The sequence below is a fragment of the Pseudomonas shirazensis genome, assembly GCF_050496565.1.
In the GTDB taxonomy this organism is placed as follows: Bacteria; Pseudomonadota; Gammaproteobacteria; order Pseudomonadales; family Pseudomonadaceae; genus Aquipseudomonas; species Aquipseudomonas shirazensis_A.
The window spans coordinates 56,638-113,609 of the sequence record NZ_JBNWAE010000007.1 but is presented as its reverse complement, the minus strand read 5'-3'; the positions used below and the strand labels follow the sequence as shown (position 1 = coordinate 113,609).

General features: G+C 60.6%; 49 protein-coding genes. 24 read left to right on the top strand and 25 right to left on the bottom strand.

All coding sequences use genetic code 11. The annotated features are described in order from the left end of the window. Positions 1-365 precede the first annotated feature (365 nt). The 5 genes from ACQZ2L_RS12275 (at position 366) to ACQZ2L_RS12255 (ending at position 5,133) form a co-directional block, all read left to right on the top strand. Complete coding sequence (locus ACQZ2L_RS12275; protein WP_430326253.1) at positions 366-1,640, top strand: hypothetical protein; 1,275 nt, start codon at positions 366-368, stop codon at positions 1,638-1,640. Between the two features lie 96 nt (positions 1,641-1,736). After that, on the top strand, positions 1,737-2,345 hold the full coding sequence (locus tag ACQZ2L_RS12270; protein ID WP_430326252.1) for a hypothetical protein: 609 nt from the start codon (positions 1,737-1,739) through the stop codon (positions 2,343-2,345). A gap of 150 nt (positions 2,346-2,495) precedes the next feature. Next, positions 2,496-2,828: a hypothetical protein gene (locus tag ACQZ2L_RS12265; RefSeq protein WP_430326251.1), complete on the top strand. Its 333-nt coding sequence runs from the start codon at positions 2,496-2,498 to the stop codon at positions 2,826-2,828. Positions 2,829-3,563: 735 nt separating this feature from the next. Beyond that, complete coding sequence (gene abiEi, locus ACQZ2L_RS12260; RefSeq protein WP_430326250.1) at positions 3,564-4,094, top strand: type IV toxin-antitoxin system AbiEi family antitoxin; 531 nt, start codon at positions 3,564-3,566, stop codon at positions 4,092-4,094. A gap of 55 nt (positions 4,095-4,149) precedes the next feature. Beyond that, the gene (locus ACQZ2L_RS12255; protein WP_430326249.1) at positions 4,150-5,133 is read left to right on the top strand and encodes a hypothetical protein; all 984 of its coding nucleotides are present in this window, start codon (positions 4,150-4,152) and stop codon (positions 5,131-5,133) included. 14 nt (positions 5,134-5,147) lie between these two features. Here the strand turns inward: ACQZ2L_RS12255 and ACQZ2L_RS12250 are convergent, their stop codons facing one another. Further along, positions 5,148-5,735 (bottom strand): HNH endonuclease signature motif containing protein, encoded by a 588-nt coding sequence (locus ACQZ2L_RS12250; RefSeq protein WP_430326248.1) that lies wholly within the window; start codon positions 5,733-5,735, stop codon positions 5,148-5,150. Between the two features lie 732 nt (positions 5,736-6,467). After that, positions 6,468-7,559, bottom strand: a complete 1,092-nt coding sequence (locus ACQZ2L_RS12245) for a tyrosine-type recombinase/integrase (RefSeq protein WP_430326247.1) — start codon at positions 7,557-7,559, stop codon at positions 6,468-6,470. Positions 7,560-7,701: 142 nt separating this feature from the next. On the opposite strand from ACQZ2L_RS12245, the gene dusA reads away from it, so the two are divergent. The 3 genes from dusA to ACQZ2L_RS12230 all read left to right on the top strand — a co-directional run bounded on the left by dusA (position 7,702) and on the right by ACQZ2L_RS12230 (position 11,833). Next, the gene (gene dusA / locus ACQZ2L_RS12240; protein WP_430326246.1) at positions 7,702-8,682 is read left to right on the top strand and encodes a tRNA dihydrouridine(20/20a) synthase DusA; all 981 of its coding nucleotides are present in this window, start codon (positions 7,702-7,704) and stop codon (positions 8,680-8,682) included. 244 nt (positions 8,683-8,926) lie between these two features. Further along, a complete protein-coding gene (gene tal, locus ACQZ2L_RS12235) occupies positions 8,927-9,853 on the top strand; it encodes a transaldolase (protein ID WP_430326245.1) in 927 nt (308 codons plus the stop codon). A gap of 102 nt (positions 9,854-9,955) precedes the next feature. Continuing rightward, positions 9,956-11,833, top strand: a complete 1,878-nt coding sequence (locus ACQZ2L_RS12230) for an alkaline phosphatase D family protein (protein WP_430326244.1) — start codon at positions 9,956-9,958, stop codon at positions 11,831-11,833. A gap of 29 nt (positions 11,834-11,862) precedes the next feature. Here the strand turns inward: ACQZ2L_RS12230 and rssC are convergent, their stop codons facing one another. The 3 genes from rssC to ACQZ2L_RS12215 all read right to left on the bottom strand — a co-directional run bounded on the left by rssC (position 11,863) and on the right by ACQZ2L_RS12215 (position 14,553). After that, a complete protein-coding gene (gene rssC / locus ACQZ2L_RS12225) occupies positions 11,863-12,345 on the bottom strand; it encodes an anti-sigma factor antagonist RssC (RefSeq protein WP_101321154.1) in 483 nt (160 codons plus the stop codon). Continuing rightward, positions 12,342-13,526: a two-component system response regulator RssB gene (rssB, locus tag ACQZ2L_RS12220; RefSeq protein ID WP_430326243.1), complete on the bottom strand. Its 1,185-nt coding sequence runs from the start codon at positions 13,524-13,526 to the stop codon at positions 12,342-12,344. Before rssB ends, rssC begins: the two co-directional genes overlap by 4 nt. A gap of 319 nt (positions 13,527-13,845) precedes the next feature. Then, a complete protein-coding gene (locus ACQZ2L_RS12215; protein ID WP_430326242.1) occupies positions 13,846-14,553 on the bottom strand; it encodes an MlaA family lipoprotein in 708 nt (235 codons plus the stop codon). A 190-nt stretch (positions 14,554-14,743) separates the two neighbouring features. Between ACQZ2L_RS12215 and ACQZ2L_RS12210 the strand changes: the two genes are divergently transcribed. Both ACQZ2L_RS12210 and ACQZ2L_RS12205 read left to right on the top strand, forming a co-directional pair. Continuing rightward, the gene (locus ACQZ2L_RS12210) at positions 14,744-15,301 is read left to right on the top strand and encodes a phosphonoacetaldehyde phosphonohydrolase-related protein (protein ID WP_430326241.1); all 558 of its coding nucleotides are present in this window, start codon (positions 14,744-14,746) and stop codon (positions 15,299-15,301) included. Between the two features lie 122 nt (positions 15,302-15,423). Beyond that, a complete protein-coding gene (locus ACQZ2L_RS12205) occupies positions 15,424-15,687 on the top strand; it encodes a DUF4404 family protein (protein WP_101321164.1) in 264 nt (87 codons plus the stop codon). A 306-nt stretch (positions 15,688-15,993) separates the two neighbouring features. Here the strand turns inward: ACQZ2L_RS12205 and queF are convergent, their stop codons facing one another. Together queF and ACQZ2L_RS12195 are read right to left on the bottom strand one after the other, a co-directional pair. Continuing rightward, positions 15,994-16,824: an NADPH-dependent 7-cyano-7-deazaguanine reductase QueF gene (queF, locus tag ACQZ2L_RS12200; RefSeq protein ID WP_430326240.1), complete on the bottom strand. Its 831-nt coding sequence runs from the start codon at positions 16,822-16,824 to the stop codon at positions 15,994-15,996. 65 nt (positions 16,825-16,889) lie between these two features. Then, positions 16,890-17,381: a cupredoxin domain-containing protein gene (locus ACQZ2L_RS12195; RefSeq protein WP_430326239.1), complete on the bottom strand. Its 492-nt coding sequence runs from the start codon at positions 17,379-17,381 to the stop codon at positions 16,890-16,892. Between the two features lie 151 nt (positions 17,382-17,532). On the opposite strand from ACQZ2L_RS12195, the gene ACQZ2L_RS12190 reads away from it, so the two are divergent. Together ACQZ2L_RS12190 and ACQZ2L_RS12185 are read left to right on the top strand one after the other, a co-directional pair. Continuing rightward, the gene (locus ACQZ2L_RS12190; RefSeq protein ID WP_103438017.1) at positions 17,533-18,213 is read left to right on the top strand and encodes a heavy metal response regulator transcription factor; all 681 of its coding nucleotides are present in this window, start codon (positions 17,533-17,535) and stop codon (positions 18,211-18,213) included. Then, positions 18,210-19,613, top strand: a complete 1,404-nt coding sequence (locus ACQZ2L_RS12185; protein WP_430326457.1) for a heavy metal sensor histidine kinase — start codon at positions 18,210-18,212, stop codon at positions 19,611-19,613. The genes ACQZ2L_RS12190 and ACQZ2L_RS12185 overlap by 4 nt, the downstream gene beginning before the upstream one ends. Here the strand turns inward: ACQZ2L_RS12185 and ACQZ2L_RS12180 are convergent. From ACQZ2L_RS12180 to ACQZ2L_RS12170, 3 genes are all read right to left on the bottom strand, one after another. Further along, the gene (locus ACQZ2L_RS12180; protein ID WP_430326238.1) at positions 19,591-20,835 is read right to left on the bottom strand and encodes a lipoprotein-releasing ABC transporter permease subunit; all 1,245 of its coding nucleotides are present in this window, start codon (positions 20,833-20,835) and stop codon (positions 19,591-19,593) included. The genes ACQZ2L_RS12185 and ACQZ2L_RS12180 overlap by 23 nt on opposite strands. A 61-nt stretch (positions 20,836-20,896) precedes the next feature. Next, complete coding sequence (gene lolD / locus ACQZ2L_RS12175) at positions 20,897-21,580, bottom strand: lipoprotein-releasing ABC transporter ATP-binding protein LolD (RefSeq protein WP_430326237.1); 684 nt, start codon at positions 21,578-21,580, stop codon at positions 20,897-20,899. 7 nt (positions 21,581-21,587) lie between these two features. Beyond that, positions 21,588-22,838, bottom strand: coding sequence for a lipoprotein-releasing ABC transporter permease subunit (locus tag ACQZ2L_RS12170; protein WP_430326236.1), 1,251 nt, complete (start codon positions 22,836-22,838; stop codon positions 21,588-21,590). 93 nt (positions 22,839-22,931) lie between these two features. Between ACQZ2L_RS12170 and ACQZ2L_RS12165 the strand changes: the two genes are divergently transcribed. Next, positions 22,932-23,516 carry a PilZ domain-containing protein gene (locus ACQZ2L_RS12165; RefSeq protein WP_430326235.1) on the top strand — a complete coding sequence of 195 codons (585 nt, stop codon included), beginning with the start codon at positions 22,932-22,934 and terminating at the stop codon, positions 23,514-23,516. Between the two features lie 31 nt (positions 23,517-23,547). Beyond that, the gene (locus tag ACQZ2L_RS12160; protein ID WP_430326234.1) at positions 23,548-24,264 is read left to right on the top strand and encodes a glycerophosphodiester phosphodiesterase; all 717 of its coding nucleotides are present in this window, start codon (positions 23,548-23,550) and stop codon (positions 24,262-24,264) included. Positions 24,265-24,312: 48 nt separating this feature from the next. Here the strand turns inward: ACQZ2L_RS12160 and sthA are convergent, their stop codons facing one another. Both sthA and ACQZ2L_RS12150 read right to left on the bottom strand, forming a co-directional pair. Beyond that, positions 24,313-25,707: a Si-specific NAD(P)(+) transhydrogenase gene (gene sthA, locus ACQZ2L_RS12155; protein ID WP_101321180.1), complete on the bottom strand. Its 1,395-nt coding sequence runs from the start codon at positions 25,705-25,707 to the stop codon at positions 24,313-24,315. 340 nt (positions 25,708-26,047) lie between these two features. After that, complete coding sequence (locus ACQZ2L_RS12150) at positions 26,048-27,511, bottom strand: glyceraldehyde-3-phosphate dehydrogenase (RefSeq protein WP_430326233.1); 1,464 nt, start codon at positions 27,509-27,511, stop codon at positions 26,048-26,050. A 168-nt stretch (positions 27,512-27,679) separates the two neighbouring features. On the opposite strand from ACQZ2L_RS12150, the gene mfd reads away from it, so the two are divergent. The 3 genes from mfd to ACQZ2L_RS12135 are packed head-to-tail and all read left to right on the top strand — an operon-like array spanning position 27,680 to position 35,016. Beyond that, positions 27,680-31,129, top strand: coding sequence for a transcription-repair coupling factor (mfd, locus tag ACQZ2L_RS12145; RefSeq protein ID WP_430326232.1), 3,450 nt, complete (start codon positions 27,680-27,682; stop codon positions 31,127-31,129). A gap of 10 nt (positions 31,130-31,139) precedes the next feature. Beyond that, positions 31,140-31,712 (top strand): CsiV family protein, encoded by a 573-nt coding sequence (locus ACQZ2L_RS12140; protein WP_103438022.1) that lies wholly within the window; start codon positions 31,140-31,142, stop codon positions 31,710-31,712. 4 nt (positions 31,713-31,716) lie between these two features. Further along, positions 31,717-35,016 (top strand): SNF2-related protein, encoded by a 3,300-nt coding sequence (locus ACQZ2L_RS12135; protein ID WP_430326231.1) that lies wholly within the window; start codon positions 31,717-31,719, stop codon positions 35,014-35,016. A gap of 43 nt (positions 35,017-35,059) precedes the next feature. Here ACQZ2L_RS12135 and nagZ read toward each other — a convergent pair whose 3' ends face one another. Further along, positions 35,060-36,058 carry a beta-N-acetylhexosaminidase gene (gene nagZ / locus ACQZ2L_RS12130; RefSeq protein WP_430326455.1) on the bottom strand — a complete coding sequence of 333 codons (999 nt, stop codon included), beginning with the start codon at positions 36,056-36,058 and terminating at the stop codon, positions 35,060-35,062. 81 nt (positions 36,059-36,139) lie between these two features. Beyond that, positions 36,140-36,853 (bottom strand): TetR/AcrR family transcriptional regulator, encoded by a 714-nt coding sequence (locus ACQZ2L_RS12125; protein ID WP_430326230.1) that lies wholly within the window; start codon positions 36,851-36,853, stop codon positions 36,140-36,142. A gap of 235 nt (positions 36,854-37,088) precedes the next feature. On the opposite strand from ACQZ2L_RS12125, the gene lexA reads away from it, so the two are divergent. Beyond that, entirely contained in the window at positions 37,089-37,697 is a 609-nt protein-coding gene (lexA, locus tag ACQZ2L_RS12120; RefSeq protein ID WP_430326229.1) for a transcriptional repressor LexA, read from the top strand. A 13-nt stretch (positions 37,698-37,710) separates the two neighbouring features. Further along, positions 37,711-38,190, top strand: a complete 480-nt coding sequence (gene sulA, locus ACQZ2L_RS12115; RefSeq protein ID WP_430326228.1) for an SOS-induced cell division inhibitor SulA — start codon at positions 37,711-37,713, stop codon at positions 38,188-38,190. Positions 38,191-38,241: 51 nt separating this feature from the next. Here the strand turns inward: sulA and ACQZ2L_RS12110 are convergent, their stop codons facing one another. The 7 genes from ACQZ2L_RS12110 to ACQZ2L_RS12080 form a co-directional block, all read right to left on the bottom strand. Beyond that, positions 38,242-38,475, bottom strand: coding sequence for a hypothetical protein (locus tag ACQZ2L_RS12110; RefSeq protein WP_101321200.1), 234 nt, complete (start codon positions 38,473-38,475; stop codon positions 38,242-38,244). A gap of 50 nt (positions 38,476-38,525) precedes the next feature. Next, positions 38,526-39,047 (bottom strand): DUF6586 family protein, encoded by a 522-nt coding sequence (locus tag ACQZ2L_RS12105; RefSeq protein WP_430326227.1) that lies wholly within the window; start codon positions 39,045-39,047, stop codon positions 38,526-38,528. A 174-nt stretch (positions 39,048-39,221) separates the two neighbouring features. Further along, positions 39,222-41,834: a type I DNA topoisomerase gene (gene topA, locus ACQZ2L_RS12100; protein ID WP_430326226.1), complete on the bottom strand. Its 2,613-nt coding sequence runs from the start codon at positions 41,832-41,834 to the stop codon at positions 39,222-39,224. A gap of 101 nt (positions 41,835-41,935) precedes the next feature. After that, positions 41,936-42,187 carry a DUF1653 domain-containing protein gene (locus ACQZ2L_RS12095; RefSeq protein ID WP_430326225.1) on the bottom strand — a complete coding sequence of 84 codons (252 nt, stop codon included), beginning with the start codon at positions 42,185-42,187 and terminating at the stop codon, positions 41,936-41,938. 76 nt (positions 42,188-42,263) lie between these two features. Next, the gene (fadA, locus tag ACQZ2L_RS12090) at positions 42,264-43,439 is read right to left on the bottom strand and encodes an acetyl-CoA C-acyltransferase FadA (RefSeq protein WP_430326224.1); all 1,176 of its coding nucleotides are present in this window, start codon (positions 43,437-43,439) and stop codon (positions 42,264-42,266) included. A gap of 31 nt (positions 43,440-43,470) precedes the next feature. Further along, a complete protein-coding gene (gene fadB, locus ACQZ2L_RS12085) occupies positions 43,471-45,618 on the bottom strand; it encodes a fatty acid oxidation complex subunit alpha FadB (protein ID WP_430326223.1) in 2,148 nt (715 codons plus the stop codon). Positions 45,619-46,305: 687 nt separating this feature from the next. Further along, positions 46,306-46,743 carry a hypothetical protein gene (locus ACQZ2L_RS12080; RefSeq protein WP_430326222.1) on the bottom strand — a complete coding sequence of 146 codons (438 nt, stop codon included), beginning with the start codon at positions 46,741-46,743 and terminating at the stop codon, positions 46,306-46,308. Positions 46,744-46,850: 107 nt separating this feature from the next. Here ACQZ2L_RS12080 and ACQZ2L_RS12075 point away from each other — a divergent pair, with 107 nt between their 5' ends. Then, positions 46,851-47,291, top strand: a complete 441-nt coding sequence (locus ACQZ2L_RS12075) for a universal stress protein (RefSeq protein WP_430326221.1) — start codon at positions 46,851-46,853, stop codon at positions 47,289-47,291. A gap of 48 nt (positions 47,292-47,339) precedes the next feature. On the opposite strand, the gene ACQZ2L_RS12070 is transcribed toward ACQZ2L_RS12075, so the two are convergent. Continuing rightward, positions 47,340-49,265 carry an ATP-binding cassette domain-containing protein gene (locus ACQZ2L_RS12070; protein ID WP_430326220.1) on the bottom strand — a complete coding sequence of 642 codons (1,926 nt, stop codon included), beginning with the start codon at positions 49,263-49,265 and terminating at the stop codon, positions 47,340-47,342. 216 nt (positions 49,266-49,481) lie between these two features. Between ACQZ2L_RS12070 and ACQZ2L_RS12065 the strand changes: the two genes are divergently transcribed. After that, a complete protein-coding gene (locus tag ACQZ2L_RS12065) occupies positions 49,482-51,410 on the top strand; it encodes a transglycosylase SLT domain-containing protein (RefSeq protein ID WP_430326219.1) in 1,929 nt (642 codons plus the stop codon). Positions 51,411-51,469: 59 nt separating this feature from the next. Here ACQZ2L_RS12065 and ACQZ2L_RS12060 read toward each other — a convergent pair whose 3' ends face one another. After that, the gene (locus tag ACQZ2L_RS12060; RefSeq protein WP_430326218.1) at positions 51,470-52,273 is read right to left on the bottom strand and encodes an MOSC domain-containing protein; all 804 of its coding nucleotides are present in this window, start codon (positions 52,271-52,273) and stop codon (positions 51,470-51,472) included. Positions 52,274-52,336: 63 nt separating this feature from the next. Then, a complete protein-coding gene (locus ACQZ2L_RS12055) occupies positions 52,337-53,272 on the bottom strand; it encodes a chemotaxis protein CheV (protein ID WP_101321223.1) in 936 nt (311 codons plus the stop codon). 344 nt (positions 53,273-53,616) lie between these two features. Here ACQZ2L_RS12055 and ACQZ2L_RS12050 point away from each other — a divergent pair, with 344 nt between their 5' ends. From ACQZ2L_RS12050 to ACQZ2L_RS12040, 3 genes are all read left to right on the top strand, one after another. Continuing rightward, entirely contained in the window at positions 53,617-54,057 is a 441-nt protein-coding gene (locus tag ACQZ2L_RS12050) for a histidine kinase (protein WP_430326217.1), read from the top strand. A gap of 364 nt (positions 54,058-54,421) precedes the next feature. Next, positions 54,422-55,318 carry a sensor histidine kinase gene (locus ACQZ2L_RS12045; RefSeq protein WP_430326216.1) on the top strand — a complete coding sequence of 299 codons (897 nt, stop codon included), beginning with the start codon at positions 54,422-54,424 and terminating at the stop codon, positions 55,316-55,318. Beyond that, positions 55,308-55,967: a response regulator gene (locus ACQZ2L_RS12040; protein ID WP_430326215.1), complete on the top strand. Its 660-nt coding sequence runs from the start codon at positions 55,308-55,310 to the stop codon at positions 55,965-55,967. The genes ACQZ2L_RS12045 and ACQZ2L_RS12040 overlap by 11 nt, the downstream gene beginning before the upstream one ends. Here the strand turns inward: ACQZ2L_RS12040 and yegS are convergent. Next, on the bottom strand, positions 55,951-56,838 hold the full coding sequence (yegS, locus tag ACQZ2L_RS12035) for a lipid kinase YegS (RefSeq protein ID WP_430326214.1): 888 nt from the start codon (positions 56,836-56,838) through the stop codon (positions 55,951-55,953). The two genes, ACQZ2L_RS12040 and yegS, sit on opposite strands and share 17 nt — an antisense overlap. Positions 56,839-56,972: the final 134 nt, after the last annotated feature.

The window sequence follows — 56,972 nt, the reverse complement described above, 5'->3', positions numbered from 1 at the left end:
GACGAGCGATGATTTCAGGTGATTGAGGGTGACCAAGATTGATCTTCAGGGGCCTGCCTTGAGGGAAGTTGAGATTTCAGTTTTTCTTAACCAAGACACTTGCACTCCTTGCCCTACCGGGGTTGTATATCTCTATGCCGGGTGTTCGTCCACCCTCAACGGTACCTCTTCTATTATAAAAAGGTATAGGGGGTTGAGGGTGGTGGGTAAGGCAGTTTCTTTTTGGTTAAGAGAAACGAAAGACCGTTACCTTTGTATACCCGAACATTCAAAAATGCCAAGCGAAAAAGGTGTTGCTTCGGCTTTTGCTCATATTCAACACTATAAATGTGCACAGAGCACAACAACAAAAAGAGAGCATCATCATGAAATTCGGCATTCAATACTCTGCAGCCACTCGCCATATTAAAAATTGCCAGACCGCGAGCTTCAGAGAGTTCTACGATAACGTCCTGCAAGCCGAGAGCGTTGTCGAAGAGAAAAACGGTCGTACATTCACCCCGGCGATCTTCAGAGCCCCTGAGCGAACCATTGAAAACGCAATGGAGCTATCGATGATCGTGCTCGATATCGATCAGAAGCCAGGCGACGACACTATCACCCTCGAAGAGATGGAAGATGCGCTTATTGATATGAACTTCGAGCACTGCATTTATACATCACACAGCAACACTGCCGAGTGCCCGCGTTTTAGGGTCGTAATGCCATTAGACACTCCGATTCAACCAGAGGCTTTGCCCGCAGTAGCAGCTGCTGTTATCGAATGCCTAGACGGATTCTTCGATGGCCGCCTGATCAGGGTTCTCGATCGCTGCTGGCAGGAAGTCTCTCGCTGCTACTTCACATTCATGTCACACCCAGACCGGAAAAGCGCGGCCATGAGCTTTTATAATCCCGGCAGGCCCCTGTGCGCCCTCGACCTCAAGCTAGCCCAGTCCAGCTATGGCCTCGACGTCGAATCCTCTACCCCTGGCAAGCCCCGCACCCCCGGCACAGCTGTAGGCGCAGCAGGCCGCAGTTTCGAGCTCAACCGCATCCTCGGTGGCATGTTCGGGTCGGCAAACGAAGAGCAAATCGTCCAAAAAATCTTAGAGGTCGACCAGGAGCAGAACCCAGGCAGCGAATACTTCCGAGACCAGTCTTACGCTCGCCACAAGCCCCGCGCAGGAGAGAGCCAAAACGCCGCAGCTCTCCGCGCCTGCCGCAGCTGGGTCAAATCCCACCTGAACTGGCTACGCCGCAAAGCCCGTGGCATCGACACAACGATCGTCAACCGCAAAGCCCAAAGCAAAGATCCGATGCCGAACCATGAAGCCATGATCCGCTTGAAAGACTTTAAGCCCGGCAAAACAAAGGCAGGCGGCGAAACAGCCTTGGCCGAATTCGAAATCGTGTCTGGCGAGCACGCAGGCCGTCACGTCTGGCACCGCTTTTACGGCACCGGCAACCACCCTACTGCTATCAAAATCAGCACTGAGATGCTCGAAAAACTCGAGACCGCCGCCAGCCTCCCAAGCGCCCAATTCAGCGACGTTTTGAAAGCAAAGGACGTGATCGTCCACGCCCGGATCAAGCTCAAGCCAGGGACTGGTGGCTTCCCTGATCAAAACGAGATCGGCACCTTTTTCACCCAGCAATGACCGTCTACTCCCAGGGCCCCGCGAGGGGCTTTTCTCATTTTGATGATGTATCTTGGCCATCACACATTTCATAACAGTGATCAGGATACAAGCGTCATGCGATCAAAATGGACTTACGCTGCCCTCGCTATCGCTCTACTCACAGGCTGCGCCACCAAGCCGGCATACGTACCCAAGACTGATGAGCAGATAGCCCAGGAGGCGGTAGACAAAACCGTCAGCGACATGAGGGCCAGTGGAGCCTCGCAAGAGGAAATCGACCGAACTATCGCATACTCAAAGCTATCGTATGAAGACCAGCTAAAGGACAGCATCAAGCCCAGTACTGTCTCAAATCCTGCGGAAAACCTGGTTGAGATGATCAACCAAAGCCTTTTCCATTGCGACCTGCAGCGCAGCAGCCTTAAAATCAGGATCACGGAAGATTACACAAGAAAGACCGAAAGAAAGCTCTCGCAATGTGCCGCATCTACGAACCGTATTGTAAGCAGCTACTACTACAAAGAATATGTTTCCTACGAGTCATCCGAGGCAGTGAAATCAGCATCTGATGAGGCATACCTCAAGTGGGGCAGCTATGTGAACAGCGTGCTGCAGGGTTCCCCCCCCTATCTTCAGGAGCAGGCTTCACTATCCCTCAAAGACCAGGTCAGCAAATTTCGGCAGGTCTATCTTCGAGAGATAATCAGCAAGCGAAAAAAATAACCATCGAAGCCCCTAACGCCAGGGGCTTTTTTACGCCCGCACGATTTGACACCGAACTACTTTAAGTTATACAGCAGATCACACTATTGCTTTCAAAAAAGCGCATTGAGATAATGATAGGACAAAACAATAAGAAAGCGGAGCAACATCATGTTTGATACAGTCGAAGTCACAAGCAAGGAAATTGAACAACTGCGTATCGGCAAGCTGCCAGTGACCACTGCCAACCTCATTTATAAAGCCGCAATTCAGCTACCTGACGAGCTGGGGGAATATTTCCTCAACGACTCATTCAATATCCTTTTCAAAAAAGATGCGAAAGGGAACCCCTGCCCCAGCGCAGTATATAGGTATGAGCTCATATCCAGGAAGATGGGATGCCCCAGGTACTTCGAGATTTCGATTTACAACCAGGCAGGGAACGTCGGCCTACACCACGTACTAATCAATAAATCTGGCCTGGACATATTAGCCGGAGCTTAATAGCATTTCCTTTGCGCGCAAACTCACCAATCTTTGCACTCAAAACAAAAGCCACCCCAACAGCTTTTGGTTATTTATATTACCGCTCCACATTTAGCATTTCGGCAGTGGTAATATAAAGGTGTAGGCAGTTCCTCTCTCTTACTGCCTGCATTCATCGTTGTTGTGTGCTGCACCCAAGCCCTGGCCGGGCCTCTCTCTCTCGGCTAGGGTTTTTTCATGTTGCCAATTTGTCAATTTCGTTACCGTTCGTCGGGTGGATTCTGCGAGAAAGTTAGGGCAGTGTCAGACAACTTCCGGAATTGCTGGGCTTGCGGGGATTTGGTTGTACGAGATTAGGTGCATTTAACCGAGCTGGTTAATTTCAGGAGGAGATATTGAATGGCCATAGCCTTGTACTTGTCGGTTGACGACACAACAGCATGAGAACAATGTAATGAGCGTATATCAAGACCTGCCCAGCGACCTGATCGACCAATATGAGGCTGCTGAGATTATTGGAGTTACAGTCAACACTCTTAAGACATGGCGTTCCAGGAATCCAGAGCTGGGTTACTTCCAGGGGTTCGGGCGGGAGATCAGGTACTCGCGGGAGGAGTGCAGGATGTATCGGCACAATCGCTACAAGCGCGTCGTTCCAAATCCTGAAGCCGGCTGAGCCCACCGCTGCTTCTTGGCTCGACATTTGATTATCAAAAATGATAATTTTATGTTGAGTCGTGGGGAGAGTCATAGATGAATCGAAAGCTGCTGATGGAATCATGCAAAACGTTGGCAGCTGCCGGAGTGTGGTGCATCCCGGAATCGACTCTAAGCGCATGCGCTGGTTACCCCGACAAGTCCTACTTGCGGGTTGCTCTCGCCAGGCATGTAAAAGCAGGGATTATCGAGCGCCTGGGGCCGAAGCTTTACTCCAACCCATTTCTCAGGGCGCCATCTTCGGCACTGTTTCGCTTAACCAATTTTCTTAGGCCAGCTGACAGCTTTTATCTGAGCTGTGAATCCATCCTCAGCGAGCACGGATGGATTAGCCAGTTACCGTTCTGCCTGACCTTCGTAACATCAGGTCGCTCGTATCGCTACAGCACACCACTGGGCGACATCGACTTCGTTCACACCAATGAGGATTCAGAGTCGTGGCACGGCCATATCACTCGGAATCACGACAGACAGATTTGGGAGGCCACGCCCGAAAAGGCATTAGCCGACCTGCATCGCTACAAGCGCAACCTTGATCTCGTCTTGCCCGAATCCGAGCGCCCTTGATGGTCATCGGCACGCGCATGCAATATTATCCCCGATATTTGCGCGGGGCTCGATCATGCCGAAACCTTCCAACCTGGAGCTGAAGAGAAATCAGCTTGCACGACTCAAAGCCAATCTCGACGAGCACGGCTTTCGCTTGGCCGAGCCGTTGGCAGTAGAAGACCCGCACACAGCCATTTTGCGCGCAAACGCGCTGTCTCAGCGCCTGAGCTTGGGCATGCTGATTTCAAAGGGCGGTGAGACGAAAGCAACTCTCTCAAAGCAGCTTGCGCAGCTTCCCGCAGTGCACGACGTGTTCGCGTTTCAGAAAGCCCCGGAAGTCCATCTGCGCGTTGGAAAGATTGCGAAGTCGGACGAACAAGCCTACGTCGAAATGGTTGCTGAATTCACTCGCGAGCTTGAGGAGCTGAATGCCCTTGAGGCCGAGCAGGGAGATGAGATTTCAACACCTGAGTCGATATCCCAGAGGATCGAGTCAGCGCCAAAGATTGGCAGGCCATCAAAAACCCCTCTCGAAAATCTAGATCGGGGCTTGGCAGAAAACTACGGCATCGCCCGCCTAGCTTTAGCGAAAGCCATGATCAATGAAGAATCGCCGAAAACCATGGGGCGCCCAGCCCGCACAGTAGTCCAGGTAGAGGCCGACTACGACCAGCGCAAGCAAGATCTAGACACCTCGATCACTGACCTAGAGTCCAAGCTCAAGGGTGCGGAAATCCATGACCGGGCCAGCAAGATATACAGAGACGCTCTGGCTCAATTCAAACGGCTTGTGAAGGAGCTGGGAGGCGTAGACCAGATCGAAGCCAGGTCAGAAGTCACGCGCCTGGAAGACCACCTGAAATTCCTAAAGGCTGATCGGAAGCGCTACGTCGAACTCGGCGAGCCAGATCTCCCGCTTGAGCACCACAACTCCCCGCGCCACCACTTGCTGGAAGCAAAATCTGAGTTAGCAGCTGTCCGCGACATATACGACCAACTCACGCTCCCTCGCGAGATAAAGCGCTTGAAAGACGTTGAAGCCAAGAAAGCCAAGTAGCCCCGAGTGCTTTCTCAGGCGCTCGGACTAGAGTCAGGCTTATTGGCCCGTGAGATCGCGACATGCGGGAAGGGCTCCCCTTCAATCAGTTGAGGGCCAGGGTCAATCACAAACTCCCCGTGAACATAAGCAACACTCAACGTTTCACGAAGCCCCTGGTCGATCAACAGCACCCATTCACGCTTGCCAAATCTGATGGCGCGCTTGAGCTTATTGATGCCGTAGACGATTTCGTATCCGAGCTCAGTGAGAAAGCCCACAACGTCCTCATCGCCGAACTTGGCATGCTTCCTGGCGTTAGCCGCTTTTGTGATCACTCGCAGATTCCATGGCACATGCAGTCCGCAGACCCGCTTTCCCCGGATCGGAATGATGTGATCAACCTCATGCTTCACGCCCGTTTCGGCTGTGAGTCGTCTGGACTCTGCGTACACCGCCTTTACAGCCTTCAGATCAACCCAGGAGGGCGTGGCGCACTGTAGGGCCGACTTGCGCTGCTCAGCATTCCATTTCAAAACGTCCTGGCGCCGCTCCACCCTCATTTGAGCGTTGGCATCACCAGCCGCTGCCAGAAGCACATCATCTAGCTCGAACTGCCTCATACCATCGCCTCCATGCAGAACCAGGCGATATGCAACCACCCGCCCAGCACGAATGCAATCACGGCTTTGTTCCCAAAAACCCCGCCGAGCAGCTCCTGGCGGGGTTGAGGGCGTTCAGGGGCTGCTAGAACCAGATTGAGCAGATGTACAAGATGACAACGAAGATAAAGAAGCGACGAGCCCATTTTTGCAGCGTTTCCATACCCGACACCCCACATTAGATATTATGGCATTTATTGAATCATGGATCGCAGCTGCACGCAAGCACAGGTCTGGCCTAGCTCCGAGACGCCCAGAGGGATCACCAAGTTAGTATACCGAGTGTACTTTCACTTAATTGCCAATTTGTCAATTAACCTGCGCGGTTAAATTGCGAATATCAGACGAACGGTATTGCCAGCCACTCGATTTACCAACATATTGATTGGGAAGCGGGCAGCAAGGTGTCGCCCGGATTGAGCATCGGAAAGAGAGATGAACGCGTGCGTGAAGGTCGAAGAATTTGAGCTAGCTATTGATGGTGCTGCTGCAGAGCGGGAGCGCGCAAGGCTTGCGGAGTCACTGGGCTATTTGACAGAGACTCAAGTGGCGATGCTAGCCGGCGTAAAGAAGTCGACCCTGGAGTCTTGGCGGAAGCGCTCCAAGGGGCCCGACTCAATACTCTTCGGAAACGAACCCCTTTACTCGAAGGCAGACGTCAAAGGCTATTTCGACAGTCTCGCTCAATCCAAATCAGACCGTAGTCACATCCGAGCCGCTTTGTGAACGATCCTCGCTTGCACGGCGAAGAGCTTTCCTCCGCTCCTGGAGGTGGACTGACTCGGGATTGATGTGCGTATACCGACGCAAAGTCTTCCAGTCCTTGTGCCCGGTGAAGAGTGCTACTGATTCGATATCAAGCTCGCGGGCAAACAGATCTGTCGTCGCTGTATGCCTGAGGTCATGAAAACGCAAATCCTCAATGCCAAGGGCCTGGCAAGCCCTGGTAAACGAAGCACTCACTGAGCGATGGTTGTACGGAAAGAGTTGACCTCGCCTCCGGCTTCCCATGGCTTTGAGAATCGGCTCAACAAAGTCATCAAGAATTGGAACAACGCTGTGATTACCCTTTTTGTCAGTAGGGTGCTTTCTATCTCTTACCACCATCACGCGACGTTCCAGGTCGACATCCTCAATGCTCAGCGCACAGATTTCTTCTTGACGCAGCGAAGTCAGGGTTGCGAACTCCATTACAGCAATCATATCAATCTGAGCGCGTTGCATTTTCCTGTAGTGCCCTGCCAGCTTCTCGATCTCCTCTGGAGAAGCAACTCTCGTTCTCTCTGTCGATCGAACCCTCAATCCCCTCTGCTTCAGTGACCTTTTAACATCAACAGTGATATCAGGATTGACGTTCAGCTTGCGGACATATCGAGCCCAGCCCAACACAGTTCTCAGGTAAGCAAGGTCGATGCTGATTGTCACTCCACCAGCCCCTTCCTTTACTCGCCTGTCGACAAAATCGCGAACGATGGCCTCCGACATGGATCTCAGCTTCACGTGACCCAGCTTGCGCTTGAACGACTTAAGAACTGCAGCCTTGTTCTTGCCGAACGGCTTTACCCCCCCAACATCTTCTTCGTACCGAACAATCAGATCCTCCAAATTGGCGTCCTTGGGCGGATCGATGTACTCGCCAGTGCTGGAGAGCTTGAGCTGTTGCTCGATCTCTTTCGACCACTTCCTAGCGTTTTTTTCGAGATCAAAGGTCTGCGCCCTGTAGAATCCTCCGATCCTCACTTGGGCCCGGATCTTTCCAGACGGAAGCTTCGTGAACGTAGCCATGCGCGTGTGCACCCTGTGTGCAATTCGGTAGGCACATATTATAGACACTATTAACACCCATTAGTCACTCCATGTGCACTCCGTGTGCACTTAGGGCTCGAATCCGCGTAAAATGGGTGCATCACGCTAGAAAAAATTACTTATGAATCAACAAGTTATATCACGCCGGTTCAGCGTTGCACCCATGATGGACTGGACCGACCGCCACTGCCGGTACTTCCTGCGCCTGCTCTCCCAGCACACCCTGCTCTACACCGAAATGGTCACCACCGGCGCCTTGCTACACAACGACGCCGACCGTTTCCTGCATCATGACGTCTCCGAGCACCCGCTCGCCCTGCAACTCGGCGGCAGCAACCCGACTGACCTGGCCGCCTGCGCAAAACTCGCGCAGGCAGCAGGCTACGACGAGGTCAACCTCAACGTCGGCTGCCCAAGCGACCGGGTGCAGAACAACATGATCGGCGCCTGCCTGATGGCCCATCCGGCGTTGGTCGCCGACTGCGTCAAGGCAATGCGCGATGCGGTTTCGACGCCGATCACGGTCAAGCACCGGATCGGTATCAACGGCCGTGACAGCTACGCCGAACTGTGCGACTTCGTTGGTCAGGTGCGTGACGCCGGCTGCCGCAGCTTCACCGTGCATGCGCGAATCGCGATCCTCGAGGGCCTCTCGCCCAAGGAAAACCGCGATATTCCGCCGCTGCGCTATGACGTTGCGGCGCAGTTGAAGGCCGACTTCCCGGACCTGGAGATCATTCTCAACGGCGGCATCAAGACGCTGGATGAATGCCGCACTCATCTGCAGACCTTCGACGGTGTGATGCTGGGCCGTGAGGCCTATCACAACCCGTACCTGCTGGCCGAGGTCGACCAACAGTTGTTCGGCAGCGCCACGCCGGTGGTCACCCGCAGTGAGGCAATGGCGCGGCTGCGGCCGTACATCGTCGCGCACATCGAAAGCGGCGGCGCGATGCATCACATCACTCGGCATATCCTCGGCCTCGGCCAGGGCTTCCCGGGGGCGCGGCGGTTCCGTCAGTTGCTGTCGGCAGACATCCACAAGACCGACCAGCCGCTGGCGGTGCTGGATCAGGCGGCCGAGCTGCTGCAGGGCCGTTGAGCCGGCATGCGGGAATGGATGGAACCCTGAGCACGGCTAAGACTCGAACGTGCACACTTCATTCAGCGTTGGGGCTGCGGTTCGCCGTTGGCCCCAGCGCTAACCCGCCGCCCCTCGCGTCTAGCCCTGCCTGATCAAGGTTTCGCGCTATTTCACGAGGGGCATGCTCGGCCTGCCCTGACGCCCCTTGAGCGCTGCTCCGGGCTCGGGTAATGTCGAGCCACCGCACAGGACAGAGCACGCCATGACTTCCAAGCTGGAACAACTCAAGCAGTTCACCACCGTGGTCGCCGACACTGGCGATCTGGATGCCATCACCCGGCTGCAGCCGGAAGATGCCACCACCAACCCATCGCTGTTGCTCAAGGCGGCCGGCATCGCTGGCTATGCCGACTTGCTCAAGCAGGTGAAGGCGGATGCCCAAGGCGATGTCGGCCTTGCCTGTGACAAGTTCTCGGTGGCGGTAGGTAGCGGGATCCTCAAGGTCATCCCGGGGCGGATTTCGACCGAGGTCGATGCGCGCTTGTCGTTTGACGAAGAAGCGCTGCTGGCCAAGGCCCGCCAACTGATTGCCCTGTACGACGCTGCCGGTGTTGGCCGTGATCGGGTGCTGATCAAGCTGGCGTCGACCTGGGAAGGTATCCGCGCTGCCGAGAAGCTGGAGCAGGAAGGCATCCAAACCAACCTGACCCTGCTGTTCTCCTTCGCTCAGGCGCAAGCCTGCGCCGACGCTGGGGTGTTCCTGATTTCGCCGTTCGTTGGCCGTATCTACGACTGGTACAAGAAAAGCACCGGCAAAGAATATGTCGGCGCTGATGATCCGGGTGTGCAGTCGGTAACACGCATCTACGACTACTACAAAACCAACGGCTACAAGACTGTGGTGATGGGCGCGAGCTTCCGCAATATCGGCCAGATCGAGCATCTGGCCGGCTGCGACCGGCTGACCATCAGCCCCGAGCTGCTGCAGCAGTTGAGCGAAGACCACGGCGAGCTGCCGCGCATCCTCAAGCCTGGCAATACCGGTGAAGCCAAGCAGCAGCTGAGCGAAAGTCAGTTCCGCTGGGCGATGAACGAAGACGCCATGGCCACCGAGAAACTGGCCGAGGGTATTCGCCAGTTCGCGCGTGATCAGGAGAAGCTGGAAGCGTTAATGGCCGACAAGGCTTGATACAAATCTGCGCGTAAGCAACAGGCGGGAAATGCCGAGCATTTTCCGCCGTTTTTTTGCCTGTGAGATAATCCCCGGCTTGACCGAGCTGTTGAGTTGTCGATGACCCGCTCCCCCGAATTGCTACCCCTCGTCCTGGCTGGCCCGGTACTGCGCCGCCTGGAGCCTCAGCGCCTGGCGATCTGGCTGGTTGGATCGCAACCGCTGCAGCTGGACTTCGTCCTTGAACACACCGGTGTCACTGCTCAGATTAATTGCCAGACCGTGCCCATCGGCAGGTCGGCCTTTATCCACCTGCTGGACATCCATTTCGACACAGCGCTGCCGTTTGACGTGGCCCTGGAATACGACTTGCTGCTCGATTCGGGCGAAGGCATTGCCAGCTGGGCGCCGCACCTGCTCTGCCCCGGTGCCAGCCGACCGAGCTTGGTGCTGCGTGAGCGCATCGACCAACTGCTGCATGGCTCCTGCCGCAAGCCTCATCACCCGGCGGCCGATGGCCTGCTCTGCGCCGACCGCTTGCTGCTAGCCAGCCCCAGCCCGGAACAGCGGCCTGCGGTGCTGATGATGACCGGCGACCAGGTTTACGCCGACGATGTCGCCGGGCCGATGCTGCGTGCGATTCACAGTTTGATCGAGCGTTTAGGGCTGTTCGAGGAAAGCCTTGAAGGAGCGCTGGTCGATAACAGTGCAGAGCTCTACGCCCACCCTGCCTGTTACTACCACCGCGCCGATCTGCTGCCCGCACAGGAAGGTAACGAGACCCTGCGTGAGCGCTTCTTTGGCGGCAAGCGCAAGCCGATCTTCTCCTCGAGCAACGCTGACAACCATCTGGTGACCTTCGCGGAGGTGATGGCGATGTATCTGCTGGTGTGGTCGCCGACGCCGTGGGGCCTGGTGCAGATGGACATGCCGGCGGGGCTGACCGACAAACGCCAAGCGCGCTATCAGGAGGAGCTGCCGCTGATCGAGGGCTTTGCCGCAGGGCTCGGTGGGGTCGCTCGGGTCATGGCGCACCTGCCCTGCCTGATGATCTTCGATGACCACGACATCACCGATGACTGGAACCTCTCGGCGCAGTGGGAAGAGACCGCGTATGGCCATCCGTTCTCGCGGCGGATCATCGGCAATGCCCTGCTCGGTTACCTGCTCTGCCAGGGCTGGGGCAACGACCCGGACAGTTGCACGCCGCTGCTGGAGCAGTACTGCAACCTGGCCGAGCAACATCTGGCCAAGCAAGCGCAGGATGCACTGATTGGCGAGTTGCTGCGCTTTCAAGGCTGGCAGTTCAGCCTGCCGACCACCCCGCCGCTGCTGGTGCTGGACACCCGCACCCGCCGCTGGCGTAGCGAGAACAGCCTGAGCAAGCCCTCCGGCCTGCTCGACTGGGAAGCGCTGTGCGAGCTGCAGCAGGCATTGCTTGACCACCCTTCGGCAATCATCGTGTCACCGGCGCCGATCTTCGGCGTCAAGCTGATTGAGGCGGTGCAGCGGGTGTTCAGCTGGCTGGGCTATCCGCTGCTGGTCGACGCTGAAAACTGGATGGCGCACCGCGGTGCGGCGCAGGTAATCCTGAATATCTTCCGCCACTCACGCACGCCAGGGCATTACGTGGTGCTGTCAGGCGACGTGCATTATTCGTTCGTCTATGAAGTGATGATCCGCCATCGCCAGCACAACCCACACCTGTGGCAGGTCACCAGCAGCGGCATCAAGAACCAGTTTCCGCAGCGTTTGCTGGATGTACTCGATCGGCTCAACCGCTGGCTGTATTCGCCGCGCTCGCCCCTGAACTGGTTTACCAAACGCCGTCTGATGGAGGTCGCACCACGCCTGCCGAGCCGCAGCAAAGCCGGCGAGCGGCTGTGGAACAGCGCAGGGTTAGGGCAGGTGTTTTTCACTGCTGACGGTAAACCTGAGCGCGTGTTCCAGCTGAACGCGGACGGTTCAGAAGCTAATGAGTTTTTGCGCGATCCATGAGGTGAGCCGCTACGGTGATCGGCGAAGGCTCAGGAGCGCTCGAGCGCGCTGACCAAGTCATGGAAGGCTTCACGGTTGGAGTCGTTCAGGCCCATGAGGATACGGTGAGCTTCAAGCACCTTGGAGCGCACAACCTCTTCGCTCTGGTCCTGCGACGGCAGGTCGGTCAGGCACTCTGGGCAAGGGATCGGCCGACCCACAATGTTGAACACCTGATCGAAGCCCATCGACTGCAGCAAGCGCGAGATATCCGGATTGGTGGTAACCACGGTCGGCAACAAGCCGACTTTCTGCCGGGACAGAATGGACAATTTGGCCAACAGCCCCAAGGTGGTGCTGTCGATGCTTTCGGTTTCGGTCAGATCGATGACGATGGCCGAGAAATTCAGCGCAGTGAAGATTTTCTCGATCGTCGCATCCAAAGCCGAACACAGGGTCAGGCGTACTTCACCGACAAACTTCAGTACGAAGGTACCGCTCTGCTCGGCGAACTGGATTCTACCGGTACTCATTGAAGGTTCCTGCTTAACACCAATAGGGCGATATCATCCGGCATCTCCCCAAGCGTAGCCAATCCGAAACGTTGGCGCAGCCCATCCAGGCTACCCCCTGCTGCTTTGACGATCTCCGGCAACGCAGCCTCTTTATCTTTGAGCGTGTTACCGGGCAAAAGGTCCAGAATACCGTCCGACATCAGGCTGAGGCTGAATTGCGCGGGCAACTCAACCACCAGATCCTGGTAGGTGGCTTCTTCGAACAGCCCCACCGGCAGGCCGCGGCCTTCGAGGTAGCGCGTGTGCTCCGGGGTATACAGCACCGGCATTGGCAAGTGGCCGCCGACGGCGTAGGTCAAAAGACCGGTATCTTCGTCGATGACGCCACCGACCATGGTCACATGCTTGCCCAGCTTGCAGTTGATCAGGCCACGGTTGATGTGGCTGAGCACTTCCGAAGGCTTGAAATCGCGCATCTTGCCGCCACGCTTGAATTCGAACATCAGGCGGGTGGTCATGAATTTCAGCAGTACGGTCACGAACGCCGATGAAGCCCCATGGCCGGATACATCGGCCAGGTAGAACGCGATACGCCGCTCATCCACACGGAAATAGTCGGCAAAGTCGCCCGACAGGTACAGCGACGGGATGATCTGGTGCTCGAAGGAGAACTCACCGGCTACCCACGGGCTCTCGGGCAGCATGTTCATCTGCACCTGGCGCCCTGCGGTCTGGTCTTCCTGCAGCAGGTGCAGGCTGGCCTCGAGCTCGCGATTGGCGGTTTCCAGTTTGTCACGATAGCGCTGGTTTTCGACCAGCAGGCGCGAACGGTCAAGCGCACGGTGCACCGAGTGCTCGAGCACTGCCAGGTCTTCGAGCGGCTTGATCAGGTAATCGTCAGCGCCCAGGCGCAGAGCCTCGACAGCGTCGCTCATGACACCGGCACCCGACACCACGATCACCGGCAACTGCGGGGCCAGTTCGCTGATCCGACGAATCAACTCAAGGCCGCCCATCTGCGGCATGCGCAGATCGCAGATCACGAGATCGGGCTGGTGTTGTTCGAAGACCTGAAGCCCCTGCTGGCCATTGCCGGCCTGAAGGACGCTAAAGCCGCTGTCTTCGAGATACGCGGCGAGGCTCGCACGGACCACGTCGTCGTCATCGATAATCAGCAGCGTTGCACTGGTTTTCTGCATGTGGGCGAACGGCGCCGGATTAGGTTTGCGTAGGATCGTCGCAATTGCGCCTATCACTACTGGAATACTGTTTGGCTGCTCTACCTATAGAGTTGTAGGACAAGAACCCTTGTCCGGCAACAGCAGAGGTGCCCTGTCAGGCGCAGACGGTACTCCCATCCGCCGGGGGTTTCAAGCATGCGCGAGTCGGCTTGATTACACAGCGTTGGGCAAATTGCTGGTAGTTATAAGAAATGTGTTTGAGGTAACCCGATGGATGGTCGCAAGGCCGGTTGCGGGCCCAGCTTTGGGGCCGCTTTGCAGCCCCAGCTACCCAGACTTAGAAGTCGTCTTCGACTTCGCCATCCTTGACCTTGAACTCGCGGTTCTGCAGGTAGGCGTTGCGGATGAACACGTACTTGTCGCCACTGATCAGCTTTTCGGCCGAAAGCAGGCTGGCACGGGTGTCGACCAGGTCCACCGCAAGCGTGGTGTTGCGGGTCGGTACATGATCGATGTAGCGGTACGGCTTGGTGTAACTGTCCGGGTACTTGGCCAGGCCGTCACGCACGGTGCTCGGGCCCAGCAGCGGAATGACCACGTAGGGGCCACTGGCGACGCCCCAGTAACCGAGGGTTTGACCGAAGTCTTCGTCGTTGCGCTGCAGGCCCATGCGGGTCCCCACATCGAACAGGCCGCCGATGCCGAAGGTGGTGTTGACGATCAAGCGGGCGGTGTCGACGCCAGCAGCGTGGGGCTTGAGCTGCAGGATGTTGTTGGCCAGGTTGGTGACATCGCCGATGTTGCGGAAGACGTTATGAATGCCGTCTTCGACGAACTGCGGGGTGATCGCCTGGTAGCCCTGGGCCAACGGCTTGAATGCATAGGTGTCGATCGTATCGTTGAACCGGAAGATCGGCCGATTGACCGCCTCCCAGGGATCTTCTTCGGTAGCTGCCTGCGTAGCAGCCACGGGCGCCAGCAACAGACTGGCGCAGACACAGGCCTGGGTGATTCGCTCGATCACACTGGCGCCGATCCTATGCATAGATGTTTCTCCATCAAGATTCACGGTCGCAGATGCGCGTTGGCTCTGCTGAGTTTGGGCGACAGTATAAAGCGTCGACGGCTGATAAACAGCTGCGCTGAGTATTGCTCAATATTTTGTCAGTAACTGTTGCGGCGTCATCTACGTGTAACAGTCGCTACTTAGTCTGACTATTTTCAGGGAAGTTGCCATGCACGACGCACCCGCCTTCACTGCTGTGCTTTTCGGGCTGCGTGGCTGCCTGGTGGAAACCGCCAACGGCTTGTCTGCGCCAGCGCCCGGCGCACTGGCCATGCTGGCTGAGCTGCGTAGCCAGCAGGTGCCCTGCATCTGGCTGGAAGAGCCTGGCATTGACGGCTCATTGACCAAGATGCTGCCGAGCTGGTTGCCGGGACACTCAAGCCCTTCCCTGCCCTGGCCGGCACCGAATGCCTGTTGGCAGGCGCTAATGCAGCTCAGCAGCGCCAAGGTCGACGGCAGCGTGCTGGTCAGCGGTGACCCACGCTTGCTCGAATCTGCACTCAATGCCGGTTTGTGGACCATTGGTCTGGCGGCATGTAGCCCCTGCTGCGAGGCCTCATCGAACCGATGGCAGGCGATGACCGCCCAAGACCAGCAAGCCAATCGCGGCAAGGCCACCCTTGAGCTGTTCAGGCTCGGCGCACATTCGGTGATCGATCATCTGGAGGCGCTGCAGCCGTGCCTGGCGGACATCGCCCAACGCCGCCGCAAAGGTGAAAAACCCTGATACAGGCGGTTTGACGCGGATCATGCAAAGCCGTGGCGAGTGGATTACGCTTGAGGCATGCGCGAACCTTTGCCCAATGGCCGAGGTCCATGCTTTGCCAAGTCACAGAGGGAGAACACCTGATGCCTGCCCGCGAATTGCAAGAGCAGCTCGATAGCCTGCGCGATCAACTGGATCGCAACCCGCCGCTCACGCTGGAAGAGCGCGACAACCTGCACAGCCTGATGCAACAGATCGAGGCGCAGATCAAACTGGAAGAAGCCACCCAGGACACCAATCTGGTCGACGGCGTCAACCTCGCCGTCGAGCGCTTCGAGGTAGCCCACCCCGACCTCACCGCCACGCTGCGCAACATCGCCAACAGCCTGCACAGCATGGGCATCTGAATCAGGCGGGGCTTGTGAGGGCATTCAATTGCCCTACAAGCCCACTCTTACTGCCATCCCTTTCAAGGTCTCTGCATTTTTCTGAATTTTGTGCTGACTTGAGCCTGCTGGGGCCGCTGCGCAGCCCTTTCGCGACACGAGGCCGCTCCTACAGGACGGAGTACGCCATGATTTTCGCTCTATACGCGAAAAAACTCCGCACGACACCGCCCTGTAGGAGCGGCCTCGTGTCGCGAAAGGGCCGCGCAGCGGCCCCAGCTGGCTCAATTCGAGAACTAATTCCGAAGACCTTTAAAGGGATGACTCTTACTGCCGAACCAGGCGCAGGTTCTGCGGGCTAATCGCCCCGGTGCTGCGGTACGGGTTGATATCCAGCCCACCGCGACGCACATACCGTGCGTATACCGTCAGGTGCTCAGGCTGCAGCAAACGCTTGAGGTCCAGATAGATCCGCTCGACGCACTGCTCATGAAAGTCAGCGTGCTGGCGGAAGCTCACCAGATACGTCAGCAGGCTGGCATGATCCAGCGCCAGGCCCTTGTATTTGACCACTACCGTGCCCCAGTCAGGCTGGCCGGTCACCGGGCAATTGGACTTGAGCAGGTGGCTGTGCACCGTCTCTTCCACCACCTGGCTTGAATCGCACTGCAACAGTTGCGGCTGCGGTTGCTCGTAGTTGCTGATCGCGACATCGAGCTCGTCGATGCACACCCCTGGCAATGCCACTACACCTTCACCCTGCACTTCGGCCAGGCTGCGCACGCGCACCGTCACCTGGGCGCCAGCGGCAGCAGACAGGTCTTTTTCAAGGCAAGCCTGCAACTCAGCGCTGCTGGCAAAGGCGGTCTGGTTGAGCGAGTTGAGGTACAGCTTGAACGACTTCGACTCGATGATATTCGGTGACTGCGCCGGGATGGCGAACTCGCCGATGGCCACCACCGGCTTGCCCGACGGCAACAGCCAGGACAGCTCGAAGCAGTTCCAGTAGTCGACGCCCTGCCACGGCAGCGCGTCGCCACTGACGCCAAGCTCGGCCCACTTGGCCAGGCGGGGGATCGGGAACAGCAGCGACGGGGTGTAGGTTGCAATGTATTCGCTGGATTTACCCAGCGGAGAGTCTTCGGCGGCGGGATGCATGGTCTGGACCTGGAAAAAACGATGCGCCCAGTTTACCGGTTTTGCAGCCCGCCTTGGGCCCGAACTCACTCTATGGTCAGCGGCCCGACCATCCCGGCCTGATAATGCCCCGGCACGTTGCAGGCAAACTCGATCGGCGCAGCGCTGCGGAAGGTCCAGGTCAACTCGCCGCGCTGGCCGGGCTGCAGCAGCACGGTGTTGCCGCTGTCATGGCCGTGCTCACTATGGCCCATCTGGCTGTGATCCATGTTCCCGGTGAACAGCTTGCCCTGCATCGCCACCATCTGTTTCTGATGCTCGGCGTGCATGGCCTTGTCGCCCAGGTTGAACTCGTGGGGCAACTGACCCTGGTTGATCAGCACGAAACGCACAGTCTCGCCGGCCTTGACCTGCAAACTGCTGGGCTCGAAGGCAATGTCCTTGAGCACCACCTCAACCGTGCGGGTGGCCTTTGCTGCCGGCGCTGGCTCACCGAAAGCGAAGCTGGTGTGCTCGGCGTCAGCCCAGCCCGACGTGCTGAACAGCGCGAAGGCAGCGGCGATGAACAGGTGTTTCATATCTACTCCGGTAATGACGGCAATGTCGTGCCACTCTGCGCTGGCACAGCTGGCAACTGGCTGACCGCAAGATTACAACTTTGTCAGCTTGGCTTGAGAGCGGGTGCGTCACGTATCATCTCCACTACTCCGTGACCGATGCAAAAAACTGATGAAACTGCTGATCGTCGAAGACCAGGTCAAGACTGGCCAATACCTGCAGCAAGGCCTCACCGAGGCGGGCTTTGCCTGTGAGCTCAGCGCCGACGGCGAAACCGGCTTGCACCTAGCATTGACCGGCGATCATGCACTGCTGATCCTTGACGTGATGCTGCCAGGCCGCAGTGGTTGGGAGATTCTGCAGGCGGTACGCCAGGCCGGGCTCGCCACCCCAGTACTGTTCCTCACCGCCCGCGACGCCGTAGAGGACCGCGTGCATGGCCTGGAACTGGGGGCAGACGACTACCTAGTCAAGCCGTTTGCCTTCTCCGAGCTGCTGGCCCGCGTGCGCAGTTTGCTGCGCCGCGGCGCCGCCGGCGTGCAGGACACCACCCTGGCCCTGGCCGACCTGCGCCTGGACTTGATCCGCCGCCGCGCCGAGCGTGCCGGCCAACGCGTCGACCTCACCGCCAAGGAGTTCGCCCTGCTGGAATTGCTATTGCGCCGCCAGGGTGAAGTACTGCCCAAGTCGTTGATTGCTTCGCAGGTGTGGGACATGAACTTCGACAGTGACACCAACGTCATCGAAGTGGCCATCCGCAGGCTGCGGCTGAAGATCGACGACGGTCACGCCAGCAAGCTGATCCATACGGTGCGTGGCATGGGTTATGTACTTGAAGAGCGCCAGGACTGATGCGCCGGATATCCCTCGGCAGCCGCCTTGCCCTGCTGTTTGCTGCCTGTACCGCGGCGGTTTCGCTTGGCGCCGGCGTGCTCTTCACTCAAGCCAGCGAGCAGCACTTCATCGAGTTGGATGAGCAGTTGCTCGATACTCGCCTGACGCAGTTACGCGAGCAGCTTACCGGCCTCCAGACAAGGCAGCAGGTAGTCGACAGGCTCCCCGAGCTACGGAGCCAATTCAACCTCCAGACCGATGTCGCACTGCGCATCAGCAGCGGCACGGGCGAAGCCTGGTTCGAAAGCCGGCCAGGTTTGCCCGATGCCAGCCAGTCTGCACAGCTGAAGACACTGCAGGCCGGCGGCGTCGACTATCGCGGCCTGTCTGCGCCATTGATCAAGCATGATCCACAGTCCCCGCAACTGACCGTGTTGCTCGACATCACCCATCACCAGCACTTCTTGCAGAGCATGCAGCGTTTGATCTGGCTGACCGTGGGCCTGTCTGCACTGGCCACGGCAGTGCTCGGCGCCTGGGCGGTACGCCGAGGCTTGCGCCCGTTACGCCAGATCGGCGCGGTGGCGGCGAGCGTCAACGCCCGCTCGCTGACCACGCGCCTGCCGGTAGCGCAGATGCCCGAAGAGCTGGCTCAGTTGGCAGAAAGCATGAATGCCATGCTGCAGCGGCTGGACGATGCGTTTCAACGGCTGTCGGCGTTCTCCGCGGACATCGCCCATGAGCTGCGCACGCCGTTGTCGAACCTGCTGACCCACACTCAGGTGACCCTGACCCGCCCACGCAGCCTGGACGAATACCGCGAGGCCTTGCATGGCAACCTTGAGGAGCTGCAATGGATGGCGCAGCTGGTCAACGACATGCTTTACCTGGCCAAGGCTGAGCACGGCCTGCTGGTGCCTGAACAGCAGGTGCTGGACCTTGCCTCGGAGGTGGATGCACTGCTGGAGTATTACGCGCCGCTGGCAGAGGACGCTGGAGTGACCCTACTGCGCGAGGGTGAGCTGGTGATCGAGGGCGATCGGCAGATGTTGCGGCGGGCGTTTTCCAATTTGCTGGAGAATGCGCTGCGGTTTGCTGGAGCAGGTGGCGTGGTGAAGGTGGTTCTACAAGCTGGTGGGCAAGTTACGGTCGCCAATACCGGTGCGGCGATTGAAGCAGCTGTTGCGCAGCGCTTGTTTGATCGATTCTATCGCGGGGATTCGGCGCGGGCCGAAGGAGGTGCGGAGCACGCCGGGCTGGGCCTGGCAATTACCCGTTCGATCGTCCTCGCCCATGGTGGCGGGATTCAGGTGGAGTGCGAAGCAGGATGGACGCGGTTTTTGATTGATTTCGGCAAGGGGCCGCACAGCGACCCCAAAGATACCAGCGCCGCCCTTATTCGTAACGCAACGCCATAGCCGGCTCGATCTGCGAAGCGCGGTAAGCCGGGTACACAGTCGCCAGGAAGCTCATCACCAAGCCCGCCGTACAGATCATCAGCACATCCCCCCACTGTAGTTGCGAAGGCAGGCTGCTGATGAAATACACATCAGAGGTAAAGATGTGCTGGCCGCTGACCCGCTCCAGCCAGCCAACGATCTGACTCACGTTGATCGCCGCAATGACCCCCAGCACCCCACCAATCAGCGTACCGACCACACCGATCAAGCTGCCCTGAACCATGAACGTGCCCATGATCTGCATCGGCGTGGCGCCAATGGTGCGCAGGATGGCGATATCCGCGCCTTTGTCGTTCACCACCATCACCAGGGTGGCGATGATATTGAACGCTGCCACCGCGATGATCATCAGCAGCAGCAAGCCGATCATGGTCTTTTCCATTTTCATGGCGCTGAACAGGCTACCCTGGGTGTGCGACCAGTCATCGGCGTGATAGGCATCGCCCAACTGCCCTGCGATGGCCTTGGACACCTGCGGCGCCGCGTACAGGTCCTGCAATTTGAGGCGCACGCCCTGCACGCTGCCCGGCGCCCAGCGCTGCATCTCGGCGGCGTCGGCCACATTGATGTAGGCCTGCGAGCCATCCAGCTCGGCACCCACCTTGAATATACCGACCACGGTCAGGCGCTGCATGCGCGGCGTAATGCCGCCCGGGGCCTTGCTGATTTCCGGCACGATCAAGGTCAGCTTGTCACCGGTGTTGAGGCGGAAGCGCCGCGCCGTCAGCTCGCCGATCACCACCCCGTATTCACCCGGGACAAGATCCTGCAAAGCGCCCTGGACGATATGCTGGCCCACGATCGACACCTTGCCCTCTTCGGCCGGCTCGATGCCGCTGACCTGAATCGGCTGCATCGCACCTTTGTACGAGAGCATGCCTTCCATCTCGGTCACCGGCGCCGCGGCGACCACTGCCGGATTCTTAAGCGCCGCGTCTGCCACACTGCGCCAGTCGCTCAGCGGCTGCACGCCAAGGATGCTCGCATGCGGCACCAGGCCAAGAATGCGTGAGCTCATTTCGCGCTGGAAGCCGTTCATCACCGACAGCACCACGATCATGGCCAGCACGCCCAGGGACAAGCCGATCATCGAGGTCATCGAGATGAACGAGATGAAGTGATTGCGGCGCTTGGCACGGGTGTAGCGAGCACCGATGAACAAGGGCAAGGGTCTGAACATGTACGAGAACACCCAATGAACAAAAGTTGCGGGGTGGATCATTCCACCCCGGGCAATCGACTCAGATCGCCACCAGGTGGCCATCTTCGAGCTTGAGCACGCGATCCATCTGACGTGCCAGGCTCAGGTCGTGGGTCACCACCAGGAATGCAGTGCGCGATGAGCTGGACAGCTCTCGCATCAGCTCCTGAATACCCTGCGCAGTGTGATGGTCGAGGTTGCCGGTCGGCTCATCGAGCATCACCAGCCCCGGCCGATTGACCAGGGCGCGGGCGATCGCCACACGCTGACGCTCACCGCCAGACAACTCGGCTGGTTTGTGGCTCAGGCGATGGCCAAGGCCAACTCGCTTGAGCAAGGCCTCGGCACGCTCGCGCGCTTCCGGGATCGGCGTGCGCCCGATCAACAGCGGCATGCACACGTTCTCCAGCGCCGTGAACTCGGCCAGCAGGTGGTGAAACTGGTACACAAAGCCCAGCGCACGGTTGCGCAGCAGGCCACGGGCGCGTTCGCCCAGTGCCGACAACTCTTCACCCGCCAGCCACACGCTGCCCTGGCTCGGCGTGTCGAGGCCGCCCAGCAGGTTGAGCAAGGTACTCTTGCCGGAACCGGAGCTACCGACAATCGCCACCCGCTCACCCGGCAGCAGTTCAAGCTGCAAATTGGCCAGCACCTGCACCGACTCCGGGCCCTCGTCGTAGGACTTGCCCAGGTTGCGGCAACTCAGAACGGCTTTATCACTCATGCGCGACTCACTCATAACGTAGCGCCTCTGCAGGCTGGGTGCGCGCCGCACGCCAGGCCGGATACAGGGTGGCGAGGAAACTCAGGATCAATGCCGCGCCGCAGACCATCCACACGTCCTGGGCGATGATCTGCGAAGGCAGATAGTCGATGAAGTACACATCGGCGTTGAGGAACTTGTGCCCGATCAGCTTCTCGATGCCGGCAATCGCGGCGCTGACATTGAGTGCTGCGAGAATGCCGACCACCGCACCAATCAAGGTGCCGACCACGCCAATGACCGTACCCTGGACCATGAAGATGGCCATGATCTGCCCAGGCGTAGCACCCAGGGTGCGCAGAATGGCGATGTCGCCGCGCTTGTCGTTGACCACCATCACCAGGGTAGAAATGATGTTGAACGCCGCCACCGCCACGATCAGCAGCAGGAGCAGGCCAATCATCGCCTTCTCCATGCGGATGGCCTGATACAGGTTGCCGTGGGTGCGAGTCCAGTCACGCGAGTAGAACTCCTGCTCGCCCAGCTGCTGGGCGATGGTCCAGGCCACGCGCGGGGCTTCGAACAGGTCGTCGAATTTCAGCCGCAGGCCCTGCACCTGATCCGCTTTCCAGCGGTGCAGGCGCGACAGGTCGGCGATGTTGGTCAAGCCCAGGAAGCCGTCGATCTCGCCCGCACCGACATGGAAGGTGCCGACCACGGTGAAGCGCTTCATGCGCGGGAACATGCCCGCCGGCGTGACGCTGACCTCTGGTGCCACGAAGGTCAGCTTGTCGCCGACCTTGACGCCCAGTTTGGCCGCGGCCTTGTCGCCGATCATGATGCCCCACTCACCGGGCGCCAGCTTGTCGATGCTGCCTTCGCGGATGAAGTTGTCGATGATCGACACCTCCCGCTCACGCGCAGGATCAATGCCGTTGAGCAGCACTTTGCTGACCTTGCCATCGAAGGTCAGCAAGCCCTGCATCTGGGTGAATGGCGCGACCGCCACGACTTGCGGATTCTGCTTTACTTGTTGAGCAAGGGCAGGCCAATCATTGATCGGCTGGCCGCTCTCAAGCGTGGCGTGAGGGATCATGCCAAGCACGCGGGTACGCATCTCGTGGTCGAAGCCATTCATCACCGAGAGCACCACGATCATCACCACCACGCCCAGGGCGAGGCCGATCATCGAGGTCAGGGAAATGAACGAGACGAAATGGTTGCGGCGCTTGGCACGGGTGTAGCGAGTACCAATAAATGCGAAAAGAGGTCTGAACATGTCGGGGCTTGTTCGGATGAAAGGGAACGTCCTTGTGGCGAGGCGCCTACGGCGGCTTTACACTCGGACCACCGCCGTAACCTTGGGTTCGCCATGACGACAATAGACGATGAAGATCGCCGCGAATACTACCGCATCGAAGACAGGATCGCACTGGAAATCACCCCGCTGAGCGCGGCTGAGGCCCTGGAGCCAGAACTGTTGCAGGATGATTCGCCACTGTTCAACCTGCTCAGCGAACTGCATCTGTCCGACTTCGAATCGCAACATCTGCTGCGTCAGCTTAGCGACAAGGACCGCACCCTGGCGGCATTCTTGCGCGCCCAGAACAAACGCCTCGACCTGCTCAGCGCAGTGGTCGCCCACAGCCTGCTCGGCGAGATCGGCGCACCGCATCGGGTGATCCTGTCCGAGGGCGGCATCGAGTTCAGCCAGGCCAGCGCGATCGCCGCCGGCACCCGAGTCAAAGTCAAGATGGTGTTGATGCCCCGCGCCCACGGCTTGCTGCTGCGCGGTCGGGTTACCCACTGCGACGCCCGCCCCGGCGGCGACTATGAAGTCGGCACCGAATTCACCGACATGACCGACGCCCAGCGCCAGCTGCTGGCGCGGTATATCCTGCAGCGCCAGCAACAGCAACGTCGGCAGGCACTGGAACAGAACGATCCCGCCTCCTGAGCTCCGCTCTTATTGATTTGAAGGAACGAACGTGACCCTGATCTACGGCCATCGCGGCGCCAAGGGCGAAGCACCTGAAAACACCCTGACCAGCTTCCGTCAGTGCCTGGAGCACGGCGTCAATCGCTGTGAACTGGACCTGCACCTGTCGGCCGACAACCAGCTGATGGTGATCCACGACCCGACACTCAAGCGCACCACTGGCCGCCGCGGCAAGGTGGTCGAACACAGCGCCGCTGACCTGACCACCTATGACGCCCGTGCCGGCGGCCCGGGGCATGTGCAGCCCTGCCCTATCCCACGGCTTGAAGAGCTGTTCGAGAAATGCGCATTCGAGCACTGGCAGCTTGAAGTCAAAAGCGCTTCGCGCACCCGCGCCGCCAGCACCGTGCTGGCCATCCGCGAGCTGGCGCAGCAATACGGTCTGCTAGACAAGGTCACCATCACCTCAAGCTCGCGTGAAGTGCTCAGCGCTGCGGTTGAGCTGGTGCCGGATGTAGCGCGTGGGCTGGTGGCGGAATACGCATGGCTCGACCCACTGAAGGTCGCGCAGAACTACAACTGCCAGATGCTCGCCTTGAACTGGACGCTGTGCACCCCCGAGCGCCTGATCAAGGCTCAGCGTCAGGGCTTGCACGTGTCGGTGTGGACGGTCAACGAGCCGGCACTGATGCGCCGACTCGCCGACTTTGGCGCTGACAGCCTGATTACAGACTTTCCCGGTTTGGCCAAGACCACCCTTGGGTAGGATTGAAACCGAGCTCCCCGACCGGCTCAGGCCACCGGTCGGAGCCGCTCAAAAAAGCCGGTTGAGGCCGTCGTAAGCCGCTACACGATAGGCTTCGGCCATGGTCGGGTAGTTGAAGGTGGTGTTGACGAAGTACTTCAAGGTATTGCGCTCACCCGGCTGATCCATGATCGCCTGGCCGATGTGCACGATCTCCGAAGCCTGGTAGCCGAAGCAATGCACGCCAAGGATCTGCAAGGTCTCGCGGTGGAACAGGATCTTCAGCATGCCTTGCGGCTCACCGGCGATCTGCGCACGCGCCATACTCTTGAAAAACGCCTTGCCAACTTCGTACGGCACCTTGGCCTGGGTCAGCTCTTGCTCGTTCTTGCCGATCGAGCTGATCTCGGGAATGGTGTAGATCCCGGTCGGCACGTCGTTGACGAAGCGCCAGCTGCCATTGTCGACAATGCTGCCCGCTGCCGAGCGCCCCTGGTCGTGGGCGGCACTGGCCAGGCTCGGCCAGCCGATCACGTCACCGGCGCCATAAATGTTCGGCACCGTGCTGCGGTAGGCTTCGTCGACTTCGATCTGGCCACGGCTGTTGACCTTGATACCGATGTTTTCCAGGCCCAGCTTGTCGGTGTTGCCGGTACGGCCATTGCACCAGAGCAAGGCGTCGGCCTTGATCTTCTTGCCCGACTTCAAATGCAGGATCACACCGTTGTCGAGGCCTTCGACCCGCTCGTAGTCTTCGTTATGACGCACGGTGATGTTGTTGTTGCTGAAGTGGTAGCTCAGTGCCTGGGAGATTTCCGAATCGAGGAAGCTCAGCAGCTGACCACGGTTGTCGACCAGTTCGACCAGTACGCCCAGGCCACTGAAGATCGACGCGTACTCGCAGCCGATCACGCCAGCGCCGTAGACGATCAGTTTGCGCGGGGTGTGGCTAAGGCTGAGAATGGTGTCGCTGTCGTACACACGTGGGTGGTTGAAGTCGATATCAGCCGGGCGGTACGGGCGCGAACCGGTGGCAATGATGATGTGCTTGGCCACCAGCTTTTCGACCACGCCATTGGCGCAGACTACTTCGACCGTTTGCTCGTCGGCAAAGCTGCCGGTGCCAACAAACACGTCAACGCGGTTACGGGCGTAGTAGCCAGTGCGCGAAGCGACCTGCTTGGAGATCACTTTCTCGGCGCTCTTGAGCACGTCCGGGAACGAGAACCAGCGCGGCTCACCGATGGCACGGAACATCGGGTTGGTGTTGAACTGCATGATCTGCCGCACCGAGTGACGCAGTGCCTTGGACGGGATGGTGCCCAGGTGGGTGCAGTTGCCGCCAACCTGGCGACGGCTATCGACCATCGCCACCTTGCGCCCTGCTTTGGCGGCGTTCATTGCCGCACCTTCTCCGGCCGGGCCGGAACCCAGCACCACTACGTCGTAGTTGTAGACAGCCATGCGTACTCCTTCAAAACTGGCCCGCCGGCCGGTTGGCCGCGGGGCGCGATCATGTCGCCGCGGCGCCATGGAAAAATTCGGGTGCAGTCTAATCAAGCGGCAACGCCGCGCACATTAACCCTTGGTCGCGTCGTAGGCGAATTTTGCCTTCACTACATATCGTGGCAAGCACCCCTGCGTGAGGCAGCCAAATGCCCATCAGTTAAACAATGGGGCCGCTTTGCGGCCCTTCGCGGGCAAGCCCGCTCCCACAGATATAGGCGTAATCCTGTGGGAGCGGGCTTGCCCGCGAAGGGCTGCAAGGCAGCCCCAAAATCAGCAATACAACGCTATCGGCAGATCAGCGTGGGAAGGCTGGCGGGTTGACCCCGGCCATATCTTCCATCACGCGCACTACCTGGCAGCTGTAACCGAATTCGTTGTCGTACCAGACGTACAGGACAACACGGTTTTCGTTGCAGATGGTCGCTTCAGCATCAACCACACCGGCGTGGCGCGAGCCAACGAAGTCGGTCGAAACCACTTCCTGCGAGTTGACGTAGTCGATCTGCTTGTGCAGCTCGGAGTGCATGGCAACCTGGCGCAGGTACTCGTTGATCTCTTCGCGGCTGGTGCCGTTTTCGAGGTTCAGGTTGAGGATGGCCATGGACACGTTCGGCGTCGGTACGCGGATCGCGTTGCCGGTCAGCTTGCCCTTGAGCACAGGCAGCGCCTTGGCAGCGGCGGTGGCAGCACCGGTTTCGGTGATGACCATGTTCAGCGGCGCGGCGCGGCCACGACGGCTGCCCTTGTGGAAGTTGTCGATCAGGTTCTGGTCGTTGGTGAACGAGTGAACGGTTTCGACGTGGCCGTTGATGATGCCGAACTTGTCGTTGACTGCCTTGAGCACCGGCACGATGGCGTTGGTGGTGCAGGAAGCCGCGGAGATGATCTTGTCATCAGCGCTGATTTCACCGTGGTTGATGCCGTGCACGATGTTCTTCAGCGCGCCTTTGCCAGGTGCGGTGAGGATCACACGGGCAGCGCCCGGGCAGGCCAGGTGCTGGCCGAGGCCGTCGGCGTCACGCCATACACCGGTGTTGTCGACGATCAGCGCATCTTTGATGCCGTATTGGGTGTAGTCGACTTCGCTCGGGCTCTTGGCGTAGATAACCTGGATCAGGTTGCCGTTGGCGGTGATGGTGTTGTTGGCTTCGTCGATGGTGATGGTGCCATCGAACGGGCCATGCACCGAGTCACGACGCAGCAGGCTGGCGCGCTTGACCAGGTCGTTTTCAGCACCCTTGCGGACAACGATGGCGCGCAGACGCAGGCCGTCGCCACCACCGGTTTTTTCGATCAGGATGCGTGCCAGCAGACGGCCGATACGACCGAAGCCGTACAGCACGACGTCAGTGCCCTTGCGCGCCGAAACGTTTTGCTGACCAACCACGTCGGCCAGTTCTTCGCGGACGAACTGCTCGGCGCTGCGGCCATTGCCTTCAAGCTTGAACTTGTTGGCCAGCTTGCCCAGGTCGACCGAAGCGGCGCCCAGTTTCAGCTCGCTCATCGCCTTGAGCAGAGGGAACGTCTCGTGGACAGACAGTTCGGTCTCGTCGGTCTGACGGTGACGCGCAAAGCGGTGCGCCTTGAGGATCGAGATCACCGAACGGTTGATCAGGCTACGGCCATAGATCGAGCTCACCACATTGTTGTTGCGGTAGAGCTGACCGATAAGCGGGATCATGGCTTCAGCCAAAGCTTCACGATCAATCCACTCACCAAGACACTGGTCGGGCTTCTGAGTCACGGGAACCTTCCACATGTAGGGGTAGAAAAAAGGGGCTACATTATGACGCCCCACGGCGTATCGAGCAATGAGCGCCTGTCGTTAACGCTGCACACCGCTGCTTGAGCCCTCGCGAGCCTGACAGCTGGCACCGGCGTCGGTACAATCGACCTCTTTGCCGCAACGCTTGGAGTGCATTCTCCCGTGTCAGTTCTGCGCTTACCGCAATTGTCGGCCCAGGCCGGCAAACAAACCTGGGGCAACCTGCCCGGTGCCGCCCTCAGCCTGGCCATCGCCGAGGCCGCCAGTGGCGCCCGGCGCTTTACCCTGCTGCTGACCGCCGACAGCCAGGCCGCCGACCGTCTCGAGCAGGAGCTGCGCTTCTTTGCCCCGGACCTGCCGGTGCTGCCGTTCCCCGACTGGGAAACCCTGCCGTACGATCTGTTCTCGCCGCACCAGGACATCATCTCGCAGCGTATCGCCAGCCTGTACCGGCTGCCGGAACTGGACCACGGCATTCTCGTGGTGCCGATCACCACCGCCCTGCACCGCCTGGCGCCAACGCGCTTTCTGCTCGGCAGCAGCCTGGTCCTCGACGTCGGCCAGACCATCGATGTCGAGCAGATGCGCAGCCGCCTCGAAGCCAGCGGCTATCGCTGTGTCGACACGGTCTACGAGCATGGCGAATTTGCCGTGCGCGGCGCACTGATCGACCTGTTCCCGATGGGCAGCAAACTGCCGTTTCGGATCGACCTGTTCGACAACGAAATCGAGACCCTGCGCACTTTCGATCCAGAGACCCAGCGCTCGATCGACAAGGTTGAATCGGTACGCCTGCTGCCGGCACGCGAATTCCCGATGCAGAAGGAAGAAGTCACCCGCTTCAAGGCGCGTTTCCGCGAGCGCTTCGACGTGGATTTTCGCCGCAGTGCGATCTTCCAGGACCTCGCCAGCGGGATCATCCCGGCCGGTATCGAGTACTACCTGCCACTGTTCTTCGAAGAAACCGCGACGCTGTTCGACTATCTGCCGACTGACACCCAGGTGTTCTCGATGCCCGGCGTCGAGCAGGCTGCCGAGCATTTCTGGAACGACGTGCGCGGGCGCTATGAAGACCGCCGCGGCGACCTGACCCGGCCACTGCTGCCCCCAGCTGAACTCTTCATGCCAGTGGAAGACTGCTTCGCCCGCCTCAAGCAGTGGCCGCGCGTCGTAGTCAGCAGTGACGACCTCGAACCCGGCGCTGGCCGGCAAAGCTTCCCGGCGCGCGAGCTGCCCAACCTGGCCATCGAAGCCAAGGCCAATCAACCGCTGGCGGCGCTGTCGGCGTTTCTTGACCAGTTCCCGGGTCGAGTGCTGTTCACTGCAGAATCTGCCGGCCGCCGCGAAGTGCTGCTGGAGATGCTCGAACGGCTCAAGCTGCGCCCGCAGACCGTCGACGGCTGGACCGACTTCATCACCGGCAAAGAGCGCCTGGCGATCACCATTGCGCCGCTCGACTACGGCCTGCTGCTGGACGACCCGGCACTGGCATTGATCGCTGAAAGCCCGCTGTTCGGCCAGCGCGTGATGCAGCGCCGACGCCGCGAAAAGCGCGGTGAGGCGGCCAACGACGCGGTGATCAAAAACCTCACCGAGCTGCGTGAAGGCGCACCGGTGGTGCATATCGATCACGGCGTTGGCCGCTATCTGGGCCTGGCCACGCTGGAAATCGACGGTCAGGCCGCCGAATTCCTCACCCTCGAATACGCCGAGAACGCAAAACTGTATGTGCCGGTGGCCAACCTGCACCTTATCGCCCGCTACACCGGCAGCGATGACGCCCTGGCGCCGCTGCACCGGCTCGGCTCGGAAACCTGGCAGAAGGCCAAGCGCAAGGCTGCCGAGCAGGTCCGCGACGTGGCCGCCGAACTGCTCGACATCTATGCCCGTCGCGCCGCGCGCAAGGGCTACGCCTTTGCCGACCCTGCGGCCGACTACGCCACCTTCAGCGCCGGCTTCCCATTCGAGGAAACCCCCGATCAGCAGAACGCCATCGACGCGGTGCGCGAAGACATGCTCGCGGCCAAGCCGATGGACCGTCTGGTCTGCGGCGACGTTGGCTTCGGCAAGACCGAAGTGGCCATGCGCGCGGCGTTCATTGCCGTGCACAGCGGCCGCCAGGTGGCCGTGCTGGTACCGACCACCCTGCTCGCCCAGCAGCACTACAACAGCTTCCGCGACCGCTTTGCCGACTGGCCGGTAACCGTCGAGGTGATGAGCCGCTTCAAGTCGGCCAAGGACATCGCCGCTGCCGCCGCCAATCTGGCCGAGGGCAAGATCGACATCCTGATCGGCACGCACAAGCTGCTGCAGGATGACGTGCGTTTCAAAGACCTTGGCCTGGTGGTGATCGACGAAGAGCACCGCTTTGGCGTGAGGCAAAAAGAGCAGCTCAAGGCCCTGCGCAGCGAAGTCGACATCCTCACCCTGACCGCCACGCCGATCCCGCGCACCCTGAACATGGCCGTGGCCGGCATGCGCGACCTGTCGATCATCGCCACCCCGCCAGCGCGCCGGCTGTCGGTGCGCACCTTCGTCATGGAGCAGAACAACAGCACGGTCAAGGAAGCCCTGCTGCGCGAACTGCTGCGTGGCGGCCAGGTGTATTACCTGCATAACGACGTCAAGACCATCGAGAAGTGCGCCGCCGACCTCGCCGAACTGGTACCCGAAGCGCGCATCGGCATCGGCCACGGGCAGATGCGCGAACGCGAGCTGGAACAGGTCATGAGCGACTTCTACCACAAGCGCTTCAACGTGCTGATCGCCTCGACCATCATCGAAACCGGTATCGACGTGCCCAGCGCCAACACCATCGTCATCGAGCGCGCCGACAAGTTCGGCCTGGCCCAGCTGCACCAGCTGCGCGGCCGGGTTGGCCGTAGCCACCACCAGGCCTATGCCTACCTGCTCACCCCTGCCCGGCAGAAGGTCAGCAGCGACGCTGAAAAACGCCTGGAGGCGATTGCCAACACCCAGGACCTCGGCGCCGGCTTCGTGCTGGCCACCAACGACCTGGAAATCCGCGGCGCCGGCGAGCTGCTTGGTGATGGCCAGAGCGGCCAGATCCAGGCGGTCGGTTTTACCCTGTACATGGAAATGCTCGAACGCGCGGTCAAGGCGATCCGCAAGGGCAATCAGCCAAACCTGGAACAACCACTGGGCGGCGGCCCGGAAATCAACCTGCGCCTGCCGGCGTTGATCCCGGAAGACTACCTGCCCGATGTGCATGCACGGCTGATCCTGTACAAGCGCATCGCTTCGGCGACCGACGAAGAAGGTCTCAAGGACCTGCAGGTGGAGATGATCGACCGTTTCGGCCTGTTGCCGGAGCCGACCAAGAACCTGATCCGCATCACCCTGCTCAAGCTGCAGGCAGAAAAACTCGGCATCAAGAAAGTCGACGGCGGCCCCAACGGCGGCAAGATCGAATTCGAAGCCGAGACGCCAGTCGACCCGCTGACCCTGATCAAGCTGATCCAGGGCCAGCCGAAACGCTACAAGTTCGAAGGCGCGACCCAGTTCCGCTTCCTGGTGCCGATGGAACGCCCGGATGAACGCTTCAATACCGTGGAGGCGCTGTTCGAGCGCCTCACCCCACAGCCTGCCTGAAGGAAGTTACATGCGTGCCATTCGTTGCCTGACCTTGCTGCTGACGCTGTGTGCGCCGACGGCGTTTGCTGATGGCTTGTATCAGGTGGAGATGCTGCTGGTGCGGCAAAACGATGTACCGGCGGTGACCAGCCAGTTCGCCCCGGAAGACTGGCGCGCCGGCGCGCCGCGCCTGAGCAAGGAAGCCGAACGGCCACCGGTGCTGACCGACGAAGCGACCCGCCTGGAGGCCACGCCGAGCTACACCGTGCTGCTGCACAAGGCCTGGCAGCAACAGCTCGGCAGCGAGCCCAGCAGCATTGCACTGGGCGCTGGCGAGGAGCAGTTCGGTCACTTCCCGATCGAGGGCAACCTGAGCCTGGCCGACGGCCGCTTCATCGCCGTGCAGGCGAGCTTCTGGGTCAACCAGCTCGATGGCAACGGTAACGTGCTGCGCAGCGAGCATTTCCAGCAGAGCAATCGCAACATGAAAAGCGGCCAGCTGACCTTCCTTGACGGTGGCCACCTGGCACTGCTGCTCAAGGTCGCACCCGTGGGCGCGCGCAAACTGCCGGAGATGACTCCGGAGATGATGGAGCAGTGACACCGTGACCTCCGACGCCGTCGCGCTGGTGCGCAGCAACACCAGCTGGAAACGCGCCTTCTCCGCTGCGGTTCTGCAACGCGGCCAGCGCTACGCCGAAGAAGACCGGGTACAGATCCTCGACCATGACGAGACGCGGATCGAAGCCACCTGTCGCGGCAGCGGCAGCGGCCTCTATACCCAGCGCATCCTCATCACAGCAGTTGCTGGCCAGTGCCATGTGCGCGGCCACTGCTCGTGCCCGGTCAGAGAGAATTGCAAGCACTGCGCTGCGGTGCTGTTCACCCTGCTTGACAGCAGCGCGCCGACAGACAGCGACACCCTGCCCCATCATTTGCAGCACTGGCTGCAAGGGATGCAGCAACCGGCCACAGTCAGCCTCGGCGCAGATGACAAACGCGGGCGGATGGTCTGCTATCAGCTGGTTGTGCATGAGGATCGCAGCTGCAGCCTGCGCGTGCGCAAAGGCACCGACGATGAGCGTGGCCTGCGCTTCAGCCGGGTGCAGTCGCTGTATGACTTCTTGTATGACACGCCGCGCTTCGTTACCGCTGAAGACCTGCGCATCCTGCGCCAGTTGAATGGGCAGAACATCCCTTACGGCCAGGACCGCGGCTACGCACTCAAAGGCCAGGAAGGCGGCGAATTGCTGCAGCGCGCACTGGACACCGGCCGCGTCCTGTACAGCGATGACCGGCCGCTGCTGCGCCAGGGCCCTGAGCGCGAGGCCGAGTTCCGCTGGGTGCGCCAGAGCGACGCTACCTATTGCGGCAGCTGGTTCAGCGGCGAGGAGAGGCTCTTCGTGCTGGCACTGGCGCCGCTGTTCTGGCTGGATGTACGCGCTGGTGAAATTGGCCGTGTCAGCCACTCACTCGACCCGCACATTGCCCTGCAACTGTCACTGGCACCGCCGGTACCCGAACATCTGGTCGTGCCGCTGAGTCACAAGCTCAACGCCCTCAACCATCAAGTGCCGACCCCGACCCAGGTCAAGCAGCAGCTGCTCGAAGACATCCAGCCGACTCCGCGCCTGACCCTAGGCAGCCTCGAGTTCAGTGCCTACACGCCCAAGACCGGGCGCATGCAACGGCAGATGCAACACCGCGCCGCGCTGGCGTTCGATTACGACGGCGTGCTGGCAATCGGCAACGACGACAAACCCCTGACCCGCCTGGTTGGTGCCACCAGCCAGCGCATCCGTCGTCAGCCACAGGCTGAGCAAGCCATGCGCAAGACCCTGCGCGAGCTGGGCTTCAAGCTGGCCACCCGGCAAAGCAAAGCGCTGCCCGACAGTGCCGGCGACATGCATCAGCTTGCCGACGACGAAGCCTGGCTGACATTCGCCCGCGACGGCCTGCCGCGCCTGCGTGAGGCCGGCTGGCATATCGATGTGCACCGTGATTTTGCCTTCAATTTGCAGGAGGTCGAAGACTGGTACGCCAGCGTCGACGAAGCACCTGGCCACGAATGGTTCGACCTTGAGCTGGGCATCGTCGTCGACGGCCAGCGCCACAGCCTGCTGCCGATCGTGCTGCAACTGCTGCGCAGCAATCCGGAAATGCTGCGCCCCAGCGAACTGGCCCGGCGTAGTGACGATGAGCACTTGCTGCTGGACCTCAACCGCGGCCGCCTCGACAGTCCGCCACTGCGTGTTGCCCTGCCCTACGGCCGGATCAAGGCGGTGATGTCGACCCTCGGCGAGCTGTACCTGCATGAACACACAGGCGGCCCGGCGCTGCGCCTGGACCGCGCCGATGCCGCGCGCCTGAGCGACATGGAACACATACCGCTGCTGTGGGAAGGCGGCGAGCACGTGCGCGGGCTCGGCCGGCGCCTGCGCGATGCGCGTGACATCCAGGTCGAACCGCCGCTTGCACTCAACGCGACCCTGCGCCCGTATCAGCAGCAGGGCCTGAACTGGCTGCAGGCGTTGCGCGAGATCGGCACGGGCGGGATTCTGGGCGACGACATGGGCCTGGGCAAGACCCTGCAGACCCTCGCCCATCTGCTGCTGGAGAAACAACACGGCCGCCTGCTGCAGCCGGCCCTGGCAGTGATGCCGACCAGCCTGATCCCCAACTGGGTCGACGAAGCCCAGCGCTTCGCTCCCGACCTGCGCGTGCTGGCCCTGCATGGGCCGACGCGCAGCAAGCACTTCGCCAGCCTGGGCCAATACGACCTGGTCCTGACCACCTATGCGCTGGTGCCGCGCGATATAGAGCAGTTGCGCGGGCAGCACTGGCACACGCTGGTGCTGGATGAAGCGCAGAACATCAAGACCAGCACCAGCAAGGCCGCCGTGGCCGTCGGCGAGCTGCAGGCAGGCCAGCGCCTGTGCCTGACCGGTACGCCGATGGAAAACAACCTCGGCGAGCTGTGGTCGCTGTTTCACTTCCTCATGCCCGGCTGGTTGGGCGACAGCAAACGCTTCAATCAGGAATACCGCACCCCCATCGAGCGCCATGGCGACCAGGAACGCCTCGCCCACCTGGCCGGGCGCATTCGCCCGTTCCTGCTGCGCCGGACCAAAGAGCAGGTAGCCAAGGAGCTGCCAGCCAAGACCGAGATGGTGCATTGGGTCGAGCTCAGCGACGCCCAGCGCGACACCTACGAGGCGGTGCGGGTGGCGATGGACAAGAAGGTCCGCGACGAACTCGCCCGCAACGGCGCGGCGCGCAGCCAGATCGTGATCCTCGATGCCCTATTGAAACTGCGCCAGGTGTGCTGCGACCTGCGCCTGGTGAAGAGTGTCGAGAGCAAAGGCAGTCAGGCCGACAAAGGCAAGCTGAGCAGCCTGCTGCAGATGCTTGAAGAACTGCTCAGCGAAGGCCGCCGGGTCCTGTTGTTCTCGCAGTTCACCTCGATGCTGGCGCTGATCGAGCAGGAGCTGATCAAGCGTGACATCCGCTACAGCCTGCTGACCGGCGACACCCGCGATCGCCGCGCACCGGTGCAGCAGTTCCAGCAGGGTGACAGCGAAGTGTTTCTGATCAGCCTCAAGGCCGGCGGCACCGGGCTCAACCTGACCGCTGCGGACACGGTGATCCACTACGACCCATGGTGGAACCCAGCCAGCGAAAACCAGGCGACCGACCGTGCCTATCGCATCGGCCAGGACAAACCAGTGTTCGTCTACAAGCTGATCACCCGAGGCACCGTCGAGGAGAAGATCCAGTTGCTGCAGCAAGAGAAGGCAGCACTCGCAGCCGGCCTGCTCGATGGCGGCCAGAGCGGTCAGTGGCGTCTGGGTGATGAAGAGATCGAAGCGCTGTTTGCGCCGCTGCCCGGCAAGCGCAGCCGTTAGGCAAGCCGGGCTGACCTGTCATCTGGGCCAGCCCGGCATTTGTTCAGTCGATCAACTGTGCTTCTTTCAAAGCGCCAAGCGCCTCCAGCCAGCGTGGCTGCTGGCGATAGTCGGTGCTGGCAAAGCCTTGCCCGCGCATGCCGGCAACCCGTGGCGAAGGCTTGACCTTGAGCCGCTGCACTGCGCTCAACGCCAGCTCTGCCGCAGCCCGGTCATTGCACACCAGGCCCATGTCGCAACCGGCGCTCAAGGCCGCTTCGATCCGGTTGGCGGCATCGCCGACCACATGCGCACCAGCCATGGACAGGTCGTCACTGAAGATCACCCCGGTAAAGCCCAGCTCGCCGCGCAGAATGTCCTGCAACCAGCGGCGCGAGAAGCCTGCGGGTTGATTGTCGATCTGTGGGTAGATCACATGTGCAGGCATGACTGCAGCTAACTGACCGCGCAAACGGGTGAACGGCACCAGGTCAGCCTGGCGCAACTGCTCGAGGCTGCGCTCGTCGGTGGGGATGGCCACGTGCGAGTCGGCCTCGGCCCAACCATGCCCCGGGAAGTGTTTGCCGCACGCAGCCATGCCGGCTGAGTTCATGCCGCGGATGAACGCGCCGGCCAGTTGCGTGGCCCGCTGCGGGTCGCCTTCGAAGGCGCGACTGCCAACCACTGCGCTGCGCTGGTGATCAAGGTCGAGCACCGGCGCAAAGCTCAGGTCCAGACCAACCGCCAGCACTTCAGTGGCCATCAACCAGCCACACTGCTCGGCGAGGTACTCGGCATTGCCGTTGTCGGCGATCGCGCGCATGGCCGGCAGGCGCACAAAGCCCTGACGCAGACGCTGCACGCGCCCGCCCTCCTGGTCGACAGCCAGAATCAGATCAGGCCGGATCGCCCGAATCGACGCACACAACTCACGCACCTGGCGCGGGCTGTCGATATTGCGGGCGAAGATGATCAGGCCAGCCACTTCGGGCTGGCGCAGCAACTGGCGGTCCTCGGCAGTCAGCCAGGTACCGGCGATGTCGATCATCAGGGAGCCTTGCAGGCTGGCAGTCATGAAAAGTCCTTCAGGGAATGTCGTGCAGTGAATTATCTGCGAAGCCTGTGCCCGCGCGCCAGTGCCGGCTCAGGCTTTGGCCGGCATGCCAGCGGTGCTGGTCTTGCTGCGCGGGCGCAGTTGCGCGGCAGCCATGGCCTGGTCGGTGACGCCGCTGTCGGCGCGCATACCGGCTGCGAGGAACGGCACCATCAAGCGCATGACCTGCTCGATCGAGGTGTTGATGCCGAAGTCGGTTTCGGCGATGGCGCGCAAGGCCTTGATCCCGGACATGCTGAACGCCGCCGCGCCAAGCATGAAGTGCACCCGCCAGAACAGCTCGATCGGCGGGATACGCGGTGCGGCATCGTTGACCAGCAGCATGTAGCGGCGGAATACCTTGCCGTACATGTCTTCAAGGTAACGGCGCAGGTGGCCCTGGCTCTGGCTGAAAGCCAGGCCGAGCAGGCGCATGAAAATCGACAGGTCATTGTTGCTACGCGGCTGCACTACCAGCGCCTGCTCGACGAGCATCTCCAGCAGCTCTTCAAGACTCGGCTTGAGTTCGGGACGGCCCTGGCGGCGCTCGAGTTCACGCTCGAGGCTTGCGCAGAACGGCCCGAGGAAGCGCGAGAAGACCGCCTGGATCAGCGCCTTTTTCGAGCCGAAGTGGTAGTTCACCGCTGCCAGATTGACGCCAGCCTTGCTGGTGATCAGGCGCAACGAGGTTTCCGCGAACCCCCTTTCCGCGAATAGCTGCTCGGCAGCATCGAGAATGCGTTCAACGGTTTCCGATTGGGCCATGACTACTCGCTACTCCGGGGTGGGGGCCTGACAAACAGTTGTTTGAAACATACGTTTCAGGCTCCTATCTGTCAAGGTTGGCTGACTCACCGGTCGCCATTAAAACACAGCCTCGCGCACAGAGCTGCAGGCCACGCCGTGCGTCAGCCCGAGCATCTTCTGCGGCAAGACGCTTGCAGCCAGCCTTCTACTGTATATAATCCCAGTCACTGTATAAAAAGACAGAGCGATCGCCATGTTGAAACTGACGCCACGCCAAGCCGAAATCCTGGCTTTCATCAAACGCTGCCTCGACGACAACGGTTATCCGCCGACCCGCGCGGAGATCGCCCAGGAGCTGGGCTTCAAGTCGCCCAACGCCGCTGAAGAACACCTCAAGGCCCTGGCGCGCAAAGGCGCCATCGAGATGACCCCGGGCGCGTCCCGCGGTATCCGCATCCCTGGCCACGAAGCCAAGGCCGAAGATAGCGGCTTGCCGATCATTGGCCGCGTCGCTGCCGGTGCGCCGATCCTGGCCGAACAGCATATCGAGCAGTCGTGCAACATCAACCCGACTTTCTTTCATCCGCCCGCTGACTACTTGCTGCGCGTACACGGCATGAGCATGAAGGACGTCGGTATCTTCGACGGTGACCTGCTGGCCGTGCATACCTGCCGCGAAGCACGCAATGGCCAGATCGTGGTCGCGCGCATCGGTGATGAAGTCACCGTCAAGCGCTTCAAGCGTGAAGGCAACAAGGTCTGGTTGATGGCCGAGAACCCCGAATTTGCCCCGATCGAAGTCGACCTCAAGCAACAGGACTTGATGATCGAGGGCTTGAGCGTCGGCGTCATTCGTCGCTGATCCAGGAGGCGTCATGCAGCAAGCAATCCACGTACCGCAGTCAATTCAGTTGCCATTATTCGAAGCGTTTCTGGCCGAACCGGTATTGCCTGGCCTGAAGGCCAGCACCCAGGCGCGGCAAAAAAACAGCGACCCCGAGCGGTTCAGTGAACTGGCCCTGCGCGGTGCGCCGGGACATTGCCAAAGCCTGCTGGCGCCGGTACTGCGCGACCTGAGCGAAGAAGTGGATGCGCGCTGGCTGACGCTGATCGCCCCGCCGACCAGCCTGACCCAGGCCTGGCTGCGTGATGCCGGGCTCAACCGCGAGCGGATTCTGCTGCTGCACCCGAGCAGCAACAAAAGCGCCTTGCAGCTGACCTGCGAAGCCCTGCGCATGGGCCACAGCCATACCGTGGTCAGCTGGCTGGGTAGCCTCAATGTCACCCTGCGTCAGCAGCTGATCCGCGCCGCCACGGTCGGAAACGCACAAAGCCTGAACATCCGCCTCGGCTGATGTTCAGGCTTCGCCTGTTCTCATCGTGATCGTGTAGGGGTCTGGCACTACTCAGTGCAGAACGCGCGGCCCTTCGTCACGTTCCAGCTCGCCTTCCACCAGCTTGCCAGCCATCTGCACGCCAACGCTGAGCATGGCCTTGGCCACCTCGACGTGTTGACCCTGCAAAAACACCTTGGCGTCCTCGGAGAAATCCAGGGTTACCAATGAGCCTTCATCTTCGGCGCGACGCAGCTCGATCCGGCCATCAGGCAACTCTACAATTTCAAGAAAGGACGTCGACATAAAAGGCTGTTCTCCACGAAAGGCGAGCATTGTACCAGCCAAGTGCCTGCTCAGCACTCACTCAACGCTTCACGAAAGCGCCTGGCGAGGTCTTTCAAATTGCTCCGCCACTGCTCGAGCTCTGCCCGCGAAAGCGCAGGCTGCTCGGGCTCGTCGAGGTTGACGGCCTGAATCAACGGCTGAGTGACGTCGGTTTTGGCGGTTTTTTTCGCGACAGGTGGTCGGAACAAATCTGCATAAGCGGTCAACATCTGCGCCAGCCAGGTTTGCCGATTGTCTGCCAGCTCGATCAGCTCGGCCAACTCAGGGATGGCCATGCCGGCCAGCACTTCGGCGTCCAATAGTTGTTCAGCGCGAGCAGCGCCCGCCTGCGGCAGGCGGTAGAAGCCGGCGATTTCGTGACACAGCCCAAGCAGCGCCCCGTACAGATGAAACTGCGCCGCTTCTCGCTCGGCCTGCACCAGCCCCTGGGCGTTCATGGCCTGGCTTTGCTCAGCCTTGGCCATGGACTCCAGCGCGAGGCCGGCGAAGAACAGTTTCTGGTTGGTGCGGGTGTAGAGTTCCTGGGCCATGGCGGTTTGGCCTCCTGAGGGCAGCGTGGCGATCAGCAAGTTTCAGCTATCGCCGGGCACTCTCGCAAGCATAAAAGCCGCAAGCGCAAAAGCAGCGCGGGGCAAGCCTGCTGCCGCGCCTCACCCTGAGGACACAACAGCGGGCTTGCCCCGCGCAGGTACTGCGGCGCCGGATCAGCGCTTGTCTTCGACCTTCCAGGCCTTGCCGTCGTAGAACGCCTTCCAACCGGTCGGCTTGCCGTCAACCTCGGACTGGACGTACTGCTCCTTGGTCTTGCGGCTGTAGCGGATCACGGTCGGGCGGCCGTCCGGATCCTTGGCAGGCGCTTCACAGAGGAAGTGGTACTTGGGATCGATCTCATCCTTGTGCGGGATGATTTCTTTCACCAATGGCGCACGCGTCTCACGGTTTTTCGGGAACTGGCTGGCCGCCAGGAACAAACCCGAGGCACCGTCACGCAGCACGTAGGTGTCGTCGACCTTCTCGCACTTGAGCTCAGGCATCTCCACCTTGTCCATCTTCGGTGGCGCTGCTTCGCCGTTCTTGAGCAGCTTGCGAGTGTTTTTGCAGGCCGGGTTGGTGCACCCGAAGAACTTGCCAAAACGGCCGGTCTTGAGCTGCATTTCGCTGCCGCACTTGTCGCACTCAAGGCTCGGGCCTTCGTAGCCCTTGATCCGGTAGCTGCCCTGCTCGATTTCGTAGCCAACGCAATCCGGGTTGTTACCGCAGATGTGCAGCTTGTGCTTCTCGTCCAGCAGGTAAGCATCCATCGCCGTGGCGCAGATCGGGCAACGGTGCTTGCCGAGCAGCACGCGCGATTCGGACTCACCCTCGTCGTCGGCGGCAATTTCGTCACCGGGAACCAGGTTGACGGTCGCCTTGCAGCGCTCTTTCGGCGGCAGGGTGTAGCCCGAGCAGCCAAGGAACACACCGGTAGAGGCGGTACGGATCATCATCGGCCGGCCACATTCCTTGCAGGCGATGTTGGTCATGGTCGGCTGGTTGGCGCGCATGCCGTGCTCGGGTGATTCGGCGGTCTGCAGCTTTTTGCTGAAATCGCCGTAGAACTCGTCGAGCACGTTTTTCCAGTCACGCTCGCCCTGGGCGACGTCGTCGAGGTTCTCTTCCATGCCGGCGGTGAAGCCGTAGTCCATCAGGTCGGAGAAGCTCTCGGACAAACGCTCGGTGACGATGTCGCCCATCTTCTCGGAATAGAAGCGGCGGTTATGCAGGGTCACGTAGCCGCGGTCCTGGATGGTCGAGATGATCGCCGCATAGGTCGACGGGCGACCGATGCCGCGTTTTTCCATTTCCTTGACCAAGCTGGCTTCGGTGAAGCGCGCCGGTGGCTTGGTGAAGTGCTGGCTTGGATCAAGCTTGATCAGCTTGAGCACTTCGCCCTGGCCCATGTCAGGCAGCACGTCATCTTCGCCTGGCTTGCTCTGCTGCGGCAGGACGCGGGTGTAACCGTCGAACTTGAGGATGCGGCCCTTGGCGCGCAGCTCGAAGTCACCGGCCTTGACCGTGACGCTGGTCGACAGGTACTGCGCGGGCGGCATCTGGCAGGCCAGGAACTGGCGCCAGATCAGCTCGTACAGGCGCTCGGCATCACGCTCCATGCCAGTAAGCTTGCTTGGATGGGTCGCCACGTCGGACGGACGAATCGCTTCGTGCGCCTCCTGTGCGCCAGCCTTGCTGCCATAGACGATCGGCGCTTCCGGCAGGTACTGCTTGCCGAACTCGCGCTCGATATAGCTGCGAGCCATTTCCACGGCATCGGCCGAGAGGTTGGTCGAGTCGGTACGCATGTAGGTGATGTAGCCGGCTTCGTACAGACGCTGGGCCATCATCATGGTCTTCTTCACGCCGTAGCCGAGGCGATTGCTCGCTGCCTGCTGCAGGGTCGAAGTGATGAACGGCGCCGACGGCTTGCTGCTGGTCGGCCGGTCTTCGCGCTTGGCGACGGTGTAGCTCGACGACTTGAGCTGATCCAGAGCAGCCATGGCCTGAGCTTCGTTGAGCGGCTTGAAGGCTTCACCCTTCTCGCGCGCCACTTCGAAGCGGACCTTGGCGTCCTTGGCGGTGCCGAGGTCGGCGTGCACTTCCCAGTATTCTTCCGGGTTGAACGCACGAATCTCGCGCTCACGCTCGACCACCAGCTTGACCGCTACCGACTGCACACGGCCAGCCGACAGGCCACGGGCGATCTTCGACCACAGCAGTGGCGAGACCATATAGCCCACCACGCGGTCGAGGAAGCGCCGCGCCTGCTGGGCGTTGACCCGGTTGATGTCCAGCTCACCTGGCTGCGAGAACGCCTCCTGGATGGCCTTCTTGGTGATTTCGTTGAACACCACGCGCTTGTAGCGGGTGTCATCACCACCAATGGCTTCGCGCAGGTGCCAGGCGATCGCCTCCCCTTCGCGGTCCAAGTCGGTCGCGAGATAGATGGTGTCGGCATCTTTGGCCAGGCGGCGTAGCTCTTCGATGACCTTTTCCTTGCCGGGCAAGATCTCGTACTTGGCTTTCCAGCCAGCGTCCGGATCAACACCCATGCGCGAGACCAACTGGCGGCGAGCCTTTTCTTTCGGCGTCAGTACCGGTGCCTCAGCCGCAGCTGCCTTGCCACGTTTGGCCGCCGGCTCCTTACTGGCGCTGGCCGAACCGCTGGTGGGAAGGTCACGGATGTGGCCGATACTCGACTTCACCACGTACTGGTTGCCCAGGTACTTGTTGATGGTCTTGGCCTTGGCCGGGGATTCCACAATGACCAGCGATTTGCCCATGGATCGGTGTATTCCTGAATCTGAAAATTAAAAATCGCGTCAGGTGCCGCACGCGGCACCGCTATATATAGTGGCTACAGGGTCAGGTCAAGCGCGCTCGACTAACCGCTGGCCTGTTCGGAAGAGCCAAAACGCCCCTCCTCGGCCGTGACCAGAGCAAAGCGCGGGACCTGCTCACCGTCAACTTCGACCGATTCGACAAACATTGCCAAGGGTCGCACCCACAGCCCGTAATCACCATACAGGCATTGGTAGAACACCATCCACTCTTCGCTTTCAGAATGGCGTGCTGCGCCGAACACACGATACTCAGGCCCTTTGTAATGCCGGTACACGCCTGGCTGTATGTGCATGTTGCTGACCCTCGTGATAAATCCTGTAAAAAACAAAACCGGGGCACATGGCCCCGGCTGCTGTCTTGCGTCGCGATCAGACGCGTTCGAAGACAGTGGTGATGCCTTGGCCCAGGCCGACACACATGGTGGCGACGCCGAGGGTGCCGCCATTCTGCTTCATGACGTTGAGCAAGGTGCCGGAAATTCGCGCACCGGAGCAACCAAACGGATGACCCAGGGCAATGGCGCCGCCGTGCAGGTTAACCTTCTCATTCATCTTGTCGAGCACTTTCAAATCTTTCAGCACTGGCAGGGCCTGTGCGGCGAAGGCTTCGTTGAGCTCGATGAAGTCGATATCTGCCATGCTCAGGCCGGCGCGCTTGAGCGCTTTGTGCGTCGAAGGTACCGGGCCGTAACCCATGATAGCCGGGTCGACACCGGCCACCGCCATCGAGCGCAGCACCGCCAGTGGCTGGATGCCCAGGTCCATGGCGCGCTGACCGGACATGACGATCATGCACGACGCGCCATCGGTGATCTGCGACGAGGTACCGGCAGTGACGGTACCACCTTTGGGGTTGAACGCAGGTTTAAGCGAGGCCAGGCCTTCCAGCGTGGTTTCCGGACGAATGGTCTCATCGAAGTCAAAGACCTTGAGGAAGCCGTTTTCGTCATAACCCTGCATCGGGATGATCTCGTCCTTGAACTTGCCCTCGACCGTGGCCTTGTGCGCCAACTGGTGCGAACGCACGGCGAAGGCATCCTGTTGTTCGCGGCTGATGCCGTGCATTTTGCCGAGCATCTCTGCAGTCAGGCCCATCATCCCTGAGGCCTTGGCAGCGTGCAAGGACATGTGCGGGTTGGGGTCGACGCCGTGCATCATGCTGACGTGGCCCATGTGTTCGACACCGCCGATGACGAATACGTCACCGTTGCCGGTCATGATCGCCTGGGCAGCGGTGTGCAGCGCGCTCATCGACGAGCCGCACAGGCGGCTGACGGTCTGCGCCGCCGAGGTGTGCGGGATCTGGGTCATCAGCGAGGCCATGCGGGCGATGTTCCAGCCCTGCTCGAGGGTCTGGTTGACGCAGCCCCAGATCACGTCCTCGACTTCTTTTGGGTCGACCTTGTCGTTGCGCTCGAGCAACTTGCTGATCAGGTGCGCCGACATGTCTTCGGCGCGGGTGTTGCGGTGCATGCCACCCTTGGAACGACCCATCGGGGTCCGACCGAAGTCGACAATCACCACGTCTCTTGGATTCAGGCTCATATCAATACTCTCGCTCTAACTCGTTGGGCGCTCAGTTGAAGAAACGCTGGCCGGTCTTGGCCATTTCGCGCAGCTTCGCGGTGGGGTGGTACAGCGGCCCCAGGTCGGCGTACTGGTCAGCCAGGGCGACGAACTCGGCAACCCCGATCGAGTCGATGTAGCGCAATGCACCACCGCGGAAGGGAGGGAAGCCGATGCCGTAGACCAGGCCCATGTCGGCCTCGGCTGCGGTTTCGACAATGCCGTCTTCCAGGCAGCGGACGGTTTCCAGGCACAGCGGGATCATCATCCAGTTGATGATGTCCTCGTCGCTGACTTCGCGCTGTTCGAAGACAATCGGCTTGAGCACTTCGAGCACGCTCTCGTCGGCGACCTTTTTCGGTTTGCCGCGCTTGTCGGTCTCGTAGGCATAGAAGCCCTTGCCGTTCTTCTGGCCCAGGCGCTTGGCCTCGTACAGGGCGTCGATGGCGGTGCGGTGATCGTCCTTCATGCGGTCCGGGAAGCCTTCGGCCATGACGTCGCGGCCGTGGTGGCCGGTGTCGATGCCGACCACGTCCATCAGGTACGCCGGGCCCATCGGCCAGCCGAATTTCTCCATGACCTTGTCGATGCGCACAAAGTCGACACCGGCGCTGACCAGGCGAGCAAAGCCGCCGAAGTACGGGAACAGTACGCGGTTGACCAAAAAGCCCGGGCAGTCGTTGACCACGATCGGGTTCTTGCCCATTTTCTTGGCGTAGGCAACGGTGGTGGCCACGGCCACTTCGCTGGACTTCTCGCCACGGATCACTTCCACCAGCGGCATCATGTGTACCGGGTTGAAGAAGTGCATGCCGACGAAGTTCTCCGGACGCTTGAGGGCCTTGGCCAACAAGTTGATGGAGATGGTCGAGGTGTTGGAGGCGAGAATCGCGTCCTCTTTGACCTGGCCTTCGACTTCAGCCAAAACGGCTTGCTTGACCTTGGGGTTCTCGACCACAGCTTCGACCACGATGTCGACGTTGGCGAAGTCGCCATAGGACAAGGTCGGACGAATCGCATTCAGCGCCTCGGCCATTTTCGCAGGGGTCAGGCGGCCTTTCTCGACACGGTTGCCAAGCAGCTTGGAGGCTTCGTTCAGGCCCAGCTGAATGGCGTCCTCACGGATATCCTTCATCAGGATCGGGGTGCCTTTGACCGCCGATTGATAGGCGATACCACCGCCCATGATGCCAGCGCCGAGTACGGCAGCCTGCTTCACGTCATTGGCGATCTGGTCATGCGCCTTGGCCTTGCGCTTGAGTTCCTGGTCATTCAGGAACAAGCCGATCAGGCTGGCAGCGACTGGCGTCTTGGCCAGTTTGGCAAAGCCTGCAGCTTCCACTTCCAGCGCTTTGTCACGACCGAAATTGGCGGCTTTCTGAATGGTCTTGATCGCTTCGACCGGCGCCGGGTAGTTCGGCCCGGCCTGGCCGGCAACAAAACCTTTGGCGGTTTCGAAGGCCATCATCTGCTCAATCGCGTTGAGCTTGAGTTTTTCCAGCTTGGGCTGGCGCTTGGCCTTGTAGTCCAGCTCACCGCTGATGGCGCGCTTGATCAGGTCCAGCGCTGCAGCCTGCAGCAGCTCAGGGGTGACCACAGCATCGACGACGCCAACCTTGAGGGCGTCCTCGGCGCGGTTTTCCTTGCCCGAGGCGATCCACTCGATAGCATTGTCCGAGCCGATCAGGCGCGGCAGGCGCACGGTACCGCCAAAGCCTGGGTAGATGCCCAGTTTGACTTCCGGCAGACCGATCTTGGCGGTGTTGGACATCACCCGGTAGTCAGCGGCCAGGCACATTTCCAGGCCGCCACCCAAGGCGATGCCGTTGATGGCGGCAACCGTAGGTACGCCGAGGTCTTCGAAATCATTGAAGATGCGGTTGGCTTCCAGGTTACCGGCGACCAATTCGGCCTCGGGCAGCTTGAAGTTGTCGACAAACTCGGTGATGTCGGCGCCGACGATGAACACATCCTTGCCACTGCTGACGATGACGCCCTTGACCGAGGCATTGCCCTTGATGGCGGCCACGGCCTGACGCAGATCGTCCAGGGTCAGGCGGTTGAACTTGTTGACGGACTCACCCTTGAGGTCGAACTTCAGTTCGACGATGCCGCTTTCAAGAGCCTTAACCGTGATGGCTTTACCTTCGTAAATCATCAACTGATCTCCACGATATGGAAGCTAAACTGTACACGCCGGACGCTGGCTAAACCCTGTCACAACAGCGGCTTGGTCAGGCACACCCGTCAGCGCGATAGTCGGGATTGGCATGAACGGCGCAACATACAAACGCTCAATTCATACGCCCGTTTGATTTGGGTACGCACACATTCTCCGAAAAGATCGGCGTTGTCAAATTCTGCCTGAGGGGCTGAAAACGCGACTTTCTGGTCATTTTGTAACGGTTGGGTATTAATCTTGATGGCGGTGATTGGTGGTTATTCATCGTAGCGATTGAGCCTTGTAGCTGGCTCTAGTAGGTCGGGGCTGCTTTGCAGCCCTTTCGCGACACAAGGCCGCTCCTACAGGGACCGCGTTATCAACGCCGTACGCGGTCCGTGTAGGAGCGGCCTTGTGTCGCGAAAGGGGTGCACAGCACCCCCAGCATTGCTGGCTGGAATCAAATTCAGAAGAAATAAGAAGACCCTGAGCGGACCGCAAAAACCGCAGCAGACACCCCGCAAAAAGCCCATATCAGGCTATAGTCACCCTCGCAAGCAAAATATCCCGGCCTGCCTGGCCTTTCTGCGGCAGCAGAACGCATCGCGGGGCACGACTGCTGATACGCCACCTGAACATGGGTGGCAAATCAGCAGGGGTGCCCCGCGATGTCGTTATGAAGGGTTAAGCGAGGTCTTCGAGGGTTTGCGCAATGTTCTGCAACACAGATTCATCACCGCGCTCGCCCCAGTACAAGGCAACCATTTGCGTGGTGGCTTCGATCATGTAGACGTTGCCTGGCAGCACCGCCAAGGCCTTGGCCAGGCGCGGATCTTCACAAGGCTCACGCCACTTGTTCCACCACACCCCAGGGCTGACCTGCCAATACGCCCAGCAGTCATCCCGGCCCTTGCGCCGCGGCCGGTGGTACTGCGGGCACGGGCTCGGCGGCTGCAGCTCAAGCCAGTGCGGCCACTGCTGTGGCGCCAGCTGCATGGCCAGACCAATGCGCCTGCCGGCCAGGCGCAGGCTCATCTGCTCGCTCTGTTTGCGTGATGGACGCAGCCATGCAAGTGGGCTGAGAATCAGCGCAAGGATTGACACCACCAGCCATACCGTCATATCTAGATCCCATAAAGCGTTGCAAATGAGCTGGTTAGCCAGGTTTCACGGTAAACCGCCACAAAGCGACCATACTTCTACTATCGCGATTGTCAGGAGCACCTCCAATGACCTACGAACATCTTCTGGTCGCTGTCGACCTCACCGAAGAATGCGATCCGGTGATCAAACGCGCCAAGGCAATCGCTTCGGCGAGCGGCGCCAAGGTATCGCTGGTGCATATCGTCGAACCGATGGCCATGGCCTTTGGCGGCGACGTACCGATGGACCTGTCGCAGCTGCAGCAACAGCAGTTCGACCAGGCCAAGGAACGCATGGATCGCCTTTTCAACAAGTACCCGGATATCAACCGGGGTGACTCGCACCTGGTCTACGGCCAGCCGCGCCAGGAAATCCACCAGTTGGCCAAGGATCAGAAGTGCGACCTGATCGTGGTCGGCAGCCACGGTCGCCACGGCCTGGCACTGCTGCTGGGCTCCACCGCCAACGATGTGCTGCACGGCGCGCCGTGTGATGTGCTGGCAGTACGCCTTCTGAAGAAAGACTGAAACTGAACTGACGCCATCGCGGGCAACCCCGCGATGGCTGATGACTGCTTAGCCTTCCAGCTCAGCCCAGCGCTCGACCAGAACATCCAGCTCGCCTTGCAGTTTCTCGAGCTTGGCCAGCACCGCGGATGTCTCGCCAATCGGCCGCTGGTAGAAGTTCGCCGAAGCTACTTCTTCCTGAAGCTCGGCCATGGCCTTCTCGATCACGTCGATCTGCCCTGGCAACGCCTCCAGCTCACGCTGCAGCTTGTAGCTGAGCTTCTTCTTGCTCGCCTCTGCCGGTGCAGCAGCAACTGGCGTGGCCACTTCGGCAGCCTTTTCGACCACTGCACTGTTGAGCTCGGACTTGCCACCCTTGCTTTCGGTGACGCCCAGCAGCTTCGGCGAGCCGCCCTGACGGATCCAGTCTTCGTAGCCGCCGACGTACTCCTGAACCTTGCCGCCGCCCTCGAACACCAGCGTGCTCGTCACCACGTTATCGAGGAAGGCCCGGTCGTGGCTGACCATCAGCACGGTGCCTTTGTAATTGCACAGAACTTCTTCGAGCAGCTCGAGGGTTTCTACATCGAGATCGTTGGTCGGTTCGTCCAGCACCAGCAGGTTGGCTGGCTTGCTGAACAGCTTGGCCAGCAGCAAACGCGCACGCTCACCACCTGACAATGCCTTGACTGGCGTCCGGGCACGCTGCGGGCTGAACAGGAAGTCGCCCAGGTAGCTCAGCACGTGACGGTTCTGGCCGTCGATCTCGATGAAATCGCGACCCTCGGCGAGGTTCTCGATCACGGTCTTTTCCAGGTCGAGCTGGTGGCGCATCTGGTCGAAGTAGGCAACTTCCAGCTTGGTGCCGCTCTCGACCTTGCCCGACGTCGGCTGCAAGTCACCCAGCATCAGCTTGAGCAGGGTGGTCTTGCCGGTACCGTTGGCGCCGAGCAGGCCAATCCGGTCCTGACGCTGCAGCACCATGGAGAAGTCCTTGACCAGCATCGGCCCGTTCGGGTGCGAGAAGCTGACGTTCTCCAGCAGCATCACCTGCTTGCCGGATTTTTCCGCGGTGTCGATCTGGATGTTGGCCTTGCCCTGACGCTCACGGCGCTCGCCACGCTCGACACGCAGCTCCTTGAGCGCACGCACGCGACCTTCGTTACGGGTGCGGCGCGCCTTGATGCCCTGGCGAATCCACACTTCTTCCTGGGCCAGGCGCTTGTCGAACAGCGCGTTGGCGGTCTCTTCGGCGGCCAGCGCGGCTTCCTTGTGCACGAGGAAGCTGGCGTAGTCGCCGTTCCAGTCGATCAGCCCACCGCGGTCCAGTTCAAGGATGCGATTGGCCAGGTTTTGCAGGAAGGAACGGTCGTGGGTGATGAACAGCACCGCGCCGCCAAAGCCACTCAAGGCCTCTTCCAGCCAGGCAATCGCACCGATGTCCAGGTGGTTGGTTGGCTCATCGAGCAGCAGCAGATCCGGCTCGGAAACCAGCGCCTGGGCCAGCAGCACACGGCGGCGCCAGCCACCGGAGAGCTCGGCCAGGGTTTTGTCGGCGGGCAGCTGCAAGCGGCTCAAGGTGCTGTCGACCACTTGCTGCAAGCGCCAGCCATCACGGGCTTCAAGCTCGTGCTGGACGTGCATGAGCTTGTCCAGGTCTTCGTCGTTATGGATGTTCTGGCTCAGGTGGTGATACTGCGCGAGCAGCTCGCCAACGCCGTCCAGGCCAGCGGCAACCACGTCGAACACAGTCCGCTCGTCAGCCACCGGCAGTTCCTGTGGCAACTCGCCGATTTTCAGCGCGGGTGCGCGCCAGACCGAACCTTCATCGGGCTTTTGCTCGCCCTTGATCAGGCGCAGCATGCTCGATTTGCCGGTGCCGTTGCGGCCGATGATGCACACCCGCTCACCTCGGGCGATCTGCCAGGAAACCTTGTCCAGCAGCGGCATCGCGCCGAATGCAAGGGACACATCGCTTAATTTGAGCAGGGTCATGATCATCTCCAAAAACTGGGCGCGTATTCTACCTGACTTGACCCTCGCCAGCACTAAGTCAGCGTGTGTATCAAGGCTTTGCGATATCCGGTCGCCGATAACACCCCGATACAACCGCAGTGCTTTCGCCGGTAGCCGGCAACCGGCTAAGCTAACGCCATACAACAGTGCTGGCACCGCCGTCACTTTCCCATGGTTCAACTGCCCGGACGTATCATGCGCAGCCGCCTGTTACAGATTGCTTCATGCCTGCTGCTGACTGCCGCCACCGCGAGTGCGGCACAGGCCATCGACCTTAGCCAGCAGCGTCAGTACTACGACGAAGCCAAACGTGCCCTGGCCAAGGGCGACAAAGGCCCCTACCTGCGCTACTCGCAGGCCCTCAGTGACTATCCGCTGACCCCCTACCTGGCTTACGACGAACTCACTGCCCGGCTAAAGAGCGCCAGCAACGAAGAAATCGAGGCATTTCTTGCCCAGCACGGTGATCTGCCGCAAGCCAACTGGATGAAACTGCGCTGGTTGCGCTGGTTGTCCGAGCGCGGCGAGTGGACGACCTTCGCCAAGTACTACGACCCCAAGCTCAACTTCACCGAGCTGGACTGCATCAACGGCCAGTACCAGCTCAGCACCGGCAAACGCGCCGAAGGCTTTGCCAGCGCTGCCAAGCTGTGGAACGTGGGCAAGTCGCAACCTGCTGCGTGTGACACGCTGTTCGCGATGTGGGCGGCCGAAGGTCAGCTCACCGAAGCCAGACGCTGGGAACGTGCCAAGCTCGCCGCGCAGGCGCGCAATTACCCATTGGCCAACAATCTGGTCAAGACCCTGACCACCCTCGCCCCCCAGGGCCAACTGCTGATCGATGTGGCGCAGAAGCCCGAGCTGCTCAACCAGCCGTCACGCTTTACCCCGGCCAACGAGGCAATGTCCGACGTGGTCAGCCTCGGCCTGCGCCGGCTGGCCCGCCAGGACCCCGAGCGGGCCATGGCGCTGCTCGATGACTATGCCCAGCGCATGCATTTCTCGCGTGACGAAAAGGTCGCCATCGCCCGCGAGATCGGCCTGACCCTGGCTCGTCGTTACGACCCGCGCGCGCTCGACCTGATGACCCGCTACGACCCCGAGCTGCGCGACAACACCGTCAGCGAGTGGCGCCTGCGCCTGCTGCTGCGTCTGGGTCGCTGGGAAGACGCCTACGAGCTGACCAAGCGCCTGCCGCAGGAGCTGGCCGCCAGCAGCCGCTGGCGCTACTGGCAGGCACGCAGCCTGGAGCTGGCACAACCAAACAACGCGCAGATCCCGCTGCTGTACAAAGCGGTGGCGCGTGAGCGTGACTTCTATGGCTTCCTTGCCGCAGACCGGGTGCAAACACCTTACCAACTGAACAACAAACCGCTGGTACTCAGCCCGCAGCTGGTCAACAAGGTCCGCAACACCCCGGGCGTGCGCCGCGCGCTGGAATTCCATGCCCGCGGCCAGATCGTCGAGGGCCGCCGCGAGTGGTACCACGTCAGCCGCCACTTCAACCGCGACGAAATGGTCGCCCAGGCCCGCCTGGCCTATGACCTGCGCTGGTATTTCCCGGCGATTCGCACCATCAGCCAGGCGCAGTACTGGGACGACCTGGATATTCGCTTCCCGATGGCGCACCGCGACACCCTGGTGCGCGAAGCCAAGGTTCGCGGTCTGCACTCGAGCTGGGTGTTTGCCATCACCCGCCAGGAAAGCGCCTTCATGGAAGACGCCCGCTCGCCGGTGGGCGCCAGCGGCTTGATGCAACTGATGCCGGCCACCGCCAAGGAGACTGCACGCAAGTTCAGCATCCCGTTGGCGTCACCGGCTCAAGTACTCAACCCGGACAAGAACATCCAGCTCGGCGCCGCTTACCTAAGCCAGGTGCACGGTCAATTCAACGGCAATCGGGTGCTGGCCTCGGCCGCCTACAACGCCGGGCCAGGGCGCGTACGTCAATGGCTCAAGGGCGCCAAGCACCTGAGCTTCGATGTCTGGGTCGAGTCGATCCCGTTCGATGAAACCCGCCAGTATGTGCAGAACGTGCTGTCGTACTCGGTGATCTACGGGCAAAAGCTCAATTCACCGCAGCCGCTGGTGGACTGGCACGAGCGTTATTTCGACGACATGTAACTTGGCTAACCCAGGCTCGAGCCCGCTGCAATCAGCTGCAGCGGGCTTGAGCTGGCGGCTTACTCCAGCACTTCTACCGGCATGCCTACGGCAATCTCACCCGGCCCATCCACCGCCAGGTTCTGCCCGAACAGTACATCGCCATCACGCTCTCGAAAGGTCTTCAGAGTGGCCAGCGGTTCGCGGTCAGCGCTGCGCTCGCCCGTGTGCGGGTCAAGGGTAGTGAATATGCAACGAACGCTCGGTTTGAGGATGCGATAAGTCAGCGCTCCGATGCGGATCCGCTTCCAGCTGTCTTCGGCAAACGCTGCGCTGCCCTGCACAACCAGATTGGGCCTGAAACGCAGCATCTCCATCGACCGGCCAACCCGCCGGCTCAGCTCATCCAGTGAACCCTGGCCGATCAGCAGCAAAGGAAAGCCATCCGGAAACGCCGCACGGTCGCTGTTCAAGCCATAGCCGCTGGGCAGGTAACGCGCGCGCGGCTCGGGGCAATACACCAGCCGCACCGGCTTGCCGAGCAGTTGGCTCAACCAAAGCGCAGCAGCGTCGCCGGCGTCTGGCACGCGCAAGGTGTCACGCCAGATGGTCACACCGCGCAACGCTTCGTCATCCGCCGGCACGGCGACCAGCAGCGGCGCCTGCCCTGGAGTCTCCAGCAGCAGATCACCACTGGCAGCAACCGTGGCACTGAGCTGACTCAGCAGTGGCCAGGCGCGCTGGGTCAAGAAACGTCCGTTGTCCTCCTCTACCACCAGCCAGCGGCGGTCGCCTTCCAGGCCGAGCAGACCTACCGGCGAGGCCTGCAGGCTTTGCGCCCGACACGACTTCACCGGATACCGATACAACTCACTTACAAACATCCCTGCCCGCCTCATGCCAGTGCAAAAACGCCTAGCTTATACCCAGCATGGCGCGCACAGGTATCAGGCAGGCGCGTGATCAAGCATCAGGCGCTGGCGCACAACCTCTACCAGACGGTCTGGCTGGAACTTGGACAGGAAGTTGTCACAGCCGACCTTTTTCACCATCGACTCGTTGAAGCTCCCCGACAACGAGGTATGCAGCACCACGTACAATCCGCGCAGACGTGGGTCGCTGCGGATCTCGGTGGTCAGGCGGTAGCCGTCCATTTCCGGCATTTCAGCGTCGGTGAAGATCATCAGCAGTTTTTCGCAAAGGTCTTCACCGGCATCTGCCCAGGCCTTGAGCATGCGCAAGGCCTTGAGGCCATCGCTGGCAACATGCAGCTTGACCCCCAGTTGCGACAAGGTATCGCGCAACTGCGCCAGGGCCACGGTGGAATCGTCCACCAGCAATATTTCGCGGCCACGCGCCTTGGCCAGCACCGGATCGGCAAGCTTGTCGCCGGACACCTTGGCGTTGTACGGCACGATCTCGGCCAGCACCTTTTCGACGTCGATGATCTCGACCAACTGCTCTTCGACCTTGGTGATCGCCGTCAGATAATGCTGGCGCCCGGCGCTGGTCGGCGGCGGCATGATGGCTTCCCAGTTCATGTTGACGATGCGATCGACACCGCCGACCAGAAACGCCTGCACCGAGCGGTTGTACTCGGTGACGATGATGGTGCTGTCCGGGCCTGGCTGCAGTGGGCGCATGCCGATGGCCTGGGACAGGTCGATCACCGGCAAGGTCTGCCCGCGCAGGTTGACCACCCCACACACATAAGCGTGGCGCTGCGGCATCAGGGTCAACTTGGGCAGTTGCAGCACTTCCTGGACCTTGAACACGTTGATGGCGAACAACTGACGACCCGCCAATCGGAACATCAGGATTTCCAGGCGGTTCTCACCTACCAGTTGCGTACGTTGGTCTACAGTGTCGAGAATGCCAGCCATTGGAAGCCCCCAGGCGTGTAGCGGGAAAATGTGATCATCTGCTCTGTATCGGCGGATAAACCGGCAGCTTGACCCTCGTCAGCAAATCCAGATCAGGCGATTGATATCACTTTACCATCATGCTTTACTGCTTCGACACTTCCAGCAACACCTGTTACGGCGGCGTAACCAACAACGCCCCTCAGGGTTTCCCCTATACCGCAATCAGGCCTAACCTGATGTTCGCGATATCCATTAGCCATTAATGTGACGCCATTCTCATTGCATGAATGGAGTCAGGCTTTTGCTAGCAATCGTTTCGGTGTTGCCCAGCCCGCTCCAGCCCACCGTGCTGGAGGCTCAGGATGGATAGCTGCGTGCCGCCCGGTACCGAGCTGCCGGAATTCCTGCGGGATGCACAGCGCTTGTTGAGCCAGGCGCAGGAGTGCCTGCTACACCTGCAGCTGATCGACAATGATCCAGATGCCTGCCGGTGCCTCAACGATACCCTCACCAAGCTGGCCAAGCGTGCCGAACAGCTGGGCCTTGACGAGGTCGCCCACTACAGCTCTGCCCTGCACCATCTGCTCGCACCGGCCTGCGGCCAGCGACACCTTCACAGCACAGCACTGCCGGCAGTCGAAGCCTGCCTGAACCTGCTGGACTGGCAACTGGAACTGATCGATGCACAAACCGGGCAACTGAACCTGGACCGCAGCGAGCAGGCAGTGCTGCTGGATGATCTGGCCAGCGCCCTGCAAGGGTCAGCCGGGTCGCCATCGGAATCACCGCCAAACGCACAGTAAGTTCGGCATTCGTCTGCAACTAAGTCATTTATCTGCCAGACACTTGGCAAGTTTCGACTGGTCGCTTGAGTAATAGTAGTTAGTTGCGGCACTCGATTAAGCACGCACTTGCCAATGCTGGCTTTTTGATAGTTAGGCCATACCCGATCGGGTCGCTTCAGGCCCGTGAATACGGCGGTTTGAGACCCCTGAGCAAGGCGACCAAACACAACTTAAGTGATACCATGCGCGCCTATGAATGCAGCCAATGCAGATAGCCGTCAATTGAACAGATGCTTTTAATTGATTGTGAGCAGGACGCCAAAGCCGCTGACTAGACACGTGCAAGGCCTCCAATAGCATTAACTCAGTGGCTTTCCAATTTATGTTCCCACGTTTGAATCTTACCCAGCGCCACTGCTCCCGCAGCGCCGTGGCGCACTGGACGACCGCGGCACTCTGCGTGGCGTCACTGAGCGCTAACGTGGTGCTGCACGTAAAAGCCTTACCGATGCCGATTGGCCTGGTGCTGCTGCAAGTAGCGGCCCTGTTGGGCGCAGCCTGGCAATGGCACCGATGGACCCGCTCGATCAGTTTGCGCCCCGCTGAACTGGCCGAGCGCATGCTCAAGGTCCAGGAGAGCGAACGCCAGCGTCTAAGCCGTGAATTGCATGATGATATCGGCCAATTGCTCACGGCCGCGAAGCTGCAGCTGGACTGGCTTCAGCGGCGCCTGCCAAGCGAGCTGCTCAGCCATGCCAATGCCCTGCGCAACACTCTGGATGAGGCCTTGAACAGCGTGCGTGATGTTGCCGCCCTGCTCAATCCGCGCCAGCTGGCCAGCCTCGGCCTGGAAGCCAGCCTGCGCGAGCACCTGCTGCGCACACTGAACGACAGCGAGGTGCAGTGGAGCCTGGAGTGCAAGCAGCGCCTGACCGGAATCAGCGACGACATCAGCATGGCAGCCTTTCGTATCACTCAGGAGGCTGTCACCAACATGCTGCGCCACGCAGGCGCGCGCAATCTGCGCGTACAGTTGCAGCGCACTGCTGCCGGGCTGGCCTTGACCATCGAAGATGACGGCCGTGGCTTCATCCCCAGCAACGATCCCGCTGCGGCCGGGCAGCGCGGCATGGCCGGGATGCATGAGCGCGCCCGCGCCCTGAATGGCAACCTCAGCGTCCACAGCCAACCGGGACGGGGCGCCCGGATCGAGGCCATGCTGCCGTGGCCAGCCCGCACCCAAGAACGCGCCAGGACCTTTGCCAGCCATGACCTGTAGATTACTTCTGGTCGATGACCATTCGCTCATCCGCGCAGGCGTGCGCGCGCTCGTGGCGGACATCGCTGGCTATACGGTGGTTGGTGAAGCCGATGACGGCGGTCAGCTCAACGCGCTGGTCGAACAGCTGCAGCCGGACATCGTCCTGCTGGATATCTCCATGCGCTCTACCAGCGGCCTGGACGCACTGACCCAGCTGCGTGCCAGCGGGCACCCTTGCAAAGTGCTGATTCTGTCGATGCACACTGACCCGGAGCTGATCATGCGTGCGCTCGAGTGCGGTGCGCATGGCTACTTGCTCAAGGACACCAGCGCTGTTGAACTGGAGCAGGCGCTGAGCGCCCTGTGCGGGGATGAACGCTATCTCAGCCCAGCGATCGCTCACACCGTGATCAACCAGGCCTTGCTGCGCGCGCAGAACAGCCGCCAAAGCATCAACGACCGGCTTAACCTCACTGCACGCCAGCTGGAAATCCTGCGCTTGATCGTACGCGGCAAATCGACTCGGGAAATAGCCGGCGGCCTGGGCCTGTCGATCAAGACCGTAGAGACTCACCGCTCGCAGATCATGAAACGCCTGCAGATCTACGACGTTGCAGGCCTGGTGCTGTTTGCCGTGCGCGAGAAGATCATCAGCCTGGACGACTGAGCAGCGGCGAATCGGCTGGCAGGTGCACACGCAACGCGGCGGGAACCGCTTCGAAACGTAGACTTTCGCCGCGCATCGGCTCCCCATCCAGGTTGATATCCAATCCCTGCGCACTTTTTACCTCTACCCACGGCAGGCGCGCACGCACGTACAAGCCCTCACCGCCGATCAGCTCTTTCAGCGCACCGACCACCTCCTGTGGTGCGGGCAAGATGCCGATATCGAGCAGACCGTCGTCAGCCAGCGCGTCGGGGCACAGCTCATGCCCACCTCCGGCCTGGCGGCCATTGCCGATCCCCAACGCCAGCACATCGCCTTGCCAGTGGAAATCCGGCCCGGTCAGCTCGACTGCGGCGGCCTGCAGCTCAGTGAAGCGTGACAGCCCGGTAAACAGGTAGGCCGCAGCGCCGAGCACCTTCTTCAGGTCCTCAGAGGTGTTAGCAGTAACCTGGCTACCGAAGCCGCCGGTGGCCATGTTCAGAAACAACTGATCGCCAGCACGCCCCAGATCGATCGCGTGTGCAGGCTGATCCATCAAGGCCAGCGCCTGGGCCGGCTCCAGCGGTACCCCGGCGGCTTTGGCGAAGTCGTTGGCAGTACCCAGCGGCAGCAGCACCAGGCTGGCATGAGTCGCGGCCAGGCCCATGGCTTCGGCGATATCGCGCAGGGTGCCATCACCGCCACCGGCGATGATGTGGCTGTACCCCATCGCCAGCGCTTCATTGACCAGCCGCTGGGCATCGCCGCCCTCCCAGGTCAGGCGCACATCCAGCCGCCAGCCTTGCTCGCGCATAGTGGCCACAGCGGCTCTGACATCCTCGTTCATGGCTTGCTTGCCATGCAGCACCAACATCGCCTTGCGCTCGCTCATCCGTTCCACTCCGCAAAAAAACCTATCCCAATCTCGACCATGGCCGAGGGCACATTGCTGCACACAAAGAGCGCTTGCGTCAGAAAATAAGCCGGTTTAACACAAATGCCATTGAAAGCCGGGACGAGCAGGCG

Bases quoted from the DNA above. Each gene is read 5' to 3' on its own strand.
- ACQZ2L_RS12230 (WP_430326244.1), top strand. From the start codon at position 9,956: ATGACCCGCTCCCCCGAATTGCTACCCCTCGTCCTGGCTGGCCCGGTA.
- sulA (WP_430326228.1), top strand. From the start codon at position 37,711: ATGCAGCAAGCAATCCACGTACCGCAGTCAATTCAGTTGCCATTATTC.
- ACQZ2L_RS12140 (WP_103438022.1), top strand. From the start codon at position 31,140: ATGCGTGCCATTCGTTGCCTGACCTTGCTGCTGACGCTGTGTGCGCCG.
- fadB (WP_430326223.1), bottom strand. From the start codon at position 45,618: ATGATTTACGAAGGTAAAGCCATCACGGTTAAGGCTCTTGAAAGCGGC.
- dusA (WP_430326246.1), top strand. From the start codon at position 7,702: ATGAATCAACAAGTTATATCACGCCGGTTCAGCGTTGCACCCATGATG.
- lolD (WP_430326237.1), bottom strand. From the start codon at position 21,580: ATGAGTGATAAAGCCGTTCTGAGTTGCCGCAACCTGGGCAAGTCCTAC.
- ACQZ2L_RS12215 (WP_430326242.1), bottom strand. From the start codon at position 14,553: ATGCATAGGATCGGCGCCAGTGTGATCGAGCGAATCACCCAGGCCTGT.
- ACQZ2L_RS12050 (WP_430326217.1), top strand. From the start codon at position 53,617: ATGGATAGCTGCGTGCCGCCCGGTACCGAGCTGCCGGAATTCCTGCGG.
- lexA (WP_430326229.1), top strand. From the start codon at position 37,089: ATGTTGAAACTGACGCCACGCCAAGCCGAAATCCTGGCTTTCATCAAA.
- ACQZ2L_RS12270 (WP_430326252.1), top strand. From the start codon at position 1,737: ATGCGATCAAAATGGACTTACGCTGCCCTCGCTATCGCTCTACTCACA.
- ACQZ2L_RS12275 (WP_430326253.1), top strand. From the start codon at position 366: ATGAAATTCGGCATTCAATACTCTGCAGCCACTCGCCATATTAAAAAT.
- ACQZ2L_RS12040 (WP_430326215.1), top strand. From the start codon at position 55,308: ATGACCTGTAGATTACTTCTGGTCGATGACCATTCGCTCATCCGCGCA.
- rssB (WP_430326243.1), bottom strand. From the start codon at position 13,526: ATGCAGAAAACCAGTGCAACGCTGCTGATTATCGATGACGACGACGTG.
- ACQZ2L_RS12210 (WP_430326241.1), top strand. From the start codon at position 14,744: ATGCACGACGCACCCGCCTTCACTGCTGTGCTTTTCGGGCTGCGTGGC.
- fadA (WP_430326224.1), bottom strand. From the start codon at position 43,439: ATGAGCCTGAATCCAAGAGACGTGGTGATTGTCGACTTCGGTCGGACC.
- ACQZ2L_RS12080 (WP_430326222.1), bottom strand. From the start codon at position 46,743: ATGACGGTATGGCTGGTGGTGTCAATCCTTGCGCTGATTCTCAGCCCA.
- ACQZ2L_RS12095 (WP_430326225.1), bottom strand. From the start codon at position 42,187: ATGCACATACAGCCAGGCGTGTACCGGCATTACAAAGGGCCTGAGTAT.
- ACQZ2L_RS12045 (WP_430326216.1), top strand. From the start codon at position 54,422: ATGTTCCCACGTTTGAATCTTACCCAGCGCCACTGCTCCCGCAGCGCC.
- topA (WP_430326226.1), bottom strand. From the start codon at position 41,834: ATGGGCAAATCGCTGGTCATTGTGGAATCCCCGGCCAAGGCCAAGACC.
- yegS (WP_430326214.1), bottom strand. From the start codon at position 56,838: ATGAGCGAGCGCAAGGCGATGTTGGTGCTGCATGGCAAGCAAGCCATG.
- ACQZ2L_RS12055 (WP_101321223.1), bottom strand. From the start codon at position 53,272: ATGGCTGGCATTCTCGACACTGTAGACCAACGTACGCAACTGGTAGGT.
- ACQZ2L_RS12245 (WP_430326247.1), bottom strand. From the start codon at position 7,559: ATGGCTACGTTCACGAAGCTTCCGTCTGGAAAGATCCGGGCCCAAGTG.
- queF (WP_430326240.1), bottom strand. From the start codon at position 16,824: ATGCATCCCGCCGCCGAAGACTCTCCGCTGGGTAAATCCAGCGAATAC.
- sthA (WP_101321180.1), bottom strand. From the start codon at position 25,707: ATGGCTGTCTACAACTACGACGTAGTGGTGCTGGGTTCCGGCCCGGCC.
- ACQZ2L_RS12065 (WP_430326219.1), top strand. From the start codon at position 49,482: ATGCGCAGCCGCCTGTTACAGATTGCTTCATGCCTGCTGCTGACTGCC.
- ACQZ2L_RS12150 (WP_430326233.1), bottom strand. From the start codon at position 27,511: ATGTGGAAGGTTCCCGTGACTCAGAAGCCCGACCAGTGTCTTGGTGAG.
- ACQZ2L_RS12255 (WP_430326249.1), top strand. From the start codon at position 4,150: ATGCCGAAACCTTCCAACCTGGAGCTGAAGAGAAATCAGCTTGCACGA.
- ACQZ2L_RS12075 (WP_430326221.1), top strand. From the start codon at position 46,851: ATGACCTACGAACATCTTCTGGTCGCTGTCGACCTCACCGAAGAATGC.
- ACQZ2L_RS12060 (WP_430326218.1), bottom strand. From the start codon at position 52,273: ATGTTTGTAAGTGAGTTGTATCGGTATCCGGTGAAGTCGTGTCGGGCG.
- ACQZ2L_RS12180 (WP_430326238.1), bottom strand. From the start codon at position 20,835: ATGTTCAGACCCTTGCCCTTGTTCATCGGTGCTCGCTACACCCGTGCC.
- ACQZ2L_RS12125 (WP_430326230.1), bottom strand. From the start codon at position 36,853: ATGGCCCAATCGGAAACCGTTGAACGCATTCTCGATGCTGCCGAGCAG.
- rssC (WP_101321154.1), bottom strand. From the start codon at position 12,345: ATGAGTACCGGTAGAATCCAGTTCGCCGAGCAGAGCGGTACCTTCGTA.
- ACQZ2L_RS12190 (WP_103438017.1), top strand. From the start codon at position 17,533: ATGAAACTGCTGATCGTCGAAGACCAGGTCAAGACTGGCCAATACCTG.
- ACQZ2L_RS12265 (WP_430326251.1), top strand. From the start codon at position 2,496: ATGTTTGATACAGTCGAAGTCACAAGCAAGGAAATTGAACAACTGCGT.
- ACQZ2L_RS12170 (WP_430326236.1), bottom strand. From the start codon at position 22,838: ATGTTCAGACCTCTTTTCGCATTTATTGGTACTCGCTACACCCGTGCC.
- ACQZ2L_RS12195 (WP_430326239.1), bottom strand. From the start codon at position 17,381: ATGAAACACCTGTTCATCGCCGCTGCCTTCGCGCTGTTCAGCACGTCG.
- abiEi (WP_430326250.1), top strand. From the start codon at position 3,564: ATGAATCGAAAGCTGCTGATGGAATCATGCAAAACGTTGGCAGCTGCC.
- ACQZ2L_RS12250 (WP_430326248.1), bottom strand. From the start codon at position 5,735: ATGAGGCAGTTCGAGCTAGATGATGTGCTTCTGGCAGCGGCTGGTGAT.
- ACQZ2L_RS12165 (WP_430326235.1), top strand. From the start codon at position 22,932: ATGACGACAATAGACGATGAAGATCGCCGCGAATACTACCGCATCGAA.
- ACQZ2L_RS12105 (WP_430326227.1), bottom strand. From the start codon at position 39,047: ATGGCCCAGGAACTCTACACCCGCACCAACCAGAAACTGTTCTTCGCC.
- ACQZ2L_RS12070 (WP_430326220.1), bottom strand. From the start codon at position 49,265: ATGACCCTGCTCAAATTAAGCGATGTGTCCCTTGCATTCGGCGCGATG.
- ACQZ2L_RS12110 (WP_101321200.1), bottom strand. From the start codon at position 38,475: ATGTCGACGTCCTTTCTTGAAATTGTAGAGTTGCCTGATGGCCGGATC.
- ACQZ2L_RS12205 (WP_101321164.1), top strand. From the start codon at position 15,424: ATGCCTGCCCGCGAATTGCAAGAGCAGCTCGATAGCCTGCGCGATCAA.
- tal (WP_430326245.1), top strand. From the start codon at position 8,927: ATGACTTCCAAGCTGGAACAACTCAAGCAGTTCACCACCGTGGTCGCC.